Origin of the sequence: Photobacterium iliopiscarium, assembly GCF_003026395.1 — a bacterium.
Lineage (GTDB): Bacteria > Pseudomonadota > Gammaproteobacteria > Enterobacterales > Vibrionaceae > Photobacterium > Photobacterium iliopiscarium.
In genome coordinates this window covers 1-57671 of the sequence record NZ_PYOO01000008.1, presented here as the reverse complement: position 1 = coordinate 57671, position 57671 = coordinate 1, and the positions used below count along the sequence as shown (strand labels likewise).

The 57671-nt window shown below is 37.0% G+C and carries 58 protein-coding genes (1 of these 58 running past the window's edge); 32 read left to right on the top strand and 26 right to left on the bottom strand.

Annotated features, from left to right (window positions below):
* Positions 1-972, top strand: partial view of an FAD-dependent oxidoreductase gene (locus C9J51_RS12700; RefSeq protein WP_407675586.1) — the 3' portion only. The gene continues 519 nt to the left of window position 1, outside the view; only the last 972 of its 1491 coding nucleotides appear in the window; its start codon lies off the left edge, out of view; it ends in the stop codon at positions 970-972.
* 71 nt (positions 973-1043) lie between these two features.
* On the opposite strand, the gene C9J51_RS12695 is transcribed toward C9J51_RS12700, so the two are convergent.
* Complete coding sequence (locus C9J51_RS12695; RefSeq protein ID WP_052675278.1) at positions 1044-1763, bottom strand: hypothetical protein; 720 nt, start codon at positions 1761-1763, stop codon at positions 1044-1046.
* A 287-nt stretch (positions 1764-2050) separates the two neighbouring features.
* Between C9J51_RS12695 and C9J51_RS12690 the strand changes: the two genes are divergently transcribed.
* On the top strand, positions 2051-2563 hold the full coding sequence (locus C9J51_RS12690; RefSeq protein WP_045039837.1) for a hypothetical protein: 513 nt from the start codon (positions 2051-2053) through the stop codon (positions 2561-2563).
* A gap of 10 nt (positions 2564-2573) precedes the next feature.
* On the opposite strand, the gene C9J51_RS12685 is transcribed toward C9J51_RS12690, so the two are convergent.
* On the bottom strand, positions 2574-3632 hold the full coding sequence (locus C9J51_RS12685) for a PTS transporter subunit IIC (RefSeq protein ID WP_045039889.1): 1059 nt from the start codon (positions 3630-3632) through the stop codon (positions 2574-2576).
* A 284-nt stretch (positions 3633-3916) separates the two neighbouring features.
* Between C9J51_RS12685 and C9J51_RS12680 the strand changes: the two genes are divergently transcribed.
* The gene (locus tag C9J51_RS12680; protein ID WP_107237617.1) at positions 3917-4888 is read left to right on the top strand and encodes a DNA ligase; all 972 of its coding nucleotides are present in this window, start codon (positions 3917-3919) and stop codon (positions 4886-4888) included.
* 147 nt (positions 4889-5035) lie between these two features.
* Entirely contained in the window at positions 5036-5374 is a 339-nt protein-coding gene (locus C9J51_RS12675; protein WP_082301466.1) for a c-type cytochrome, read from the top strand.
* A gap of 15 nt (positions 5375-5389) precedes the next feature.
* Here C9J51_RS12675 and C9J51_RS12670 read toward each other — a convergent pair whose 3' ends face one another.
* Entirely contained in the window at positions 5390-6436 is a 1047-nt protein-coding gene (locus C9J51_RS12670; RefSeq protein ID WP_107275191.1) for an FUSC family protein, read from the bottom strand.
* Positions 6437-6838: 402 nt separating this feature from the next.
* Here C9J51_RS12670 and C9J51_RS12665 point away from each other — a divergent pair, with 402 nt between their 5' ends.
* Positions 6839-7984 carry a M14 family metallopeptidase gene (locus C9J51_RS12665; RefSeq protein ID WP_045039834.1) on the top strand — a complete coding sequence of 382 codons (1146 nt, stop codon included), beginning with the start codon at positions 6839-6841 and terminating at the stop codon, positions 7982-7984.
* A gap of 149 nt (positions 7985-8133) precedes the next feature.
* On the opposite strand, the gene C9J51_RS12660 is transcribed toward C9J51_RS12665, so the two are convergent.
* The 9 genes from C9J51_RS12660 to C9J51_RS12620 all read right to left on the bottom strand — a co-directional run bounded on the left by C9J51_RS12660 (position 8134) and on the right by C9J51_RS12620 (position 15697).
* A complete protein-coding gene (locus C9J51_RS12660; protein ID WP_045039833.1) occupies positions 8134-8817 on the bottom strand; it encodes an RES family NAD+ phosphorylase in 684 nt (227 codons plus the stop codon).
* On the bottom strand, positions 8808-9209 hold the full coding sequence (locus tag C9J51_RS12655) for an MbcA/ParS/Xre antitoxin family protein (protein WP_045039832.1): 402 nt from the start codon (positions 9207-9209) through the stop codon (positions 8808-8810). Before C9J51_RS12655 ends, C9J51_RS12660 begins: the two co-directional genes overlap by 10 nt.
* Before the next feature lie 542 nt (positions 9210-9751).
* Positions 9752-10711 carry a hypothetical protein gene (locus C9J51_RS12650; protein ID WP_045039831.1) on the bottom strand — a complete coding sequence of 320 codons (960 nt, stop codon included), beginning with the start codon at positions 10709-10711 and terminating at the stop codon, positions 9752-9754.
* A gap of 222 nt (positions 10712-10933) precedes the next feature.
* Positions 10934-11317: a hypothetical protein gene (locus C9J51_RS12645; protein ID WP_045039830.1), complete on the bottom strand. Its 384-nt coding sequence runs from the start codon at positions 11315-11317 to the stop codon at positions 10934-10936.
* Between the two features lie 343 nt (positions 11318-11660).
* Complete coding sequence (locus C9J51_RS12640; protein WP_045039829.1) at positions 11661-12449, bottom strand: phytanoyl-CoA dioxygenase family protein; 789 nt, start codon at positions 12447-12449, stop codon at positions 11661-11663.
* Positions 12450-12736: 287 nt separating this feature from the next.
* Positions 12737-13138: a DUF1090 domain-containing protein gene (locus C9J51_RS12635; RefSeq protein ID WP_107275190.1), complete on the bottom strand. Its 402-nt coding sequence runs from the start codon at positions 13136-13138 to the stop codon at positions 12737-12739.
* A gap of 247 nt (positions 13139-13385) precedes the next feature.
* Positions 13386-13637, bottom strand: a complete 252-nt coding sequence (locus C9J51_RS12630) for a hypothetical protein (RefSeq protein WP_045037700.1) — start codon at positions 13635-13637, stop codon at positions 13386-13388.
* Positions 13638-13908: 271 nt separating this feature from the next.
* Entirely contained in the window at positions 13909-14817 is a 909-nt protein-coding gene (locus C9J51_RS12625) for a VirK/YbjX family protein (RefSeq protein ID WP_322788512.1), read from the bottom strand.
* 172 nt (positions 14818-14989) lie between these two features.
* Positions 14990-15697 (bottom strand): EAL domain-containing protein, encoded by a 708-nt coding sequence (locus C9J51_RS12620; protein WP_170073314.1) that lies wholly within the window; start codon positions 15695-15697, stop codon positions 14990-14992.
* Positions 15698-16124: 427 nt separating this feature from the next.
* Between C9J51_RS12620 and C9J51_RS12615 the strand changes: the two genes are divergently transcribed.
* Positions 16125-16694, top strand: coding sequence for a cytochrome b/b6 domain-containing protein (locus C9J51_RS12615; RefSeq protein WP_107275188.1), 570 nt, complete (start codon positions 16125-16127; stop codon positions 16692-16694).
* 93 nt (positions 16695-16787) lie between these two features.
* On the opposite strand, the gene C9J51_RS12610 is transcribed toward C9J51_RS12615, so the two are convergent.
* Positions 16788-17228, bottom strand: a complete 441-nt coding sequence (locus tag C9J51_RS12610) for a DUF6789 family protein (RefSeq protein ID WP_052667936.1) — start codon at positions 17226-17228, stop codon at positions 16788-16790.
* Between the two features lie 167 nt (positions 17229-17395).
* Between C9J51_RS12610 and C9J51_RS19710 the strand changes: the two genes are divergently transcribed.
* Entirely contained in the window at positions 17396-17521 is a 126-nt protein-coding gene (locus tag C9J51_RS19710; protein WP_280124435.1) for a hypothetical protein, read from the top strand.
* 114 nt (positions 17522-17635) lie between these two features.
* Positions 17636-18169: a class I SAM-dependent methyltransferase gene (locus C9J51_RS12600; protein ID WP_045039825.1), complete on the top strand. Its 534-nt coding sequence runs from the start codon at positions 17636-17638 to the stop codon at positions 18167-18169.
* A 75-nt stretch (positions 18170-18244) separates the two neighbouring features.
* On the opposite strand, the gene C9J51_RS12595 is transcribed toward C9J51_RS12600, so the two are convergent.
* Positions 18245-19216 carry a nucleoside hydrolase gene (locus C9J51_RS12595; RefSeq protein ID WP_045039824.1) on the bottom strand — a complete coding sequence of 324 codons (972 nt, stop codon included), beginning with the start codon at positions 19214-19216 and terminating at the stop codon, positions 18245-18247.
* A 180-nt stretch (positions 19217-19396) separates the two neighbouring features.
* Between C9J51_RS12595 and C9J51_RS12590 the strand changes: the two genes are divergently transcribed.
* The 4 genes from C9J51_RS12590 (at position 19397) to C9J51_RS12575 (ending at position 22378) form a co-directional block, all read left to right on the top strand.
* Complete coding sequence (locus C9J51_RS12590; RefSeq protein ID WP_268833952.1) at positions 19397-19705, top strand: ArsR/SmtB family transcription factor; 309 nt, start codon at positions 19397-19399, stop codon at positions 19703-19705.
* A gap of 142 nt (positions 19706-19847) precedes the next feature.
* Positions 19848-20765 (top strand): permease, encoded by a 918-nt coding sequence (locus C9J51_RS12585; protein WP_045037705.1) that lies wholly within the window; start codon positions 19848-19850, stop codon positions 20763-20765.
* A gap of 222 nt (positions 20766-20987) precedes the next feature.
* Positions 20988-21812 (top strand): 5'-methylthioadenosine/S-adenosylhomocysteine nucleosidase, encoded by an 825-nt coding sequence (gene mtnN / locus C9J51_RS12580; protein ID WP_052667934.1) that lies wholly within the window; start codon positions 20988-20990, stop codon positions 21810-21812.
* A 185-nt stretch (positions 21813-21997) separates the two neighbouring features.
* Complete coding sequence (locus C9J51_RS12575) at positions 21998-22378, top strand: PH domain-containing protein (protein ID WP_045037706.1); 381 nt, start codon at positions 21998-22000, stop codon at positions 22376-22378.
* 87 nt (positions 22379-22465) lie between these two features.
* Here the strand turns inward: C9J51_RS12575 and C9J51_RS12570 are convergent, their stop codons facing one another.
* Together C9J51_RS12570 and C9J51_RS12565 are read right to left on the bottom strand one after the other, a co-directional pair.
* On the bottom strand, positions 22466-23647 hold the full coding sequence (locus C9J51_RS12570; protein ID WP_045039823.1) for an amino acid aminotransferase: 1182 nt from the start codon (positions 23645-23647) through the stop codon (positions 22466-22468).
* A 152-nt stretch (positions 23648-23799) separates the two neighbouring features.
* On the bottom strand, positions 23800-24516 hold the full coding sequence (locus C9J51_RS12565) for a GntR family transcriptional regulator (protein WP_107275186.1): 717 nt from the start codon (positions 24514-24516) through the stop codon (positions 23800-23802).
* A gap of 772 nt (positions 24517-25288) precedes the next feature.
* Between C9J51_RS12565 and C9J51_RS19655 the strand changes: the two genes are divergently transcribed.
* The 4 genes from C9J51_RS19655 (at position 25289) to C9J51_RS19515 (ending at position 28774) form a co-directional block, all read left to right on the top strand.
* Positions 25289-25483 (top strand): aromatic amino acid transport family protein, encoded by a 195-nt coding sequence (locus tag C9J51_RS19655; protein ID WP_231579422.1) that lies wholly within the window; start codon positions 25289-25291, stop codon positions 25481-25483.
* 153 nt (positions 25484-25636) lie between these two features.
* Positions 25637-26911, top strand: a complete 1275-nt coding sequence (gene tyrS, locus C9J51_RS12555; RefSeq protein ID WP_045037709.1) for a tyrosine--tRNA ligase — start codon at positions 25637-25639, stop codon at positions 26909-26911.
* A 293-nt stretch (positions 26912-27204) separates the two neighbouring features.
* Positions 27205-28317, top strand: coding sequence for a M20/M25/M40 family metallo-hydrolase (locus tag C9J51_RS12550; RefSeq protein ID WP_107275183.1), 1113 nt, complete (start codon positions 27205-27207; stop codon positions 28315-28317).
* Positions 28318-28600: 283 nt separating this feature from the next.
* Positions 28601-28774, top strand: a complete 174-nt coding sequence (locus C9J51_RS19515) for a hypothetical protein (protein ID WP_164838152.1) — start codon at positions 28601-28603, stop codon at positions 28772-28774.
* A gap of 98 nt (positions 28775-28872) precedes the next feature.
* Here C9J51_RS19515 and gcvT read toward each other — a convergent pair whose 3' ends face one another.
* The gene (gene gcvT, locus C9J51_RS12545) at positions 28873-29994 is read right to left on the bottom strand and encodes a glycine cleavage system aminomethyltransferase GcvT (RefSeq protein WP_045039820.1); all 1122 of its coding nucleotides are present in this window, start codon (positions 29992-29994) and stop codon (positions 28873-28875) included.
* A 251-nt stretch (positions 29995-30245) separates the two neighbouring features.
* On the opposite strand from gcvT, the gene gcvH reads away from it, so the two are divergent.
* The 8 genes from gcvH (at position 30246) to C9J51_RS12505 (ending at position 40105) form a co-directional block, all read left to right on the top strand.
* The gene (gene gcvH / locus C9J51_RS12540; RefSeq protein WP_045039819.1) at positions 30246-30626 is read left to right on the top strand and encodes a glycine cleavage system protein GcvH; all 381 of its coding nucleotides are present in this window, start codon (positions 30246-30248) and stop codon (positions 30624-30626) included.
* Positions 30627-30642: 16 nt separating this feature from the next.
* Positions 30643-33522, top strand: a complete 2880-nt coding sequence (gene gcvP / locus C9J51_RS12535) for an aminomethyl-transferring glycine dehydrogenase (protein ID WP_045039818.1) — start codon at positions 30643-30645, stop codon at positions 33520-33522.
* Between the two features lie 242 nt (positions 33523-33764).
* Positions 33765-34880: an HD-GYP domain-containing protein gene (locus C9J51_RS12530; protein ID WP_052675282.1), complete on the top strand. Its 1116-nt coding sequence runs from the start codon at positions 33765-33767 to the stop codon at positions 34878-34880.
* A 477-nt stretch (positions 34881-35357) separates the two neighbouring features.
* Positions 35358-36833: a putative basic amino acid antiporter YfcC gene (gene yfcC / locus C9J51_RS12525; RefSeq protein ID WP_045037730.1), complete on the top strand. Its 1476-nt coding sequence runs from the start codon at positions 35358-35360 to the stop codon at positions 36831-36833.
* 46 nt (positions 36834-36879) lie between these two features.
* The gene (locus tag C9J51_RS12520) at positions 36880-37875 is read left to right on the top strand and encodes a succinylglutamate desuccinylase/aspartoacylase family protein (RefSeq protein WP_045039884.1); all 996 of its coding nucleotides are present in this window, start codon (positions 36880-36882) and stop codon (positions 37873-37875) included.
* A gap of 251 nt (positions 37876-38126) precedes the next feature.
* Entirely contained in the window at positions 38127-38726 is a 600-nt protein-coding gene (locus tag C9J51_RS12515; RefSeq protein ID WP_045039816.1) for a LemA family protein, read from the top strand.
* Positions 38727-39488 carry a TPM domain-containing protein gene (locus C9J51_RS12510; RefSeq protein ID WP_045037715.1) on the top strand — a complete coding sequence of 254 codons (762 nt, stop codon included), beginning with the start codon at positions 38727-38729 and terminating at the stop codon, positions 39486-39488.
* Positions 39488-40105: a TPM domain-containing protein gene (locus C9J51_RS12505; protein ID WP_045039815.1), complete on the top strand. Its 618-nt coding sequence runs from the start codon at positions 39488-39490 to the stop codon at positions 40103-40105. Before C9J51_RS12510 ends, C9J51_RS12505 begins: the two co-directional genes overlap by 1 nt.
* Positions 40106-40220: 115 nt before the next feature.
* Here the strand turns inward: C9J51_RS12505 and C9J51_RS12500 are convergent, their stop codons facing one another.
* Positions 40221-40976, bottom strand: coding sequence for a DUF3944 domain-containing protein (locus tag C9J51_RS12500; protein ID WP_107275178.1), 756 nt, complete (start codon positions 40974-40976; stop codon positions 40221-40223).
* Positions 40977-41202: 226 nt separating this feature from the next.
* Positions 41203-41751, bottom strand: a complete 549-nt coding sequence (locus tag C9J51_RS12495) for a hypothetical protein (protein ID WP_045039814.1) — start codon at positions 41749-41751, stop codon at positions 41203-41205.
* 482 nt (positions 41752-42233) lie between these two features.
* Between C9J51_RS12495 and C9J51_RS12490 the strand changes: the two genes are divergently transcribed.
* A complete protein-coding gene (locus C9J51_RS12490) occupies positions 42234-44477 on the top strand; it encodes a peptidase U32 family protein (protein WP_107275175.1) in 2244 nt (747 codons plus the stop codon).
* Between the two features lie 297 nt (positions 44478-44774).
* Here C9J51_RS12490 and C9J51_RS12485 read toward each other — a convergent pair whose 3' ends face one another.
* The 4 genes from C9J51_RS12485 to C9J51_RS12470 form a co-directional block, all read right to left on the bottom strand.
* Positions 44775-45782, bottom strand: a complete 1008-nt coding sequence (locus C9J51_RS12485) for a transposase (RefSeq protein WP_107275173.1) — start codon at positions 45780-45782, stop codon at positions 44775-44777.
* Between the two features lie 157 nt (positions 45783-45939).
* Positions 45940-46290, bottom strand: coding sequence for a DUF3316 domain-containing protein (locus tag C9J51_RS12480; protein ID WP_045040882.1), 351 nt, complete (start codon positions 46288-46290; stop codon positions 45940-45942).
* Positions 46291-46389: 99 nt separating this feature from the next.
* A complete protein-coding gene (locus C9J51_RS12475) occupies positions 46390-46839 on the bottom strand; it encodes a DUF417 family protein (protein ID WP_107275170.1) in 450 nt (149 codons plus the stop codon).
* 334 nt (positions 46840-47173) lie between these two features.
* Positions 47174-48058: a LysR family transcriptional regulator gene (locus tag C9J51_RS12470; protein WP_045040884.1), complete on the bottom strand. Its 885-nt coding sequence runs from the start codon at positions 48056-48058 to the stop codon at positions 47174-47176.
* A 101-nt stretch (positions 48059-48159) separates the two neighbouring features.
* Between C9J51_RS12470 and C9J51_RS12465 the strand changes: the two genes are divergently transcribed.
* Entirely contained in the window at positions 48160-48528 is a 369-nt protein-coding gene (locus C9J51_RS12465) for a DoxX family protein (RefSeq protein WP_045040885.1), read from the top strand.
* A gap of 17 nt (positions 48529-48545) precedes the next feature.
* Here C9J51_RS12465 and C9J51_RS12460 read toward each other — a convergent pair whose 3' ends face one another.
* A complete protein-coding gene (locus C9J51_RS12460; RefSeq protein WP_107275167.1) occupies positions 48546-49256 on the bottom strand; it encodes an SDR family oxidoreductase in 711 nt (236 codons plus the stop codon).
* 215 nt (positions 49257-49471) lie between these two features.
* On the opposite strand from C9J51_RS12460, the gene C9J51_RS12455 reads away from it, so the two are divergent.
* A complete protein-coding gene (locus C9J51_RS12455; RefSeq protein WP_045038792.1) occupies positions 49472-50359 on the top strand; it encodes a LysR family transcriptional regulator in 888 nt (295 codons plus the stop codon).
* A gap of 485 nt (positions 50360-50844) precedes the next feature.
* The gene (gene corA / locus C9J51_RS12450) at positions 50845-51777 is read left to right on the top strand and encodes a magnesium/cobalt transporter CorA (protein ID WP_107275165.1); all 933 of its coding nucleotides are present in this window, start codon (positions 50845-50847) and stop codon (positions 51775-51777) included.
* 137 nt (positions 51778-51914) lie between these two features.
* On the opposite strand, the gene C9J51_RS12445 is transcribed toward corA, so the two are convergent.
* Positions 51915-55259: an Ig-like domain-containing protein gene (locus C9J51_RS12445; RefSeq protein WP_045040886.1), complete on the bottom strand. Its 3345-nt coding sequence runs from the start codon at positions 55257-55259 to the stop codon at positions 51915-51917.
* A gap of 439 nt (positions 55260-55698) precedes the next feature.
* Here C9J51_RS12445 and C9J51_RS12440 point away from each other — a divergent pair, with 439 nt between their 5' ends.
* The 3 genes from C9J51_RS12440 (at position 55699) to C9J51_RS19510 (ending at position 56955) form a co-directional block, all read left to right on the top strand.
* Positions 55699-55992, top strand: coding sequence for a hypothetical protein (locus tag C9J51_RS12440; protein ID WP_045040887.1), 294 nt, complete (start codon positions 55699-55701; stop codon positions 55990-55992).
* Between the two features lie 243 nt (positions 55993-56235).
* Positions 56236-56418: a hypothetical protein gene (locus tag C9J51_RS12435; protein ID WP_045040888.1), complete on the top strand. Its 183-nt coding sequence runs from the start codon at positions 56236-56238 to the stop codon at positions 56416-56418.
* 390 nt (positions 56419-56808) lie between these two features.
* Positions 56809-56955 carry a hypothetical protein gene (locus C9J51_RS19510; RefSeq protein ID WP_164838181.1) on the top strand — a complete coding sequence of 49 codons (147 nt, stop codon included), beginning with the start codon at positions 56809-56811 and terminating at the stop codon, positions 56953-56955.
* Here C9J51_RS19510 and C9J51_RS12430 read toward each other — a convergent pair.
* Positions 56952-57380 (bottom strand): hypothetical protein, encoded by a 429-nt coding sequence (locus C9J51_RS12430; protein ID WP_045040889.1) that lies wholly within the window; start codon positions 57378-57380, stop codon positions 56952-56954. The two genes, C9J51_RS19510 and C9J51_RS12430, sit on opposite strands and share 4 nt — an antisense overlap.
* Before the next feature lie 81 nt (positions 57381-57461).
* On the opposite strand from C9J51_RS12430, the gene C9J51_RS19580 reads away from it, so the two are divergent.
* Positions 57462-57671: hypothetical protein (locus C9J51_RS19580; protein ID WP_211306503.1), on the top strand; the 210-nt coding region annotated here is incomplete at its 3' end.

Sequence of the window (57671 nt, the reverse complement as noted above, 5' to 3'; positions counted from 1 at the left end):
ATCCCTGTTGCTAAATCAATCAATCTAGATCAGTTCAAATATCCATTAGTCATGGTGCAAGAATATGGTTTAAGTGTATTTAGAATTACCGCAACCTTGACCCTTGCATTGAACAAGCTCACACAATGCCATGTACATACCAATACTAAAGTAACGTCGTTAATTGAAAACGAACAAGGTCTGGGTTGGCAAGTCAGTTATCAAGATTCAGCGAATCAACAACATCAAATCAATGTCGATTATTTAGTAAATGCAGGCGGTTACCGCACAGGCACTATTGATGACTTGGCACATATTCCACGTCAGCGGATGGTTGAATTTAAAGCGGCTTATATTACTCACTGGTCACAATGTGATGCGCAATGGCCAGAAGTAATTTTCCATGGCGAACGAGGCACACCCAATGGTATGGCGCAATTAACCCCATACCCTGATGGATTTTTCCAATTACATGGTATGACACAAGATATTACGTTATTTAAAAATGGGTTAGTGTCATCTAATGCAACCAGTGCACAACCACAGTTGAATGCGTCGTTTAAAGAGAAACTACAACAGCATTGGTCACAGCAAGAGATTGAACAACGCACTCAACGCGCAATTAATCATATGGCGCAGTTTGTGGATAAGTTTGAACAAGCAACGGTGGGAGGAAAACCATTATTTGGTGCGCAACAAATTCCAGGTAATGATCCGACATTACGCGCGGCCGATGTTTCTTATTCTCATCAGCGTTATGCCCGCTCTGAAATTGTGAAAGCGTCATCTGCATTGTCTGTTGCTGATGCCATTATTGATCAGCTTGCGGCATTAGCGTTAATCCCACAACCTACACAGCAAACCCGTGAAAATGAATTTCCAATATCTCAACAATTAAGTTTGCACGATATTGTGGCGCATGCTGAAAAGTTAGCCGCAGAACGTGGTTTTCCAACCTCACTCGCCCGCCCTATTGGTCACAATATAAAATAACCATTAAACAACAATAAAAGTAGCTGTCATGGCAGCTACTTTTATTGTCTATACTTCAAATAGAATACGATTTATTTCTTACCTATTTCAGCATTAATAACAGACAAAGCCTGCTGTTGAGAAACTAAAACGGCTTGTTTATCTTTTAATAATCCCAACTGCTGATCATAATTATCGCAATCTTTTTGTGATACCCAATTCCAGCTATTACCCGATTTAAATTCATCGCACGCTTTTTTAAAACCTTTTGCCGCTAACTTTAACTCTGCAACATTAGCTTGGGTTGCTTTTACATTCGCTTGCATTTCTGCTTGACGCTTAAAATACTGATGCGATTTATCAATAACCACTTGTTGTTTAGTGGTAGTGGTTTGTAACTTAACCACTTCAGTGTCTAATTTCTTTTTCGTTACTTCTAGCTTTTGTTGATTAACCACTAATTTTTTTTGATTCACCGCTAACCGTTGTTTCTTCTGCGCTAACAATGCTAATTGGGATGAAAATTCCTTTTTTTGTTTATCCACTAATTCTGTCATTGCCGTTAAATCTTTTGTTGTCTGCTCTAGCTGTTGACTTTGTTTCTCATTACTTGCCACCAATAATTGATATTGTTTTGCACTCTGGTCAAGTCGTTCAGTTTGAGATTGTCGCTGTTGTTGGCAACTAAGAAGATTTGGCGCATTTGTGCTTTTTTCTACTTTTATACCGACACCATAGCCCATTGCACCACCAGCAATAAGCGCTAAAAGAGAGAATAACAAAGGGGTTTTACTTGTCGTTGTAGTAGACATAATCACTTTCTCCATTTTATTTTTCAGATTAAGAACAACTAATGCATTTAACTATTGATGAGATTAACACTTTGCTTATGATAAATTGTTAACTCTGCATCAAATAATGTTATGTCTTTGGAAAAAAAGCTTAATAATTAATAAATTCAAATGAATTACCGTTCAATTCTCAATTTTAATAAAGTGTTTCAACCATAATATATTGTGAGATTAGCCAATAAATACAATCCAACCAAACTAGGATTAATTTGTAGCTTCCAATACACAATATAATCAAGGGTATTATTATGATCACACCTCTCTTTTTTCTCACCGTGTCAGCATTTTCATTACCTTTGCTTGAAAACTCAACCTATAGTCAGACCGAGGCGCACTGCACTCTCACGGTAAAAGAACAACGCTTACAAGATAATATTGTGTTAACCCTATCAACCAATAGAAATAATCACTACGATGTTAAAATCTATCATCTTAGCGATCTTCAAGCCCCTTCTCGAGGTCAATTAACACAACAAGCTATTGATAATATTGAACAGCAAAAAGAACTTAACTATATTGTTGATCACAATTTATTTAAGCGCATAGATGATAAAACCGTTATTTATACCACTACCATTGCAAACAACGTTAACAATGTCAGCCCACAACAATTTACTCAAGCCTTCAAAGACCACAGCTATCGTACAAAATTACACATTGAAGGACTTAACCCTCTTACTTTTATCGCTAGTCAACGCCAAGCAGATGCTTTTTTTCGGTGTGCTGAGCAACAAAAAACAACAACATTAGCCAAGCGTTAGCCTTCGATAATCAACCTAATTTTAACACCAAATCACTGTCTTTAATCCAACCTTGGCGGCGCATGATATAAGCAATAGCCAGCGTCATTATCGCAGGTAGAATAAAATGCATCAGAACGATAAGCCCATAAATATAACCACTACTCACTCCCGGTTGTTCCATCGCAATCACAGTTTGAATTTGTCCAACCAATCCTGATGTTCCCATTCCCGCCCCCAGTGGCGTATTTTCCATGTGAAACACAACCGTAGCTATCGGGCCAAGTATCGCAGAAGCCGCAATCGGTGGGATCCAAATTTTATAATTCTTAACAATGTTTGGCATTTGTAACATTGAAGTCCCAAGCCCTTGAGCAAAAATACCAGCCCAACCGTTAACGCGATAACTCATAACTGCAAACCCCACCATTTGCGCGGCACAACCAACAGTAGCAGCACCTGCCGCTAAACCATTTAAACTCAGCATAATCGCAATCGCGGCACTACTAATCGGTAATGTTAACGCCATCCCCATTAACACCGCCACTAATGCCCCCATCAATAATGGTTGTAATTGGGTAGTCGACATAATCAATTGTCCAAACTGAGTCATCACCGCCCCCACTAATGGACCAATCCAACTACCGACCATCACTCCAACTAATACCGTTACCGCTGGCGTCACTAAAATATCGACCTTCGTTTCACCTGCAACTAATTTTCCGCATTCAGCAGCACAAATACTAGCGACATAAGCGCCCACCGGCCCACCCATTGCCGCCCCCGCAGCACCAGCAATTGTTGATGAAAATAACACTAATGGTGGTGCTTTTAATGCATAAGCAATCGCCACACCAATAGCAGGCCCCGTCATTTGCTTAGCGATTGGCCACAGGACATCACTCAGTAGTGGAATCGAAAATTTAATCCCAATCGTATTTAAAATAGAGCCAATCAATAGAGATGAAAATAAACCTAGCGCCATAAAGCTCATTGCATGAATAAAATAGCAATGGAAAGAGAGAGTGATATTTTTAGAGACGAGAAAATGATTAACACGAGTAAAAAATCGCGACAAAGAAGACGACATGATGACAAATACCACATAAAGAGTTCATTAGTGGCAGAATTTTACCCTAGCTTGTCGATAAACACAGTTAATAAGTGACTTTTTTTATCATTTAAAACATAATTATTGCTCACATATTACATTCCTATTTAGCACCTTTGACACATAAATTATGTAACTGTAACTTAGTTCACATTCCGTAACTCTAACATCAGCACAAACATCACCAAAAGTAGAGTATTGTAATTTACCCACCAGAGGCATTTATTTACAGTTATACCTCTTGTGCTTACTAGGAATACATCATGCCATTATTACAATATCAGCCGCTGTCACATTGCCATGATAGCTTTAGATTTCAACATTTTAATAAGCATTTAACCCCAATAGCAGCCTTAATTAGCCTCTCATTGAGTTTTCCACTTGCAGCAGAACAACCACAACTAATGTTGGCTAAAAGTTTACCTAGCGATCAACTCAATGCCGTACATTATAGTGATGATAATCAAATTCACGATATTTTCACGGTTACTGATTATTTAGTAAGCGAAAAATTAGACGGCATTCGCGCCTATTGGAATGGTCAGCAACTTCTCACTAAAACAGGGAAGATTATTCACGCACCAGCATGGTTTTATGCCAACTTTCCGAGCACAGCATTAGATGGCGAGTTGTGGATTGAACGAGGCCAATTTCAAGCATTAACACGAATTGTACTTGATAATGAACCTGACCATCAGGCATGGGAAAATATCAATTACATGGTGTTTGATCTGCCCCATAATAGCGCGCCATTCAGCGATCGTTACCGTCAACTACAGGTATTAATTGAGCAACAACGCGATCAAAACAATCAGCCCCTTAAACACTTACAATGGGTTGAACATAAATCGCTCGATAATCTGGCAATCTTAGTGCAATGGCTCGATATTATAAGTAGTCATGATGGTGAAGGCTTAATGCTGCATCATAAATCTAATAACTATACTTCTGGTCGAACGGAGCATTTATTAAAACTCAAAAACCACCACGATGCTGAAGCGATCGTTATTGGTTATGAAGAAGGTAATGGGAAGTACCAAGGTATGATGGGATCGGTGTGGGTGAAAACAGCCTCTAATAACACCTTTAAAATAGGATCAGGTTTTAATGATCAACAGCGACAATCACCACCGGCGATAGGCACCACCATTCAATATCGCTACAACGGCTATACCGACCGTGGCATCCCTCGTTTTGCACGTTTTATTCGAGTACGTAATAATCCTGATAGCTAATATTATAATCAACACCAAGGCATAGATTGTAATTTTCTATGACATTTATTGTTACACTCTTTACGCAAAAAACACAGGTTAAGTCATTGATTAGTTATGGTATCGTTTTACTATGATAATCATATCCCTTACAACTGATGGCTTATAATGACATACCTATTTAACGGTTTTCGCACCCTAACAACCGCTATATTGCTTATTAGCGCAATGAGCACTAACGCTTACGCAATGCCAAAAGGTGATACCAGCAAAGGGGAAATTAAAACCCCAAGTTGCCGTTTCTGCCATGGTAGTAATGGTATTGCGCCGCAACCGAGTTACCCCAACCTTGCAGGCCAACAACAGCAATACCTTTATGATGCAATGCTTGCTTATACTAATGACATGCGTATTGGCCCAATGGCAACCATGATGAAAGGTCAATTACAGAACCTCAACACACAAGATCTAGCGGATATTGCCGCTTATTATTCAGCGATGAAATAATCATTACTGCTGACACTACTGTGCATCATTTTTAATCGTTTCAAATTGGCACAACCATTCAGAAAGCTCAGCAACCTGACGTGCCAATTCTCGATTAAGCCACAAATAGCCGTAATAGCTGATATCCGTTCGGCTATCAACATTTGTCGCTAACTTAGGATATAACGCTAAAATTTCAAGCTGACTTTTATTGATCACCATTAATGGCCTTTGGGGTGATAATAAGTCGTCACCACATTGTTCACACATTCGCGATAACTGCTCTTTTGCTTGCGATAAAGCCCGTATTTCTTGTACTTTTTCTTTGCTGTATTGATGTCGCCATTGTGTCTGAATAATATTTTCTAATAAATTGAACATTCTTACCTGACAAGCAATCGCCTTTTTAACAGGCTGTTTCATTGCAGGCGATTCATGACCAATACTCGATTCTAATGACGTGATCTTATTTAATGTTTGGCGTAACTGAGATAACGATATTTCGCGGTAAGCATCATCACTATTAACCAGTGCATTATGCTCAGAATAGTTTTGATGAAACACACGTAAAAAATCACCACATACTAATTTGAAATGATCGGTCGCTTTAGCCGGAAACAAATATTGGCTCGCAATAATCGCCACTAACCCACCCCATAACACATTAGTCGTACGCCATAATGCAATATGTAAATCTCCAGGACCACTACCCGCAACCAGCACCAATGTCACCGAAGTTAAAATCGCACTGTAAGAGTATTTTCCTAGAGTAAAGTACAGCGACACACTAAGCATCACGATTAATGAACCATAGTGCCAATAAACATTATCAACAGGGAAAAAATACAACGACAGACCTAAAATTGCCCCAATGGTGGTACCGAGTATTCGCTGACTGGCTTTATCTGACACTTCGCCTGAATACTTCGCCGACATCACTACAATAATAGTAATTGGCGCCCATGTGCCATAGGGTAATTTAAAAACAATATCGATCGAAAAAGCAACCATGCAGGCAATAATAATACGCAGCACATGAAATAAACGCATGTGCTTAATGATCTGTTGGTGAAAGGTTTTCATTCTGTGTTATTACCAGACAAATATTTAAAACTAATAACAGATACCAATAACACACAGTTTTTAAGATCACCAGCTGCACAAAATTAATTTCATCAGCAACAAATGCATAAATTATCACTTAAAAGCCCGTTTAATCACACAACTGTTCTTTAATAGCTGTTTTAATACAATCTATGCATTTTTATTGTAAATTACCTTAAGCCGTATTATTAGATTCCAACAACACTTAAAACATCAACTTATCATCGCGATTTTTACCGATTTATCACACCACATAGCGCCATTGATGATTATTCACTCAACCTAACAATGAAACCTTATTTTGATGAACAAAAATCATTATCGATTGCAGTGGTTTGTGATAGCCTAATTCAATACTTATAAAGATAACGAGTAACCCTCATGAAAATTTTCAGTAACTTCGAAAGCGGTAGCATCAATGTTGTTAAAGCAGAGAGCAAAGACGACATTCAACTCAGTATTCCTAACGATAACCAATCTGAACTTCATCAATGGTTTCACTTCCGTTTAGAATCAGAAGCTCAACAGCCTCATACTATTACGTTATTAGATCTAGCTAACTCAGCCTACCCTGAAGGTTGGAATGGCTATGATGTTGTGGCCTCTTATGATCGTGAAGAGTGGTTCCGTATCCCTTCAGAGTTTGATGGTGACAACTTAACGTTCACTGTTATTCCTGAAAATGAATCAATGTACTTCGCTTACTTTGCACCCTACAGCTACGATCGTCATCAAGATCTATTGCACCTTGCACAAAGCCATTACAACTGCCGCCTAGAAACATTAGGTCATACGCTTGATAATCGCGATGTTAGCCTATTAGTGATCGGTGATGAACACGCCGTAGATAACGAAGAAGCACCAAAGAAAAAAATCTGGGTTATTGCACGTCAGCACCCAGGTGAAACCATGGCAGAATGGTTTGTTGAAGGCTTAGTACAACGCTTGTTAGATGAAACTGACACTGTTGGTCGTGCCCTATTAAACAAAGCCGTATTCTATGTTGTGCCTAACATGAACCCAGATGGCAGCGCACGTGGTCATCTACGCTTAAATGCGATTGGTGTGAACCTTAACCGTGAGTGGCAAACACCATCACTAGAAAACAGCCCTGAAGTATTCTACGTACGTGAGAAAATGCTAGCAACTGGCGTAGATATGTTCCTTGATATCCACGGCGATGAAGCAATTCCATTTAACTTTGTTGCTGGTTCTGAAGGCATTCCATCATACGATGCACGCCTTGAAAATCTTGAAAATAAATTCAAACAAGCGCTATTAACTGTAACGCCAGAATTCCAAGACAAACACGGCTACGGCAAAGATAAACCAGGCGAAGCTAACTTAACAGTGGCATCAAACTGGGTTGGCGAGCAATTTAACTGCTTGTCTTACACTGTTGAAATGCCATTTAAAGATCATAACAATCAGCCAGATAGCCTATACGGCTGGTCTCCAGAGCGTAGTATCGGCTTTGGTCATGACACGCTAGCAGCAGTGCTTGCTGTTACTGATGATCTTCGTTAAGACTAATTGTTGCTACGTATAATATTAACGGCTGCCTTTGGGTGGCCGTTTTTTATTCAAACTAATGAATAAAAATACAAAGTTATTAAATGAGTATACTAGGACGTATTTAGAGTAAAATCTAGCAAGGGGTGACAAAGTGGCGACAACTAAATATTCATATGATTAATCTTATTTACTTCAGCTATCTTCTTACCATCCCAAATCATTTCCAGAAGGTTCGATTGCACAACATCATAAACAGGCTTTGGCGTAAATAGCGCCCAACAGATGCCCAACTCTGAACGTACTGAGGGATATTTTACCGCTTGGCAGTTATCTTTCTTTAATTCACGCGCTAATTGCTGTGAAGCAACATAAGAATTAAGATTAAGTATGTCATCATCCTTATGTGTCACTTCATGGCAAGATTCTAGATCATAGCTAACAATTAAATTTCTAAATACGAAGCGATCATATTCTAAGCCTTCAATATTCGACCAATACTTTTCTTGATGATATTTAACTTCTAATGCGGCAGTCTCTTCACTTAATGCAATATACAATGCGCCAAAATACCCATCGTTAAATCGACCACCATTAGGATTAATATGTGTAAATGGGGCAACCGCATAACTACGCCCACGTTCGCAGTGAAATGGAATCTCTGATGTATTGATTAATGATATATTCCCCACTTCATCACGTAACCGAGGATTTGTCATTGCTTGAATTGCATATAACATTTCAAATTCTTCAGGACTCGCCACATCATCAAATAGATTAATCGTAGGGTATTTAGTATTAATTAATCGATGGCCTTTCATCATTAACTGGCTATCTTCTATCCCCATAGCCCACCTCTCAACGCATCAACACGCCGTGCAACTTCATATAAATCACCAAACTTTCCTGATTCAATAATTTCCAGCGGTGAACGCCCTGAAAAATAATCATTGTTATTTTTCATCCCCATAAAATTACTAATATTAACTGGGTTACTAAATACAATACGCAATGCTTGATGCATATTTAATAGATAGCTGACACGCTCTAGTTGATCATCACTTAATTTGGTTGTTTCAGGCGTCACTTTAAATTTATGATATGACGATTTTGACAGCTTTAAAATATGTTGGCTTTGCTGGGCAGTGCATCCCCATGACGATAAAATATTATCGGCAGCTTTAAACCCAGCCATTGCTAATGCTTTAGCATCAAAACCACTCTCTTTGGCTAAACTCATAACAAAATCCTCAAATGGAGCTTTATTATAATTTAGTCCAGATATGGACTAATGTAAATGATTTTAATACAACGATAATTGGATGCACTATTTTAAAAAAACGCATTCCCGCACCTAAAACAGCACTAGGTCTTATCCTGTAAGGGCAATCTACTTTAGAGATACAGTAAAACACAGGGCAACCATATCTTTACACTAAAGTTATAGCTGTCCTATTTTTTATCCACAAGGTCGAGAAGGTAGACGCATCCGCAAGCAGTTCTCAACTAAAGGCGAAACTATCGCATTGAACATTTCACTATATGAGAAATTGACGATAAACCTTTACTCAGTAATTTTCATTTTAAGTATCCCAAACGAAACTAACTTAAATTGAACTAATAAGTTTTGTTTAACTTTAGAAATTTAATGCTTTCGCCCTGATAATGAAGCATAATGGCCTTTAAAATACCCAGTAACAAAATTAACAAACATTTAACTGTGATTTATTGTTAAATAGAGTTGTTTAATATCAAATCTCACTGAAAATCATCAACGAACATTTAAATAAACATCTGCAATATAATTGATAACAAAGCTATTGCATATATTACAACTACTATTACAGTTTGCCTTATTGTATCTGTATGCTGTGTCTCTGTATATTGTTGACCATTAAAATTCTTCCAAACCCAATCAGGTGCTTTATAAGGCTTGCTCTTATATGATTCCAGCATATTTATGATATCAAGGTTATCTATGCTGTTAATAATTGAGTTGATATGATTATTAAAACTATCAGAGTGTTCTTTTTTCCATTTTTGAAAACGGAAAAAGTCAATTGGAGTAAATACTAAAGTTATAACAATCGATAAAAGAAAAGTAATCAATGTGACAAGTGTGATTATTTCTGTTGATGAATCTAGCCATTTAGGCATATCAAATATAGGCTTTTTCCTTTTCACGGTATAAAACATATTCGAATCATCCGTTATAATTATATTTCCGTGAATTAAACTTTTAGATTTAATCTCTAATGTTGGTATTATATTTTTAGAGTCTAATTGTTCTAAATATATAACCAAAATAGCAGACTCTTTTTCATTCCATTGTTCAAAATATATTTCAACATTACTATCCTGATTATATTTTGATATTATACCGACAGAATCAAATTCTAAATTGTTGTCAATTACTTTAAAGTTGTTATTAATTGAAATAGGTATTGAACTATAAAGTAAATCACTTTTTAATCCTGTACCTATAAGATTTCGATCGCTAGTATTCGTAAGTCTTACTTTAACTTTCCAAAGACCTAATACATCTCTACCCTTATAAGTGAAATTAGCTTGGACTCCAGGGACCATCTTAACATCTGTTACTTTTTCACTTGATAATATAGACATTGAAATAGATATAGGGTTTGGATTTAATTCTATATATGCAATATAAATACTAACAAGTGTAGCTATAACTCCGATAATTCCATACATGTTGTACAAAAAAGGTTTCTTGTTAAACATTAATCCTCCATAAATTAACGCTAAATAGCTTTTATTATCTCACGCGCGAAGGATGCAACTTTTTACTCGCAAATTCAATGTTATTGTTCTCAATCAGAATGATAAAAAGTAGGTGTTCAGTGATTGTAATTACGCATAAATATAACTATTGTTAAAAGACCGCCCATTGTAGCGGTCTTTTCCGTTACATGACCATACATCGTTATATTGTGTGATAATTATTTATGCTACTTCGGTGGACGTATGTACTATAGTAATTATCACAGGGTTCAGTGTACTTTTTAGAAAACCATAGTGTTTTTTGGGGTCACCTTGAGCTTTTGTCAAACAGTTACAGACTCTTCCATCTGCAAAATCACGAGCTTTAGATTCAACAATTTCCCGACTATCGCCTTCAAAGAGTACAAACGCTAATTCGTTAGGATTTTTATCAAATAACGGTCTAAATTTTTGGTTAAACGTTGATGTTTGTTCTCCATGACGATTAGGATCTGTAATTATTTCAAAAAGATTTTCTCGAGAAGTTGCCAGTAAGAATTGTCCATTTCCAGTACAGTAGCTTTTCTTCTTTGTTACATGTATTAGTACCATCATTTGATATAACATAAAGATTCCCTTCCTTATTTCGTTATGGCGCAATATAAATAAACTTACAAGATTGTGTATTTCTTAGCTACCTGAATTGAAATTATACCCCACAACTCATATTAATATAATGACGAAAATAAATAGAAATAATGTTAAGTAATCACAATTTTCAGCAAAAAACAGGACACCCATATCTTTATTTTTGAAATTTCAACACGCTGTAAGTAGATTCACTGTAGGGAATGACGGGGGTTGGCACTGTATTCTCTATTTAAAATGATGGGTATTTATACGGCATAATAAATATTGACGGTTATTATTAACCGTCACATCTAATAAATTTTATGGCCGTCCCATCTTTTTAAGCACACACCATTGATTTTAAGTGCAAGGTGTTGAGAAATAGCCTTGGATCGGCAATCTTATTTAATATTGATTGGGGCGGTAAGCAATCATCATCCACGTAATCGACATAATCAGCCGCTGAGTCAAAGATCAAAATATCCAATGCTAAACGATCTAAGCCGTATAAGCCTCGGTGGATCATATCAGCTGAAAACACTAACAAGTCACCCGCAGCTAACCCAATTTGTTTACCGCCAGAGATGCTGTCATTGCTGACTTTACCATTTTCTTCTTGGCGAACATTGTGCTCTTCTTCGTTGTCCCATCGCTTATGTGTGCCGGGGATGATTTCCATGCCAAGTTCATCAAATAAAGGCACGCGAAGATGTAACACTTGCGTTTCTAATATGACTTTCATTTGGTCTTCAAGATCATAGTCATATTGACAGTCACGATGCCAAAAGTCTTTTTGTTGCGGATTTACAGGGTTGAAGAACAGTTGTGTATTCATAAATGCAGGATTTTCAGGTATCACTGCATCAACAACGTCCATGATCTTTTTTGAGCTGATGAAGTCAAAAAGTACCGTTCTATCATCAATGGGTAGATATTCGCTGCCCGTAATTAAAGACGAATTAAACGCTTCTTCATGATAAAACTCTCTGTTGTCTGCTTTCCACAATTCATGGAATTTCAACACCACTTTTCTAAGCAATGAAATCTGAGCTTCGTCGAAATAATTTCTAATCACAAAGTAACCGTGTTCATCATAACGGTTACTTAATTGTTGGTTGTTTTCTATCACTGACTACCTTCACACTCTCAGTACCGTTTACTGACGACGGTATTCTTGGGCGCATAATGCCAGACTGGTGCTATTCAACCAAGTAATAAAATCATCATTAAAAAATACAGGACACCCATATCTTTATTCTTTAAGATTTCCACACACAGTGAGTAGATTCCCTATCGCCCTTGCAGGCATTCACAGCAAATAATAACGGACTTATTACCCGTCATATTTAGCGTAATTTTATGGGTGTCCTATTTATACTTATTTATACTTTGATCACTTTTAAACTATTCATTATGTTATTTGAAATAGCGTGAATATGTATTTTTTGCATTTTGAAGTTCATCTATTGCTTCATGTAATTTTTTCTCTTTCTTATTGATTTTATTTGTTTTTCCATTTTCTTTAACGTCCATTAACTCTTGTTTTCTTTCAGTTACTTTTTTCTCTTTATTCGCTATCGTTGCTAGTTGTTTTGCTTTTAGCGATTCATCAGTACAGTTATCATTAACCTCTGCTAATGCTTTTTGTAACCCCTCTAGCTGATAGGTATTGTTATATTCTTTTGCATAGCTAATCTGAGTGTTAATTTCTTGCTTTTTAACGGCACACCCCATGAGTGGAGTAGCTTGAACCATCGTCGATGTCGATAGCAAAAATACGGCCAACAGCGTTGTAGGTATAGCGACATTATTTAACATTATCACGCTCTAATTATTTAACAAATTCAATGATAATAGTTTACATGATAGCTATAAGAAAACATAAAAAATACAGGACACCCATAGCTGTACTCTTTAATATTTTGGCAGGCTGTGAGTAGATACCCTATCGCACTGTAAATAATGACGGATTTATTACCCGTCATATCTAGTGTAATTTTATGGCTGTCCCATCTTTGTTATGGGTGTCCTATCTTTTGTTATCTTTTGTTATTTGTATCTTTTGTTAAAAATTAAAGATGTAACCACGATCTTCTAAACGCTTTTTGCTTTTTGCTAAACGAGGCCAAAGTGCATATCGTTCAACGCCAAATGGGTTTTCACTCTTATCGTCATTATCAACGAATTCTTGAACGTTCAGGATATACACGCGAGTCTGTTTGATAAACATTGATGATTTAGTCGCTAATGAACCTTCTGACTCTGGACGTGAAATGATTTCTGGCTTTAGTGTGTAAAAATCCGTTGGGTTGTTCATGATCATATAAACCTATTGTTATGAATAGCGTGCTATTTCAATTTACCTATAATGTGAAATATATCACGTCAGTATAAGAACCCACTGACAATATTGATATATCGTAAAAATGGCGTTATTAGTGAGAAAACCAGGTGCTATATCGTGGTTAGTCTAGGCATTGTTTAGCTTTTGTTACTATAATCTATAAACACAACAACAAACGGCTACCTAAAGAGGTAGCCGTTTGTTAGTGTCATCTAATAAGCAACAAATAAATTAACACATATAATTATTTTAGATTCTGTTCAATCAACACTTTTGTATTATCTAACCACTCATAGCGTCGACGATACATTGCACGTTTAGGGCGTGAAATATCTTCAGGATTACGGCGAATATCTTCAAGCGTTAATTGATATAAATGCTCATCAAACTCAGTTGCACCTAATGCTAACCAATGCTTATCGTAATCCATCTTGATTTTGCCGGTAGCGTAACGCTTTGCTGAATAAGTATGAGCACTATTCTTTATAGCAAGCAGTGTGTCTACCTGCCAAGTATTAGCAAGCAGTGTGACCATTTTAATCATTAAATCTTTTGGACGTTGTCCGAATAATGCTTTAGTCAGTAATTTTATTTTTTGGTTATTTTCAGGGCTACTCGCAGGGCCTTGTAAACCACCAATCACTAATTGACGCTTCCCTTTTACTTCTCGAATCGCAAATGTCAGGGTATAAAAGTTTTCATCTGCATCATTAAAGAGCGTTAAACTCATATCACCCTCTTTTTGATAACGAGCATAGAATGTCAATTTAAAACAATAATCGACATCATCAACCGTAAAGTTACACAGTGTTAATCCATGACGATCTTTATAGATAGCGTCACGAATATGGGCTGGTAGTTGAGAGACAAACTTAAAATGCTCTACAACAAATTTTGCCCGCTCAGTAGAATTTGTTCCATAAATCACGTAAGGACGAAATGGCTTTTCTAAAAAACGAGGGTTACGTTGACATAAAGTATCTAGCAAAGAAGGATCAATTTCAGAAGTGATGTGCTGGAAAGCTTTATGGTAGTACATTGCACGAAGAATAAATTTTACTCGGTAACGCCATAATGGTGAATATTTACCGGCTTGACTATCAGGATAAATAATCTTCGCATGGTTACTAAGAGAAATGTTTGACTTTATCACGCTATTAATTCTTATGTGGCATATTGAATATGCTATTATTCATCAGTTCTATTTTTTATCAACTTATTTATCACACATAAGTATGACATGTATAATACTTATGCGTTAAAACAGAAATATACTCAAAAAAACAAACCTAAATTTTACAAAATCATCCATTTTCCATAAAATATTAATCAACCTCTAGCCGATAAACCTCCTTTTCTAATCGTAATGGCTTAGAAAAATAGAAACCTTGAAAATACTCAACCCCAATCGATTTAAGCAATGTTAACGTTGTTTCTTTTTCAATACCTTCTGCAATAATTTTAAAATTTAGACTCCAGATAAACTCAAACAGAATTTTCATTGATTTTATTAATAATGGATGTTCTTCAATATCATTAACAAACACTCTATCTAACTTTATAAAATTAATATTGTTAAGATTAATTAAACGCCGAATTGAAGAATAATCACTTCCAAAATCATCGACACTAACACTGATCCCTATAGAATTTAACAATATGATATTTTCATTACATCTATTAAAATTGATTATTTTATCACTTTCTAATATTTCAAGTTCAAGATGTAAATTTAATGTTTTTATCGTTTCTATATCAATAGCGCTTAATAAAATAGGTGCTGACATAAACTTAGCACTGACATTAATAGATATAACTTTATCAATAACGTCTGCTTTTGCTATTTTTGACAAACTATCAATAACACTATTAATAATAAAATAATCAAACTTATTATTACTACTACTATTATTAACTAAAGAATCAGGACAAACTAAGCCACCATTAATATCGCACCGTAATAAAGCTTCATATCCAAATAGCAAATTATTATGGTATTTAGGCTGATACATAAAAAATATATTCTCATACATACATTTATCACTATCTTGTATTGAAGTTCTAATTATCCTCGCATAATATATACCATACGCAAATGATTGACCACGCATTGATCGATATAATGAATAGCACGCTTCGTACGATAATCACTCAGTTGCATAATATGTTCAAATATTTATTTTTCACCTTAGAATATGAATTATTATATAAATATAAATCAACTTATGTACTGAAATATGATTTCACATCGCTTCATTACTAGCATCTTACGCAATATTTTACTGTATAATTATTATTTCCCTAACTACATCTTTATGGCAAAAAGATAGTCAACCATATGAATATAGATTAAATAATCAATTTAAATAAACTTATGACTATATAGACATTTAAATTCATTAAATATTCATAACACCCATGATATAATTGTGGATAATATTTTTATTTTTTGGTTATTTTATGACTTCGCAACTTCATTTTCCAAAACTACATCGCTTAATACATTGGTTATTAGCATTTTCTATTCTATTTATTTTATTGACTATTGTATTACGCTCAACGTGGATGGAAAAAACACATATCGCAACGATTCTCCAATCTGGATTACAAAATGACAATGTTGTTATTTCACAACAGCAAGCAATTACAATAGCTAAATCAATCCGTAATGAAATGTTCCAATGGCATTATATTGTAGGCTATTTCGTCGGTGTACTCGTACTTTTTCGCATGTATTATTCTAAAAAAGTGGGGGTTTTTATGCCTAACCCATTTAAAAAGAATAGCTTACATGACCGTCTTCAAGGGTTGTTATATATAGCATTCTATTTATTCTTAGCGAGTATTGTAATAACAGGATTAGTCATTCACTTCCTTGGTCACGACTTTATTTTATACTCACAATGCAAAACATTTCATAAACTATCATGGTGGGGTATTGTAGGCTTTATGCTGATCCATATTGGTGGGGTTATGTTTGCTAATGGCCGTGGTAATAAAGATACAATTACAAAAATGATTAATGGCTAAAACATATTAAACAACACAACGAAATAGTAACAATAAAAAAGCTGAGTTATTTAGACACTCAGCTTTTTATTGTTACTAATAAACCATACTAACTTATTTATTATTCTTAGGTGTACCAACAACAAGTCCAAGAATAATACCGTAAACCATATGTCCCATTAAAGCGACCATTGACATTGGCATGCTATGGAAAAATATACCTTTACCTGCCATTGGCATCACAACAATCATCGCGCCAAGGTAAATAGGTATTAAGAAGACTAAACCACGCAACCAACCAGAACCTGGTAAACGACTATAACCAATTAATAAGTAAGCAATTGGGAAAACAATCGTACCGACCATAAAGTGCATCATCAGGCCAACAGTGTCAGAGGTTCCTAACATATGCGCAATAATCGCGGCAACATTCATTGAATGCCCAATAAGATGCGGCGCAATAAATTTACCCATTAAAGTAAATGCTAATGTACCTAAAAAACCACCAATCAGTGCTTTTACGATATTACTTATACTTACGTTGTCTTTAAACATACTGTGACCTAAAGAAGTTATTGAATATTTTTCTAGAATAGACATTCCCCTTACTAGAAGGTCAACAAAATTATGCGTTTAAAAGAATAAAAATGTCATTACGCATCTCAATCCCGCAATAATAAACATGAGCAAATCAATATTCTTACCCTCTGAGAGAATAAACAATGAAATGTTCTGTATTTATCGCTACCAGTGTTGACGGATTTATTGCAAGAAAAGAAGGTTCAATTGATTGGCGACAAACAGCGGGTAATTTAACGACTCAAGTTAGACCAACTTCACCCATTTAATGTAATTGTAGTAAATATTTCATTGCCTATTTCACAAAACATCACATTTTCTAACGGCTTTTTCATGTTTATAGTATAACTATGCACTGTCTTTTTTTATGGTGTCTATCTATAGTGATAATTGAATTTTTAAGAAACCCTAAAAATACGGGTTCTGTTATATCAAGCAGTCAATTTTTAGTTCAAGAGATGATTTCACATATATCGCCAGAAAATACTATTATTGAATTAGGTGCAGGCTCCGGTGTGATCACTCGTAAACTTGCTGAAATTCAATCGGTTGATACTATTTACACTTATGAAAATAACCCTATTTTTCATAAGTCACTAATAAAAATAGATAAGACTATTTGTGTCTCCGATCTTTTTACTATGAAAGACAGACATCAACACCAAAAAGTGAAAACGATTATTTCAAGCATCCCTTTTGTCAATTTTTCAACGGAGACAAAAGCAAAGGCGCTAAATGATATAAGTACCGTTTTAGAACATGGTGGCAAACTGATTCAATATACTTATTTAAATCGTTGTCCATTTGGTGCAGATAATCTTCGTGAAAATAAACTGATGCAAACCAACATGAAAAAAGTATGGCTTAATTTCCCCCCTGCTACAGTTTTTGTTTACGAAAAAAACAATAATTTGTAATATCCCACCCTATAAATTTAAAGGCTATCAATCATAGATAGCCTTTATTTAAAAATGTCTTACACCGTTTTTATATTACGATTTATGTGCATAATCGATAATTGTTTTTCGATATAAATCTAATAGTTGTGCAGCATCAACACTGATACCCACGGCTTGGGCTGGCATTGATGACCATTCATCAGTTTGATAACGTCTTTGATCTAGTTTCTGAAGTGTCATACCGATTGCTGGTCCGTCACAAACAACGCGCACGGGCCCATTTCTTGTCGTAAATAACGCAGGATTAATCACATAAGCAATCGCAGATGGATCGTGTACATGACAGCCATCAAGCCCCACTTTCTGTGAATAGAAACGTAAATAATAACGGCTGATATCAAAAATAAACTCCCCCACATCAGCGGCATCATTGCGTAATTGTTCTAGATAATACGCACTAAAGAAGCTCTCCTCTGTCACATCAAGCCCAATAATAGTAACTGGCCAAGATGCACAAAACACAATATCAGCAGCATGAGGATCGTCATGAATATTCGCTTCGGCATAAGGTGTAACATTACCTCGATGATCATTCTCGCCAAATGCCCCCCCCATAATTACAACTTGAGCCACTAATTGTGCGATTTCTGGTGCTGCTTGTAAGGCTAAAGCAAAGTTTGTTAACGGACCAACAGCCACCAACGTAATTTCGTGAGGATAAGCTTTTACAGTATCAATAATATATTGATACGCTGGTCGTGGATCTGGGTAGCCAACAAAATCATCAGGCACATGAAAGTCACCTAAACCTGTAATGCCATGAACAACTTCAGTAGGGCCAACAGGATCACGAACTAACGGTTGACTTGCACCCTGAGCAATATCTGCCGTCATCTTAAATCGTTGTTTAAGATACAACGCATTACGGGTGCCATTCTCAATAGTCGCATTACCGAAAACAGTCGTGAGGGCCATTAATTCTATATCAGGATGTGCTTCAGCAAATAAAATTGCCATTGCATCATCAATACCAGGATCAGTGTCTAATATAATTTTCTTTGCCATGATTTATTCTATCCGCTCTTTTTTATTAACCACTACAGATTGATGCGATAGGATAAATGACTACCAATATTGTTACTGTGATAATTGTAGATAAATAACTATGGCTTTCTTTTTTAACAACAGTTAGTTATATTTCGATAATAACAGAAATAAATACCATAATAAAAGGTTAGCTTTACTATGACGTGTCATCAAATAGATATTAATCAAATAGCCAAATCCCTTAAAGAATTAGGCCATCCAACCCGTTTAGCTATTTTTAAACGCGTCATTAAAGCAGGCTACCAAGGTATTGCGGTCGGGGATATTCAACAACAACTGGCTATTCCAGGCTCAACCCTTTCCCACCATATTTCTAGCCTTGCTTCGGCGGGATTACTCACTCAACGTCGTGAAGGACGTACACTCTTTTGTGTCGCACACTATGATGCGTTAACCAGTGTCATCAGTTTTTTACAAGATGAATGTTGTATTGATGAACAACGGTAGTAAATAAAAGCTTAATTTTCAATGTTTTAATTATTTTACACTTTCCTTAACAGATATATTTCCATAATTATAGAAATATATTTTTGACAACACTCTCGTATACCTTTATATTTCGACAATAGTAGAAATATAGAGAGCAAATATGTTTACAATAACATCCGAAATGATAACCAATACCTTACAAATGTTTGGTTTTCTTGCCGTTGAACTTACCGTACTGTTTCTTGCGATTAGTTACCTAGTCGGCATATTACAGGTGTATATTCCACCCGCTAAAATTCAAGCCATTCTTAGCGGTAAAAATGGTAAAGGTTATTTCATTGCAGGCTTACTTGGCGCTATTACTCCTTTTTGTTCATGTTCAACCATTCCATTTTTAAAAGGATTACTACGAGCAAAAGCAGGATTTGGCACCATGATGGTATTTTTATTTGCCAGCCCACTGCTTAATCCCATCATTATTGGTTTATTTGCAGTAACGTTTGGTATAAAAGTCACCGTATTTTATTTTGTAATCGCGATGAGTGTATCCATTATTGCAGGGTATTTACTGGAAAAATTAGGTTTTGAAAAATACATCAAAGCAGAAGCCTATAGTGATCCTAAACCATCATGTTGTGGATCAAGCTGTAATTCGACACCAAAACCAATCAATAAATGGCTTCAAATTTGGCAAACAACATGGGTTGATTTTAAAAAAGTATTACCCTATTTAATTGGTGGTATTGCATTAGGTTCAATGATTTATGGCTTTATGCCAACAGAATTTGTGGCTAAAGTTGCCAGTGAAAATAATCCCTTTGCGATCCCTATTGCAGCCATCATTGGTATTCCACTTTATATTCGTGCAGAAGCCGTTATTCCATTAAGTGCTGCATTAGCCGCAAAAGGCATGGGATTAGGCGCGGTAATGGCTTTGATCATTGGTAGTGCAGGCGCAAGTTTAACCGAGGTGATCTTACTTAAATCAATTTTTAAGAATCAAATGATTATCGCATTCTTAGTGGTAATTCTTGGCATGGCTATCGGTGCTGGATATCTGTATCAATTTATATTTTAATTTTTAACCCGATATTAAAAAATCCCTCCGCCTTAAACAGTTGAGGGATTTTTTTTATTCAAATTTAATCAAAAATAGCAGCCTCCCCCCAAAAAGCATAAACAACAAAGATCACAACATAGCCATGTATATTCAATTAAATTACATAAAATCATTGACGCAAACGTTTGCTTTACTTACATTGCACAGAGTTATTCTCTTTACTTTCTTTAAGGAACATTAATGTTATTGCTCAAACGTTGTCTTCTACTTTGCTGCATCATGCTTTCACCGATGAGTATGGCTGCTACGCCTACTTCTGGCCCAATCTTAATTCAAGGTGCCATGGATATAGAGACCACAACACTTATTGCCGCCTTAAAAGAAAAGTCTGAAGTCACTATGGGGTCATGGTCATTTTGGCAAGGAACCATTAACGACTACCCTGTTATCATTTCAAGAACAGAAGTCGGAATTGCCAATGCTGCCGCAGCAACAACACTTGCCATTGAACGCTTTAAACCTGCTTTAATCATTAACCAAGGCACAGCTGGCGGTCATGATCCACAATTACAACGTGGTGATATCGTAATAGGCAAAACCAGCTTCAATATGGGTGCATATAAATCAGAATTTACCGCACAAGGAAAAGGTATTACACCGACAAAATGGCAAAATTTTAGCGTTACGATGCGTTTACGTGAGCAAGGTAAGTTAGTTGAGCATAATAATTTTGCTGCCGACAAAGGTTTACTGCATATCGCGACCACCATGGCGAACAGTTACACGAAAGGCAAAGTGGTGACGGGTGTCATTGGTACCGCAGATGAATGGAATCGCGAAGTTGATCGTATTAACTGGCTCCATAAAACATACAATACCTCGGTTGAAGAAATGGAAACATCATCAGCAGCATTAGTCGCTCAAGCTTATAACGTACCTTTTATTGGTATTCGTATCTTGTCTAATACTGATCTACACAACCAAGATTTTGATCCACAAACAGCTGTTGATTGTCAGCAATTTGTGCTTGATTACACTAAAAAAATCATCATGATGCGTAATTAAAAAATACAAAAAACTAGCAAGGGTGATATCAGCACCCTTGTTAGTTAATCAACATATTAATAACGACATGTTGGTGTATAGAACAAACTGGAGCTTCAAATAGTGACTAGTATAAAAAACGCAATTCGATTACACTCTAGCCACATAAATTAGTGCTTATTTTGTTATTTTAAAAGGAATCATTCATGGGATTTTTTAATGCTATCTTAGGTAATGCTGGCGAGATGGATCTTGAAGAGGCGACTGAAGAATTATCAACGATTCTTGGTCAAGGTGAGCACATCGAATTAGCTTATAAACTTGTTCGAGATATGATTATTTTAACAGACCGTCGTCTAATTTTGATTGATAAACAAGGAATGACAGGACGAAAAGTGGAATACCGCTCAGTACCTTATAAATCAATCACTATGTATACCATTGAAACAAAAGGCCATTTTGATCTAGATGCAGAATTAAAATTGTGGATTTCAGGTCAACATGATCCAATTAGCTTAGAATTTAATGGCAAAACCAATGTCTATACCATGCAAGGACAATTAGCCGCTAAAATCGCGGGTAAATAAATCCTACCGCATAAAACGAAGAGGCACACTATGAGTGCCTCTTGTTATATTTAGCCTATTATTTTATTTAACAACATAAGAATAACGTTACTGAGAAACCGTCATTAATGCTGTCGCTAAAGCATCTATTTGTTGTTCTTGCAATCCTGCAACATTAATACGACCATCACCTACCGCATAAATAGCAAATTCATCACGCAGACGCATAATTTTATCAGGCGATAAACCTGTCATAGAAAACATGCCTTTGTGATCAGCAATAAAACTAAATTGATCGCAACCTTTAGCCGCTAAGGTGTTTACTAAGCTCTGACGTAATCCAATAATGCGTTGTTGCATCATTATTAATTCTTGTTTCCACACTGCCGTTAACACGCTATTTGTTAATATATCAGCCACTAATGCTGCACCGTGATCCGGTGGCATGGTATAGCTAGCTCGTGCTAACGTTAAGATTCGACCTTTGGCTTTTTGCGCATTTGATAACGTATCACCCACCAATAAGGCAGCACCGGTACGCTCGCGATATAATCCAAAGTTCTTAGAACATGAAGTAGCGATCATCATTTCTTCAATGTTATCAGCCATGAATTTCAAGCCCGCAGCATCTTGCTCAAGCCCATCACCAAAGCCAAGATAAGCCATATCAACAAAGGGCACAAAACCATTCTTATTCACTAATGCGGTGATCGCTTGCCACGCTTCAAAACTAATATCAGCCCCCGTTGGGTTATGACAACAACCATGCAGTAATACCACATCATTCGCCCCGGCTTGTGCTAATGCTGATAACATCGCATCGGTGTTCACTTGTTTAGTATCACGATCAAAATAAGGATAATATTTAACCTTTAATCCTGCCGCTTCCATCACAGGTCGATGGTTAACATAACTTAAATCGGTTAACCACACGGTAGTATTTGCATTAGCAACATGCATCAGATCAGCCAACATCCGTAATGCGCCACTACCACCAGGGGTTTGAACCCCCGCAGCACGACTATGGGCAGAAGTCTCGGCTAATAACAGATCAATCATGCATTGATTAAAAACTTCACTCCCCGCAAGACCAACATAAGATTTTGTCGTTTGAGTTTGAAGTAAGCGGTGTTCTGCTTGAGAAATTGCGGCCATAATCGGTGTTTGACCGTGATTATTGCGGTAAACACCGATACCAAGATCCATTTTATGATCACGCTGATCAGCATTATAAATTAACGATAATGACAATATGGGATCAGGTTGTGCAGGAGAAAGTTGTGAGAACATTAAGTAAATTCCGTTTATAAAGGCATGAATTTAAATTAGCACTTCAACTTCATGGCGTCATTAGAAAAATAACATCACACACTTTAATTATTATTGAAAGGTAAGGAATTGATTAAGCTAATCCATATAACTTAATCAATGAGTAACCATGATTACCAAAGTGTTTTATTATTCGGTAAATGCAGTAACGCTTTTAACGATGGTGCCGCTTCAAGTAAAGAATATAAACGTTCACTGTGTTCTTGTAATAACTGACATGCTAGTTCAACATTACGTGCTAACACCGCTTTCATTAGTGCTTCATGCTCTCCATTATCATGATACTGTTTTTCTGGCGATAATCGGGCATTCAATAAGAAATGGCGATAGCGTTCTTGCTGATCATAAATATGTGAAATCATGTCACGAATAAATTCAGAGCCTTCGCATGAAATTAACGATAAATGAAATTCTTTATGACGCCATTCCCATTCATCATAATCAAATAAAGCAGATTCTGGATTTAAGCGATTAAGCTTATGAAAAGCGGTTAAAATCTGTAACTCCCAAGCTTCATCACCTTTTTTAATCGCATCTTGTAGCGCCACATGCCCTAATGCTAACCGCGTTTTTAAAATTCCGCGTAATTCATCAAGCGATACTTTTGCAACCCAAAAACCTTTTTGTGGTTTCATGGTAACGTATTTTTGCCACGATAATTGCACCATCGCTTCTCGTAAAGGCGTACCCCCAACTTGGTAGCGTTCTTTTAACTCACTTAAAATAAGTTTCTGCCCAGCTTCAAATTCACCGCATAAAATATCATGCCGAATTTGGTACATTACTCTATCACTTATGGTTGCAAAATTATCTTTGTTCATATCGGATATCTAGTCTTCATTACGTACAATACAATACACAGCTTTAAATAAAAGCCAAGAATTCATCTTTTCATTATGAAACATCAAGACGACAACAACGCCTTAATATACTACCTATAAACACCAATCGTTTATGATTATAATATTTGAAAATAATCGATTTTGTAGTTTTTTATGACCTATATAGCGTTATTTATACTACATAAGAAATATAATACTCGCCATTGATGTCTAACTTATTTTTTATTTATGACTTACCGTCTTTATTCTATTTTTAGTATATTTATCATCAATCTTCTTATGTTTAATTGGCATAACCAATCAGGTGTATTTAACCTTGCCATCATTTTATGGGCTTTAATACCACTCTTCGGTTTACATTATATTATTAAACAATTTGAATGCTTCTATAACAAACCACTGACTATGATTCAATCATACTCGGCATGGATATTATTTTTTGCATGGATAACTTGTGTCTGTTCTTGTATTTCAATGTCTTATGTTATCAATATTATGAGTGATACGAGTAGCCATTATATTTCACTGTATCTCTTTGCTCCAGCCGCTACACTATTCATGGCTGCAATAACGGCGCTCATAGCGAGTATCATTATGCTTATAATCTCTCGTGTAATCCATTAAGCATATTCTCAACACCTTGCTAATCCATAAAACAATCGCGCATTCAATAATCACATTATTAATCTAATTGATGCTTTATCGTCCTTTATAAACACTAATCTTTTATCTGTGTCTTTCATTAGGATTATTTGATTTATTGGCAACGACCGCTAAACGTGGTAAAAATACCAAAGACAGATTATCAACTGCTGTACGGTGTTACTTGCCATCTTTAGTTTTCACACTTGTGTATCCTAATGGCTTTACCCTTGCTTTAGGTGCCGCAGAAATTTTCTTAACAATCCTTGTCATTCTCTTTCCTGTTTTTGCCCTTAGAAATCTTCCGTGGTAAACAACATTAAATTGAATATAATGTAGCAACAAATAATATGGCGTTATTTGTTGTAGGATTTATCGGTCTACAAATCATAATAAACCAGATACTGACATTGAATAATGCCGTACCTATAAATTAAACGTAAATAAAATGATTATTGGAGAACACATGAATCATTTGAATTTAATTCAAGAGCTTAAAGATCGCGGTCTGATCGCTCAAATTACGGATGAAGAAGCTTTAAGCGAGCGTTTAGCAAAAGGTCCGATTACATTATATTGCGGCTTTGATCCAACGGCAGATAGTTTACACCTAGGTCATCTGGTACCTCTACTTTGCCTTAAGCGCTTCCAAGAAGCGGGTCATAACCCTGTAGCCTTAGTTGGCGGCGCTACTGGTATGATTGGAGATCCAAGCTTCAAAGCGACTGAGCGTTCACTTAACACTTTAGATATTGTTGCTGATTGGGTGACTAAAATCCAACGTCAAGTTTCGCCGTTCTTAGATTTTAACACTGCAACTAACCCTGCTCGTATGGTAAACAACCATGACTGGTTTGGTAATATGGATGTATTAACATTCTTACGTGATATTGGTAAACACTTCTCTGTTAACCAAATGATCAGTAAAGAGTCTGTTAAGCAACGTATTAACCGTGACGAAGTAGGTATCTCTTTTACTGAGTTCGCTTACAGCTTATTACAGTCTTACGACTTCGCAAGCATGAACAAAGAAATGGGCATGGAACTTCAAATTGGTGGCTCTGACCAATGGGGTAACATCACCGCAGGTATCGACCTAACTCGTCGTATGAACCAACAGCAAGTGTTCGGTATGACTGTACCGCTAATCACAAAATCTGATGGTACTAAGTTTGGTAAAACTGAAGGCGGCGCTGTTTGGTTAGACCCAAGCAAAACAAGCCCATACAAGTTCTACCAATTCTGGATGAACACAGCTGATGCTGACGTATACCGTTTCCTACGTTTCTTTACTTTCCTTTCTGAAGAAGAAATTCAACAGATCGAAGAAGCTGATCGTAATAGCGGCAAAGCACCTCAAGCACAGCGTATTCTTGCAGAAAAAGCAACAGCACTAGTACACGGTCAAGCACAATTAGAAGCAGCACAAAACATTACACGCTGCCTATTTGAAAATGACCTTGAGCACTTATCAGAGTCTGATTTTGCACAACTAGCACAAGATGGTATGCCAACAGCCGCTGCAACTGGTGAAGATGATCTTCAACAAGTGCTTGTTAACGCTGAACTTGCAACATCTCGTAGCCAAGCTAAAACGCACATTACATCAAACGCTATCATGGTTAATGGCGAAAAAGTAAGTGATGCTTACTACGCATTCCAAGATACGGACAAGCTGTTTGGTCGTTATACACTTATCCGTCGTGGTAAGAAAAACTACAGCCTTATCGTTTGGGGTTAATCCTAAACTGATAACTGTTATCTAACTTATAGATAGCACTAAAAACCACCGTTATTAATAATAACGGTGGTTTTTTATTATCATCTTCCTCTCAACGTCTCACACTTCGTCCCTCTTATCTCAACACCTTGTATCTCTTAACCTTATACCTCAACCCTCGAAAAATAAGACTCACCCTGCATAATTTGATATTTCTATTAATAAATCCCCATTTAATTTGATTTAACCCCAAGCTCTACCCGCCTGTTTACGTTTACAGTCATAACATCCAATGACTACTTGAAATTAAAATCATGTCTACTATTAATCAGCAACGCCTTATTAACCATTTCATTGAACTGATCAAAATCAACAGCGAATCACGCAATGAGAAAGCGATTGCCGAAACACTGGCTGAACAATTAGGTGAATTAGGATTTAGTGTTCATCGCCTACCTGTACCAGAAGCGATCTCTAATGGTTTTAATATTTATGCGCGTTTAGATGGCAACATTAATGACACCATTGCGATTAGTTGTCACATGGATACCGTTAATCCGGGTAATGATATTGAGCCAATTATTGAAAATGGTGTTATTCGTTCAAAAGGCGATACCATTTTAGGTGGGGATGATAAATCAGGCATTGCTGCCGTTATGGAAGCGGTACGTTGTATTCAGGCCGATAACCGTGATCATAAAACAATTGAACTGGCCTTCACCGTTCACGAAGAAGGTGGCCTGCAAGGTTCTAAACTGTTTGATATGAACTACATCACCGCGAATAAAGCGATTGTGTTAGATTCAGGCGGTGCCATTGGTGCCATCGTAACCACAGCTCCCGGTCAGCAAAGCTTGAGAATTACGATCACAGGCAAACCCGCTCATGCCGGTTTAGCACCGGAAGAAGGTATTAATGCACTAACCGTTGCCGCTGATGCGATTACGAATATGCACTTATCACGTATTGACGAAGAAACAACGGCGAACATCGGCGTCGTTCAAGGCGGGCAAGTCACCAATATTGTGATGCCGTCACTTTATCTTGCAGCAGAAGCTCGCTCTTTAAATAATACCAAGCTTGAACACCAAACTGCACACATGATTGAAACCTTTGAACATGCCGCAGCTAAACATGGCGCAAAGATTAGTATTGAATCAAACCGCTCTTACAATGCTTACCACATTGAAGATAACGATCCGCACGTACAAAGTATTATGGCAGTATTTACATCTATTGGTCTAACACCATTTACTAAATCAACCGGTGGCGGTAGTGATGCGAACGTATTTAATGGTAATGGTTTAAAAACAGTTAATATTTCGACAGGGATGAGCAAAGTTCATACAACTGAAGAATTTATTACTGTTGATGATATGACAAAAATAACTGAATTCATGTACGCTTTTTTATGCAGCAATAACTAATAGCTTTTACAAAAATAACAGCATTAAACAAAACCACTACAATGTCTTACTCGTTTTTATTAATTGTAATAATAAGTGAGACATTGTATTTAAAAAAATACCGACCAAACAAAATAATAGCTTAATATTATTAACAATTGATTCCATCATATTGCTTAAATAAGTCTCTATCAGAACAGATCTAAATAGAATATACTCCGTAAAATTCATATTATTACAGTTATTAAACAATAAAATCTTATTTCAGATATAGATCGCAACGCCCTAAAAAGAAGATTTAACGATGGATATCCAACACCTAACGCCAAAAGAAAAAGATCTGTTTATTAGAACATTAGCTGAGTGTTATCGACGCCTAACAGCAGCAAAAATAGAAGCAAAAGAACTGACCAAAGAAGGGTTCCAATTAATGTTTCGATCTGTTTATAAAGATATGAATAACACTTATAAATTATAACGAATATTATAAATATAGCTCAACTCAATAATGAGGCGTACATCATACGCCTTAATAAATAGTCTTCTCTACTCTCTGACTTTATTGATCACAAAACCTTATTGTCCTCGAAAATAACGTTGAGCAACAAAAGGCATTTTCGTCACCGTCATCGGTAATTTTTTTCCACGAACTTCGGCAAATAATACCGTATCAATAACACTGTAATGAGGTGTCACATACGCCATCGCAACAGGGATAGATACTGAAGGACCAAAACTACCGCTAGTCACAACCCCGACCTGCTCACCATCGGCATTAAATAATAGACTTCCTTCTCGTACTGGTGCTTTCGTTTGGCCAATCAACCCTATTCGCTTACGATCTACAGCTTTTATTTCAATTTGGGAAAGAATAACATCAGCGCCAATAAACCCACCAGCGCGTTCACCTTCTGTACGGCGTACTTTGCTGATCCCCCACAATAAACTGGCTTCTATTGGCGTGGTCGTTTTATCAAGATCATGACCATATAAACACAATCCACATTCTAAACGCAGTGAATCGCGAGCACCGAGTCCGATCCATTCAACGTGTTTATCTTCAAGTAATGTAGTTGCTAACGTGGCTGCATGTGAGGTGGGCACTGAAATTTCAAAACCATCCTCACCCGTATAACCTGAACGGCTGATATAGCATTCCTGCCCTAATAACGGTATACGCACAGCATCCATAAATACCATGTCACGTACTTGAGGCGCTAATGTTGCTAAAACATCCACCGCTTTTGGCCCTTGCAATGCCAGCAGTGCACGATCATGTATGACTTCAAGTTCTACATCGGCTAATAAATGTGCCTGTAAGTGCGCGATATCTTCTGTTTTGCAGGCTGCATTGACTACAATAAAGTAATGATCACCAAAATTTGTCACCATTAAATCATCTTCAATGCCACCCGCATCATTAGTGAAAAAAGCATAGCGCTGCTTTCCCTCTGGTAAATCGATAATATCAACAGGCACTAACATTTCGAGCATTTTAGCTGCATTTTTACCACGTAACCGTAACTGCCCCATATGAGAAACGTCAAACAATCCGGCCTCTGCACGACAATGTAAATGCTCTTTTTTAACGCCTAATGCATATTGTACAGGCATTTCATACCCAGCAAATGGCACCATTTTCGCCCCCATATTGACATGTAGATCATGCAGCGGGGTACGTAATAAAGGTTGAGACATGATGATTGACTCCCAATAAGCAACAGCAGTTAAGCAATGATTGTTTCACCCTACCAAAAGCACCACCAGAACGGAAAAACTAATGGCAGAGATCTTGATCGAATCCGCAATATTGTTAAATAGGCATGACAATACGCAAACGAATACGTAGTATTCATATCAATAAATTAACATCAAAGTTTTTTAAATGAACAATAAGGCGATAAGTTAACTGTCTTGCTCATAAAATCTTCCGCGTAAGGAGTATATACATGGAAACGACATTAAAATTTACAACTAGCCATGAATGGATACGTGATAATGGTGACGGCACAATTACAATGGGCATTTCAGATCATGCCCAGCAATTGTTAGGCGATGTCGTTTTTGTTGATTTGCCAGATATTGGTGATGCCGCTGATGCCGGATCGACTTTTTCATTAGTCGAGTCAGTTAAAGCTGCATCAGATATTTATGCGCCAGTGAGTGGTCAAATCATTGAAACCAATAGCTCACTTGATGATAGCCCTGAACTGATTAATGACGACCCGTATGGTGAAGGTTGGATTGCTAAAATTAAATTAGACGATCTCTCGCAACTCAGTGAGTTAATAGACAGCGATACTTACCTTGCTTCCATTGCTGAAGACTAACATCAAGGAAAGAAAGATGACTTCTACCACACTGCTCAATGCTCTCAGTGATGATACTCATTTTGCTCAGCGCCATAATGGTCCAAACTTGTCGCAACAACAGCAAATGTTAGCAACAATTGGCGCATCCAGTATAGAACAGCTCATTCAGCAAACGTTACCAGCGGCCATTGCATTACCTCAGCCATTAACATTACCACCCGCTCAAAGCGAAGCGAATATGCTTGCATCACTCAAGCAAATTGCGGCTAAAAACATTGTTAATAAAAGCTATATTGGACAGGGATATTATAATACCCATACGCCAAATGTAATTTTACGCAATATTCTAGAAAATCCAGGTTGGTACACCGCTTATACTCCTTATCAACCTGAAATTTCACAAGGCCGCTTAGAGTCATTGCTTAATTTTCAGCAATTAGTCATGGATATGACGGGCATGGATCTGGCGAATGCTTCACTACTTGATGAAGCAACCGCCGCCGCAGAAGCAATGACACTGTGCCTTCGTGCTGGTAAAAGTAAAAGCACGCAGTTTTTCATTGCCGCTAATGTTCATCCGCAAACTATTGATGTTGTTAAAACACGTGCGCACTTTATTGGGGTGGAAATCATTATTGGTGAACCTCAACAATTGAATGATCACAATGTGTTTGGTGGTTTATTACAATACCCCGCCACCAACGGTCAAATTGACGATTTAACCGATATTATCGCCTCTGCCCACAGTAAAAAAACCTTAGTTACCGTTGCCAGTGATTTACTTGCATTAACGTTATTAACGCCACCGAGTGAAATGGGTGCCGATGTGGTGATTGGCAGCGCACAACGTTTTGGTGTTCCAATGGGGTTTGGTGGACCACATGCTGGCTTTATGGCAACCAAAGATCAGTACAAACGCACTATGCCAGGCCGCGTGATTGGGGTATCTAAAGATGCCAAAGGTAACCGCGCACTTCGAATGGCAATGCAAACTCGTGAACAACATATTCGCCGTGAAAAAGCGACCTCTAATATTTGTACAGCCCAAGCCTTACTTGCCAACATGGCGGCTTTTTATGCGTTATATCATGGACCTGAAGGCCTTAAAAAAATAGGACGGCGGGTACATCACCTTACCGCTATATTAGCCGCAGGTTTACATGATAATGGCTTTATCATTGAAAATAACACCTTCTTTGATACCCTGACTTTACTCACCGCCGAACATACTGACAGCTTGTACCAACAAGCATTAGATACTGGTATTAACCTTCGTAAATATGAGCATAAACTCGGCATTAGTATTGATGAAACCACATCAGCCGATGACATTGAAATGTTACTCACGTTATTAACTGGCAAAGCCTTATCGATTGATCATTACAGTAGCCTAATTGCCAATGACGAATTTGCTGCAATTCCAACGCGTTGCCAACGCCAAAGTGATTACCTAACGCACCCTGTTTTTCATCGCTATCATAGTGAAACCAACATGATGCGATACATGAAGCAACTTGAAAATAAAGATTATTCACTGACCCACGGCATGATCCCGCTCGGTAGCTGCACCATGAAACTTAATGCCGCCGCTGAAATGATCCCTGTCACGTGGCCTGAATTTGGTCAATTACACCCTTTTGCACCTGATTCTCAAACATTGGGTTATCAAGAATTAGCCCAAAAGCTATCAGCCATGTTATGCACTATTACCGGCTATGATGCAGTATCACTGCAACCTAACTCAGGCGCTCAGGGTGAATATGCAGGTCTGATTGCCATTCAGCGTTACCACCAAGACAATGGCGATAATCACCGTAATGTGTGTTTAATTCCAAGTTCAGCCCACGGTACCAACCCGGCTTCTGCGGCAATGGTGTCAATGAAAGTGGTTGTGGTCGCTTGTGATGAACAAGGCAATATCGACCTTAATGATTTACAAACAAAAATTGATCAGCACCGTGATAATTTATCCTGCATTATGATCACCTATCCTTCAACCCATGGTGTCTATGAAGAAGGTGTTCAACAAGTCTGCGAACGTGTTCATGCCGCTGGTGGTCAAGTATATCTTGATGGCGCAAACATGAATGCCCAAGTAGGATTAACCAGCCCGGGTTTTATCGGCTCAGATGTCTCACACCTAAACCTCCATAAAACCTTCTGTATTCCTCATGGCGGTGGCGGCCCTGGTGTCGGTCCTATTGGTGTAAAATCGCACTTGAGTTCTTTCTTACCCTGTCACATTGATAGCCAACAACCACAAAGCAATCAATTCGCGGTATCAGCAGCAGCATTAGGTTCTGCATCTATCTTGCCTATTTCATACGCTTATATTTCAATGATGGGTGAAGCTGGGCTAAAACAAGCGACCGAGTTAGCCATTTTAAATGCCAACTATGTGATGGAACGTTTACGTCCACATTACTCAGTGTTATATCGAGGAACACAAGGTCGCGTCGCCCACGAATGTATTATTGATATTCGTCCGATTAAAGCCGCCTCTGGTATATCAGAAGAAGATATTGCGAAACGATTAATGGACTACGGTTTTCATGCGCCAACCATGTCTTTCCCTGTTGCGGGTACGTTAATGATTGAGCCGACAGAATCTGAAGATCTCACCGAACTTGATCGTTTCTGTGATGCCATGATTGCCATTCGTGAAGAGATTAATCAGGTACAAACTGGCATCTGGTCTTTAGAGGATAATCCATTAGTCAATGCACCGCATAGCCAAGCTGATTTACGAACCGCTGAATGGGCACATTGTTATAGCCGAGATATCGCTTACTTCCCATCAGCACATACAAAAAATGCCAAATACTGGCCAAGTGTCAATCGGGTTGATAATGTTTATGGGGATCGAAATTTAGTGTGTTCTTGCCCTAGTATTGATAGTTATATGGATAAGTAATAATAACTATTAATACCTTTATAAAATTATGATAATGAAGGCGAATCAATCTTTTTATTCGCCTTCATCATATTTGAACTACCGTTTTTGATAAATACATCAAAAATAAAACCCATAATACATATCAAAAATTTTAACATTACCTACAAATATCGACACCAAAAACAAACAAATTACTATACAAGTTACTTTCTTTGATCAAATATAAATCAACATGCATATGATCATAAAAGGACTTATTGATGTATTCATTTCTCAATACTAAACGTTCACTCAATGAACGGCTAAACCTCTTTACTTCTTCCGTCCAAAAAATTCACCCTGAAATTATTGGTATTGCCGTTACACGTATGGACGATCACGATAATCTATATTCAGTCTATCGTAGCCCTGATTATGGCGATAACTTTCCCACTTTTATTGCCTCTATCGCTCAATCACCGCGCTTAAGTAAAATGCGTTCATCGTTAGAACTGAATATTATTGATAACATGTTGTCTCATCAATCGTCGGTAAAAAAAATTCATTTACGATTATTACAAAGCCACTGTATTTCAAGTATGGCATGCCCAATTTATACTAACGATACCTTTATTGGTGTGTTATTTATTAACGCTAAAATAAAAGATTTCTTTAGTGATAAAGTTGATTATTTCACTACTTTTTCGATTCTAATTACCTTACTAATCACTGATGATTTCAATAATAAAAAAGCATTTCATTCTATTGTTAAAACCGTTTTGTTATTAAGTCATCATAAAGATCCTGAAACTCAAAATCATTTAAAAAGAGTTGCTGAGTATAGTCGTTTAATTGGGCTTTACTTGGTTAAAAAAGGCCAATGTAATGGTGATTTTGTTGATTCGGTTTATCATTTTTCTGACATGCACGATGTGGGAAAATCTTTAATTCCAGAAGAAATATTATATTCAACAGAAATATATACTGATGAAGAAAGAGCAGTTATGAATCAACACCCAGAATTAGGGTGTCAACTTCTATCAAATATACTCACCACCTTTAAATACGATAATCATCAAGAGCTCAATATTATTCTTAATATTATTCGGCATCATCATGAGCGTTACGATGGTAATGGTTACCCCGATAAACTAGAAGGCACAGAGATCCCATTAGAAGCGCGTATTGTGACAGTTGCAGATGTTATTGATGCGCTATTAAGCCATCGGCCTTATAAACAACCGTGGTCAATAGAAGATGTTGAACTGTATTTAATCAATGGATCAGGAACACTGTTTGATCCTCTTTGTATTGATGCCATTTTACATTCACTCGATAAAGTGACCTTGATTCAAAGTCGTTATCCTGATGTTATCGAAGAAGCACTGCCGTTATAGCTTTTCTCTACACTGGCGACCTAATGTTACTCATTTGCAGTAACAAAGGTGTCAGTAACACCGAGAATACTTTAACTACCCCATTAATTTAGAAAATATGCAATGAGTAGATACGGCAGTTGAAGACTGTAATGTTCATCAACAATCGTGATATTTAACCGAAATCTTATAATTAAACGTATGTTTTTTAATTAAATATCATAAAAAAAAACAGGAATAAATAATAAAAAAACAGATAACAAGCCAATATTTACAAAATAAAACCCATTTAAACTCTCTATTATTCTTATTACTAATAAATATTCCCTTGTGTTATATAAAGTATAATATAGCTAATGGTCACAACAAGAAGATCAAATTGATAAATAACGCATAATAATTGATATTTTATGCATACTTTATCAATTTATAGCGAATTATATTTTGCACAATTCAATCGATCATCCTAAAGCATCTGATGCTGAAAAATCATGGCAAATACCTGACACATTAATCATCATTTTTATCGTTGGCGTATTAGCAACTATTCTCACTTATCTCATTCCGGCAGGCAGTTTTACTCAACATGCAGTCAGCTTTATTGCTGATGGCGTAGAAAAAACACGTACCGTTATTGATCCAGCATCGTTTAAATATGCTCTTGATGCTAATGGTGAAAAAATCTATAACACCGTTGGATTTTTTAGTGCCGGAGGCGGTATTGGCTTAATGAACTTTATGTTCGAAGGCTTAGTTTCTGGTGATAAATGGGGATCAGCCGTTGGCGTGATTATGTTCATGCTGGTTATTGGTGGCGCTTTTGGTGTTGTCATGCGTACTGGCGCCATCGATGCTGGTATTCTAGCGCTGATCCACAAAACAAAAGGCAATGACTTTTTATTCATTCCCGCTTTATTTGTCTTGTTTTCATTGGGCGGTGCTGTTTTTGGTATGGGGGAAGAAGCGATTGCCTTTGCCATCATTATTGCACCGTTGATGCTTCGCCTTGGTTACGATGGCATCACCACGGTAATGGTCACTTATGTCGCCACTCAAGTCGGTTTTGCATCATCATGGATGAACCCTTTCTCTGTCGCTATCGCACAAGGTATTGCTGGAGTGCCCGTACTTTCGGGTATGGAAGTTCGCCTTCCACTATGGGTAGGTTTCACCTTGATGGGTATTATCTTTACCATGCGTTATGCAGCGAAAATTAAACGTAATCCAGAATTATCTTATAGTTTTAAAACTGATCAATTTTTACGTGAAAAAACAGCAGAAGTTCAATCATCCCAATGGAATATTGGTTATACCTTAGTCATCGCAACAGTAGCAATCACAACGGGTTGGGTAGTATGGGGTGTTGTGGCACACGCTTGGTATATTCCTGAAATCGCATCTCAATTTTTCACCATGGGTTTTATTGCCGGTATTATTGGTATCATATTTAAACTTAATAATATGAAATTAAATGATATCGCAACCTCATTTAAAGAAGGTGCTGCTGTCATGCTGGCCCCTGCTCTACTTGTTGGTTGTGCTAAAGGCGTATTAATCATTCTTGGTGATGGCTCAGCCAATGAGCCCAGCGTACTCAATAGCATTTTAAACAGTGCGGGTGGCGCAATCAGTGGCATTCCTGATGTAGCAGCAGTATGGATCATGTATCTATTCCAATCTGTGTTTAATTTCTTTGTAACATCAGGATCAGGTCAAGCCGCACTTACAATGCCATTACTCGCCCCCTTAGGTGATATTGCTGGTGTTTCTCGTCAAGTAACCGTATTGGCGTTCCAGTTAGGTGATGGTTTTACCAATATCGTGGTACCAACATCAGCATCATTAATGGGAACATTAGGGGTATGTCGTATTGATTGGGGTGATTGGATCCGTTTTAGCTGGCGCTTTATGTTGCTATTGTTCGTTACTTCAAGTGTGACGGTTGTTTGTGCTCACTTAGCTGGATTTAATTAATCATATGACCAATACCAATACCAATACCAATACCAATACCAATATAATAACGACCCAACTCACGGGTGACATTATTAATAATATTGCGGTAATTTCAGCATTAAATGTTGATGATCTCGCTATTGGGCAGCATCAGTTTTGGTTCAACGTTGCAACTAATGCCTTAAATCAAGATCAATATTTACCCGTATGGATATTTAAAGGCCAGCAAGCGGGTAAAAAAGTAATGATCACCGCAGGCATTCATGGTGATGAACTCAATGGTATTTTAACCGCACAACAACTGGCACGTCAGCTACAACATACTGACATTTGTGGCAGCGTGATTATTGTTCCAGCGATTAATCTATCGGGTATTGTTCATCACCATCGTGATTTTCATGGTGCTGATCAAGATTTGTCTACCGTGAATCTTAATCGCTATTTCCCAGGTAACAATCAAGGTAATGCCGCTGAACGTTACCTTGCTCAATTGTGGCAGCATTTATTATTACCCAATGCCGATATTGCGATAGATCTTCATACTCAAACCACGGGAACCTGTTACCCATTGTATGTGTTTGCTGATTTCCGGATTGAATCAGCGCTGTCGATGGCAAGATTAATGACACCAGATGCGATCTTAAATGATCCTGGCGATCACGGTGTATTAGAAACTGTTTGGAATCAACATGGCGTTAGCGCGATCACTGTTGAAGTGGGTAGTGGCAAGATTACTCAACCAACGTTAATTAATCGTGCTGTTATGGGGGTTATGCAAATTATTAAAAACCAACACCAGTTAACAACAGCAACCTTGACGCCTTGTACGATAGAAGCGGATAACGTGACCTCTATTCAGGCTGATGTTGGCGGATTAACACTCGCAAATGTTGAGATGCTAGCGACTGTAAGCAAGGGCGATATTATCGCAACGCAATATGATCTGTTTGGTAATGAAATTAAACGTTATACCGCTCCTCGTGATGGCATCGTATTAAGTCATAATACAGATGCTTTACGTGACGCAGGGGCGTTAATTGTACGTCTTATTCACGATTAACCATTAAGTTCTACCCATCACAATACCCATGCTAGATGAATGATTAGCATGGGTTATTGTTGATAAACCTCGCATTCTTACAAGGTATGTGAACATTCCCACCATTTCCTTACTCCAACGAACATTGTACAAAAAAAAGACTATTTGCTATCAGTTAGTCACAATTATCAGTGATCATTTACCAACAATGGTGCAATGTATGCTTTACTTGAGTAATAATAATCACTTGAAAGCATAAAAAAAGGAATCTTATGGTGAAGTATCTCAAATCAATCAAATATCTATTTATCGCATTACTGCTTACTCAATTAACAGGTTGTGGTATCAATACCATTCCGACCCTTGATGAACAAGCTAATGCTGATTGGGCACAAGTGCAAAATAACTATCAGCGTCGTGCAGATTTAATTCCCAATTTAGTTGCAACCGTTAAAGGTTATGCTGCTCACGAAAAAGATACCTTAACCGCAGTGACAGAAGCTCGCGCTAAAGTTTCATCGATGCAAGTCACGCCGGAAACATTAAATAACCCACAAGCCTTTAAGAAATTCGAAGCCGCTCAAGGTCAACTAAGCAGTGCGTTATCTCGATTAATGGTTGTATCAGAACGCTATCCTGATCTAAAAGCTAACCAACAATTTATCGCACTGCAAGCACAGCTAGAAGGTACAGAGAATCGTATCGCTGTTGCACGTCGTGATTACATCAATGCAGTGAAAACCTTTAATATTGAAATTCGCACGTTCCCTGGTCGTTTATGGCACTGGGCAATGTACAGCGATCTAAAAATTAAACCTAACTTCACAGCAACAACACCTAACGCTGATGTTGCGCCTAAGGTTGAATTCTAAATGAAAAAAGTCCTACTTATCTGTGGGCTTTTGTTGTTTATCAGCCAGAGTGCATTGGCTGCAATCACTTTCCCTGTATTAACAGGGAGAGTGGTCGACGACGCTCATATACTGAATCAAGCTCAAACTCAACAGCTTGAACAAACGCTTGCCGCAGAAGAAAAATCATCGTCCAACCAAGTGGTGGTAGTCACCGTACCGTCAACCAATGGCATTCCAATTGCCGATTATGGCTATCAACTCGGTCGTGCTTGGGGGATTGGACAGAAGCAACATGACAATGGCGTATTGTTAATTATCGCTAAAAATGACAAAAAGATGCGTATCGAAGTCGGTTATGGCTTAGAGGGTGCATTACCTGATGCGATTGCAATTAACATTATTAATAATCACATTAAACCCGCCTTTAAAGCAGGTAAGTTTGCAACGGGAATCGATAATGGCGTAACAGCTATCATTGCTGCTATCCATGGTGAATACAAACCTGTTGTGACAGAAGATAAACCACCCTACGATTTCTATTTGTTTATTTTATTTGTAGTAATCATTCAAATTGTTGCCTTTAGCCGTCGTCGTCGCAACCGTTCAACCTATTATGGCCGCGATGGTGATGTTTTCACCAGTGGTGGCTTTGGATCACACCGTGGCGGCTCTAGTGGCTTTGGCGGTGGTTTCGGAGGAGGTAGTAGTGGCGGCAGCGGTGGTGGTTTTAGTGGTGGCGGCGGTGGCTTTGGCGGCGGCGGTGCATCAGGAGGATGGTAATGAAATTATTTACAAATGAACAACTACAAACAATTAGCCAAACCATCAGTGATATGGAAAAAACCACCGATGCCGAGTTAATTACCGTAATGGCAACAAAGGCTGATGACTATTACTTTGTCCCAACCTTATGGGCAGCCATTATTGCGCTATTTGTTCCTGCACTGTTAATCATTACTCCATTATGGTTAGAGCTAACGGATATTCTATTAGTGCAATTAGCTTCTTTTGTTGTTCTTACATTGATCTTTCGTATTCCAGCTATTAAGTACTGTTTATTACCAAAAGTAGTTAAACATCGCCGTGCAAGTCTGGTTGCTCGTGAGCAGTTTTTAGCCAATGGTGTTCATCGTACTAAACAGCATTTAGGGGTAATGATCTTTGTTTGCGAAGCTGAGCATTATGTTGAAATTTTAACAGATTATGGCATTAATGATTGTATCAGTGATGAAGCATGGCAAAGCATAGTCCGAGATTTCACCAAAGATGTTAAAGCAGGAAAAACGTTTGAAGGCTTTATTCAGTGTTTACAGCAATCTGGTAAATTATTAACTAACGCCCTACCGCACACGGAAGAAAAAAATGAATTACCTAACTGTTTAGTCGTTATTGATTAACATGTGAAATAATTCACCACTAATATTAATTGTTGAAATAGCCTGAGGTTATTTCAACAATTTATTTAACTTTAGATAGATACCACCTAAACAACACATATTTTAGTTGTCTATTTTATGAAAACTCAACTTCGCCAATTTGTTTTTCATAAATATATTTCTGTCTTAATACTGATATTTGAATTACCGCAGGTATTGTTACACGGTATGCCGTTCCTGCAATATCTACAGCAGTCCATAAACCAGTTATAGCCCAACCGATTGGTCCAACCAATACAGCCATTGTTCTTGTAAGAGCTGCATTTCCAGCAAAAGAAAGACCACGCCCAATTAATGCTTTAGCAATAGCATTGACCACAATTAAAGTTAATTGATATGATTTAAAGCCACCAGCTCTAAAAACAGCTTGAAATACACCAATCATTGATTCCTTTGTTATACCTGAAATATTTTTCACACCAGTACTCATTGCCAATTCATTTAATTCTTTTGGTGACATTTTTTCAATCGCATCTTCTAGAATTTTCATGAGCATATTTTTTTCTATAGTTTCAATACTAGAATTTTTATTATAATTTACTTTCATTTTATCACATACATCAGTTAGAACTTCCTTATATTCGACTCCTTTACCTCCACGAAGAAAAGTAGAGAAAGTGTTAGCGCCAAAACATTGTATTTCTGCAGAAATTTCTTCCCAATACATTGAATGATTTGGATAATACCTTTTATATCTAGCATGCTGAGTTAATTCTTCAGTAAACCGTTTATCTCCATCTTTATCATGAGTAAGACAATATACTAAATCGTTAAGATCTTCTGATTTCAACTCTCCCAAAAAACTCAAATTACTATCATATCTATAAACCATAACTTCACCTTTATTAATATTTTAACACTTAAATAAAAAACATTTACAGCAATCAGGAGAGTCATTAACTAACGCCCTACCGTACACGGAAGAAAAAAATGAATTACCTAACTGTTTAGTCGTTATTGATTAACGTGTGAAACAATTCACCACTAATATTAATTGTTGAAATAGCCTGAGGTTATTTCAACAATTTATTTAAAACATCATTTTTATTATAAAAATTTTAACGCTCTAATCGCTCTATATGTTTTAATAAATACTCTTCAATTTGAAATAATCGCATTATTGGAGATTTTAATTCTTTTGTTTCATTACGAGCATAAGATCTTAATTCAAATAAACATTTCAAATACTTTTGATTAACTATCGATTCAATCTCAACCCCAAACTCAGTTAATATTTGATCTTGAATGGTTTTAATATCTCTACGTTGATTATGTTTAGCATTCGATGATTGATCTTTTACAATAGGTGACCAAAGCATAAATCTTGCTTTGTGGTTTGGAAAACATTCTTCTACATATCTAATATTTTTAACAAATTTCTTATAGAATCGCTCAATATTATCTGGTTGGTTATTTTTAACATATTGCAAACCAGTGATTAAATGAGTTGCTACCTCACAAATGTAAACTTCTTTAGCCTTAATATTGATGCCCACAACATCAATCTCACCTTGAATATTAGGGGTATAAAGATTGTATTCAACAAAATCACAACCAAGAATATGTTTTAAATACTCACCAACTAACTCTTCTCCGGGATTCTGCATGTTTCTTCCTATGAATAATGCCAAAATACTATTTATAAAAAAGTTAATCACCTAACAATGATAAAATAAACACCCAACAACTATTGATGGTAATAATCGTAGATTTCATCGCAATACTTATTATTTTGATACATCAAAAACATAAAAAATGAGCTTAGACAGCCATATATTTTAGTACGTTTTACCACAAGTAACTTTAAGCTTTAAATATGGTTAATCATGGGACAGCCAAAAGATGATTAATATAATTGGACACCCATATGTTGTAATTCGTCAGCTATAAGTAACCTTGATGTTGCTGTAATCACCCACAATTGTAATGCAACGTTATAACGTTCCTCTTATTCAGCTTTGTACGCACATATTTATATTTCTTTGATTGATTTATATCAACAAAAGCCTATTTTATGGCATTACCTCACAGATACAGATAGAATGCCCCCTCAAAAATTACAAGAAAAGCATTGAGTGGGTTATTTCGCATGAGTAGAAAAATAGAATTATTGGCACCGGGTGGTGACGTAGAAGCAATTAAAGCGGCGATTGTTGCTGGTGCAAATGCCGTCTACTGTGGTTTAGATATGTTCAATGCCCGTAACCGCGCCTCCAATCTTTCATATGATGAGCTAAATGGCGTATTACGACTGGCACATGAGCACAACTGTGAAGTCTTCTTAACGCTCAATGTCGTAATATTAGAACACGAGGTTGTTAGCTTGGTACGCTTGCTAAATAAACTGGTTAACAGTGGCATTGATGGCATCATCGTACAAGATTTGGGTATCTTCAACATTGTTAAAAAGCATTTCCCATCATTACATATCCATGCATCTACTCAGGTAACAACCCACAACGAAGGTCAAATTTTATTCTTACACAAAATCGGCGCTACACGAGTTAACTTATCGCGTGAGCTCAACCTTGGTGAGATTAAAGCATTAACAACCGTCGCTCATGATCATGATGTATTAACCGAAGTCTTTGTCCATGGCGCGCTATGTATCGCCTTCTCTGGTCAATGTTACTCAAGCTCAGTCAGTGTCGGTAACTCAGGTAACCGTGGTCGTTGTAGCCAAGCCTGTCGTGACGAATACGAAGTGACCGCTGAAGGTCATCGCTTCCCGCTTAACTTAAAAGATAATTCAGCCTACTTTGATTTACCTGAACTGGTAGACGCTGGGGTTGATTCGTTAAAAGTCGAAGGCCGTATTAAAGGCGCTCACTATGTTTACACTGTGGTTGATACATGGCGTAAACAGATCAATAACTTCATAGAATCTGGTAAGTTATTAGCTGACGACAGCAACTTACATAAAGTCTTTAACCGTAGTTTCACCAACTCATTTTTACAGGGCGATCTAAACAAAAAAATGTTTACCGATAACCCTCGTGATAACAGTGTCAATTATGCGGTTGAAAAAAGTGATGCTATCTCAGTGGTTCAAATCCACGATGTAAAACAAGATCTTTATAATGATAAAAATGCACTAGGCGCGGAACTAGCCGACAAAATTAAAGACTTAATCATCGATAAAGTCGCCTTAACGTTCGCTTTTACTGCCAAAGAAAACACGCCGTTAACGCTTAATATTATGGCGGGTAATACCTCATTTGAAGTAAAAACTGATTCGTTATTACGCGTTGCCGATGAAATTGCAATTACGCCAGAAACCATTGATAAACGCTTCCGTAGTTTTAGTAATGCGACGTTTGATCTTGCGCCAATGAACTTTGACAATTTTGACGCCAACTTAACGGTACCGTTTAAAGAAATTACGGAGCTAAAAAATCAAGCTGCGTTCTTATTAAACGGCTCACGTAATGTGATTAAACATGTTGATGTGCCTGCATTGCCTAAACACGAGAAAGTATCATCAACACCTAAATTATCGTTACTGATTGCCAATGAACAAGATTTGTACCTTGCTGATGTGACAGATGCTGATATCTACTTCAAACTCCCTGAAAGCTTGAAAAAGAACTGTCTTAAGCACATTACGTTATTGCAAGAAAATCCACGTTTAATTCCTTGGTTCCCTGCGGTATTGATTGGTAAAGATTACTTAGAGTCTGTCAAAATTCTTGAGCAAGTAAAACCTAAGCGTATCGTAACTAACAATACTGGTATTGCTTATAAAGCGTATGAAATGGGTATCGAGTGGGTCGCAGGACCGTTCTTAAATACCACCAACTCACACGCCCTTCTTACGTTAAAAGAAGAATTAAACTGTGCTGGTGCCTTTATTTCTAACGAGATCAATCGTGGTCAAATCAGAAATATTACCCGTCCAGAAAACTTTAAGCTCTGTTACAGTATTTATCATCCCATTCTGATGATGACTAGTCGTCAATGTTTCTTCCAACAAACCGTTGGCTGTAAGAAACCGGCCATTGAAGCTAGCTGTATGCTGAAATGCGAAAAAGCGACCACCATTACTAATGTGAAAGGTATTTCGTTTGCGGTTGATAAACAAAAAGGTGGCTACCCAAGCATTTACAACCATGAGCAATTCTTAAACTTTGATGCAGTGAATGATTTCTCGCATTTATTTGACGAGTTCTTTATTGATTTAACCAATATCGGTGCAGGTTCTAAGCAAGAACAAGACAAAGTAGAACTAATCAAACACTTTGAAGCACTACTTGCTGGTAATGATGATGCTAAAGCTGAACTGGATAATTTAGTGCCTATCTCAACTAATGCCCAATATGTTCAGGGATTATAAGCATTAGCGGTATAGTTTAGTCTCAACAACAAAATAAAATAATATTAGACAGCCTGCTATTTTAGAGGCTGTCTTTTGTTTATCTGCTTTATGCTGGACAGCCAAATATTTTTGTTCTTAAATAACGCCTTTAAAAAATAAACCATTCCACCAGCAATAAACCCTCGAAGCTAAAATTTACAGCTTATTGTTTATAATTCATCACTAAATCGGTTCTGTTACCATATTTCAGGATCAAAAAAGCCCACAATCCTAACGGTTATTGCAGTATGTTCATCTAATTATAAGAAACCATGTCTAACTAGGATGTAACTGATGACTCGCGAACTTTCCTTTACACCAATGCCCACCAACATGTTGTTTGAAGGCACACATTCGGGACCATTTCCCGCTTACATTGGCATAATGTTCCAGAAATTGTTCACTGTGCTCAAGCCAAGTATCTGGTGTTATTCCCATTTGCTGTAAAATCTTGGGCTGATTAGGTGCAATAAACCCTTTTTTATCATTTCGAATACACCGACCAGTCCAGTCAATCAATTCGAGATAATCGGTAAAAGTAAAGTTTATACCTGCTTTTTTAGCTTGATGCTCAGCACCGACAAAAGGTAATAATTGAAAACGAGAGGTATTTGATGATGATTGTTGTGTCAATGTTTTCGTTTGATGATGTTCACGAATACGTTGCTGAATAGAGGTAAAATCTGATTGTTCTAGTGACGGTGTAACGCCCGCCCTGATCGGGTTTAAATCAACGTACATCATGCAAGATAATAACGCTTGCTCACCCAGTAGTGCCTGAGATTTAAATCGCCCTTCCCAAAACGCCCCTTTACATTGATCTTCTTTATTGGCTTTTCGTGCTATTTCCTCATTAAGACAACGCATAAACCAGCTAATACTGCCTAATCGTTGTTGCCATTCAGCCACTAAATTTGATAATGCTTGTTGTTTATCTGCGGCTATTTGACCCTCTTTTAAAAAATCGACCGCGATAGGATGACCACTAAATAACTGTAACCAGCGTGATATCACTTCTTCTGGGGTTAGCTTTTGTTGTTGTTCCATATCTATTTTAAGTACCAAATGATAATGATTACTCATCACCGCATAAGCACACACATCAATACAAAACACAGCGGCTAATTGTTTAATTTTACTTACTATCCAACCACGACGGTGCTGATAGTTTTTACCATTATACGGATCATTGCCACACAAATAAGCACGACGTACACAGCGATTAATTACATGATAAAAAGGCGTAATTTGAGGCTCTATCAATTTACGTCTTGAGATTGTCATTTATTTCACCATAAGCAACTTGAAGCTTAATTGTAGTAGCTCATGGTTGATGTGCAAGGTTATGGCTGTCCTTTGTTGCTCTTGTAGAAATTATGGCTGTCCCATATTTTTTTTACAGATAAAGACCGCCTTGATAGACGGTCATTCTTTGTTAACGTTACTTGTTTGACTCACGAACGGTGTATTGATATCTCACATTTACAATGGCTTGATAACTAACTGTCCCATTCTGGGCATACAATTCATCAATAGTCATAGATGTATTTTTTAGCTTGGTAGAATTATATGTATTTCGCCATATATTAAGCTTTTTACTTAACTCAATACTGTTTAAGGTTTCTAAATTATCTCTAATGTTATTACCTGCCACCACTGCTGCACTTTTATCTTGCATAACTGCGGTTTTAAGTTGTTTGTTACCTAAACGGTCGGAATGATTCCCTATATTTTGTGCAAAAATAGAAGATGAGAATAAAAAGACTAAAGTGGCTAAAAATATTTTTTTCATAATTTGAGTTCCATTTATTTATAATTACTTGTTTGCTACTGATGATTTATTAATGCACCAGAATATGATTTATCCAAACTAACTGTTATCACAAAGTCACTATTGAGATTTATGAGGTAATAGTTTTTTATTGTGTTCAACAACCATTATTGCAATGGCTAAAAATAGAATATCTTTAACTAAGAAGAAGTTTGCAATAGGAACGCCATCGACTATTTTCCAGGTATTTGGTGTGGTAAATAAGAAACTGAGTGTCACTATAAAAATAGCACTTGCAACAATACCTGAGATATAGCCGACCCTAGGATTAAAGAAACCATAAATAAGTCCAATTGCCACAACTATCTCACTAAATCCTACAAGATTAGAAACGGTTTGAACTGAGAAAAAATGGTATGTCCAACCCATTAAGGGATGATTTTTAATAAGAGGTTCAATTGCTGCCGCTTCTGTTGGCGTAAATTTAAAAATACCAATCCACAATAAAATTAACACAACCCCAAAAACACCGACTTTATACCCTATTGTTGTCGCTGATGGCGCTAACATGTTTTTTCTTAAAATATCCACATCTATCCCTACATGATTGAACTAAACTGTTTCGTTTAATCTATAGTGAAGAGCGCCACCTGTCAACAATTTTAAACTAAACGGTTCAGTTTGTTTTAGCCAAAAAACACTTCTATAAGTTAATAGCGAATAAATAACAAAAAAAGCGATTGAATCTCATTACAAGTAATGACATATCCACTAAAGGTAAAGCCATTACTTTCTAAGCGTTTCACTATACGAGAGATTGAGGAGAAACTTTGGCTTGCTCAAATAGCTGACAATCAAGATTATTAGGCATACTTAAACTATAAAAATAAACGTATCTACAGAATCAAGAATTGAAGTAATCCGCTAAAAAGTCAATAAACGCACGAATACGTTGAGGTTGCTGTTCTGCGTCTTTATAGACCATATACATGGGTAATTTTTGGGTTTGATATTGTGTCAATAATAAAATCAACGTGCCAGATTGTAGCTCTTGTTCTACCATCCATCTTGGCATTGCCGCTATACCTTGACCGAGTTTAGCCATTTGAACTAACATCTCAGGATTATCACTTCTAATTTGTTCATTAACTTTTATTTTTACGACTTCTTTGCCCGTATTGAAACGCCATAGATTTGATGGTGTCGATAAAGAATAAGTTAAACATTTATGCTGACGTAAATCGTCAATATCAACAATGGCTGGAGTCGTTTTTAAATAATCAGGAGATGCAAAATACACCAATTCATTATCCAATAACCATTTGGCTTTTAAACCTGAATCTTTAAGATAAGCAGCACGTATGGCTATATCAATATTACCTTCAAGTAAATCAACAAATTTATCAGACACTGAAACATCAACGGTAACTTGCGGATGTAAATTTAAAAATTGATTAAGAGGCTGAGACAGTAACTGGGTACTAAAAGCACTTGGCACTGATAGCTTTAGTACCCCCGAAATAGTTGCCTGTTCTTGGCGTAAATTAGATTCAAAGCAATCCATTTCATGGGTAATATTTAACGCTAAACCTAAATATTGTTGCCCACTCTCAGTGAGGCTAATCGCACGGGCATGTCGATAAAACAAGCTCACGCCTACTTGTTTTTCTAACCAAGCGATTTTCTTACTTACCGCACTTTGCGTCGTATTGAATTCATTCGCTGCGGCAGTAAAACTCCCTAAATGAGCAACTCGAGTAAAGACTTTTAAACAATCAAATTTATCCACGACACATTCCAGTTTGGAATCATAATAAGCGAAATACTACCCTCCTTAATCTCTAATGGGAATGCTTTAATAAGCTTATCGTTTATCAAGGAGTTTACATTATGCTATTTATTCAAGGTCTACTCATCGCATTTTTCTTATTCGCAAGTTCAGTTAAGATGTTTGGCTGGGTAAAAGTCATCTTTGAACCGCAATTGACCTTTTTTCGTCGTTATGGACTTAACCGTAGCATAATGTTTATTGTCGGTATTATTGAAGCAACAGGGGCAATAATGCTGTTAATCGGAGTGATAATGGTCAGCCCATTAATCAGCACTATCGGGGCCACTTTTATTATATGCGTATCAACGGGGGCAATGTTCTTTCACTTTAGATTTGATACCGTAAAAGATGCTATCCCTTCAATAATAACGTTAATATTATCTGTTATTGTCGCCATGCCTATGATTTTAGGATCAGACATTATATGAGTAAAAATAACCAAAAATTAATGCAGCTTATTATTAACGGTTATCAAAGCACCACTTAAATAGGATTTATTGGGCTGGCTTAAATCAATCATCAAATCTGCAAGATCTGATGGATGTACCCAAGTAGCAGGATCGGCATCAGGCATAGCTTCACGATTTATAGCAGTATCAACAATCGTAGGTAAAACTGCATTTACACACACATTTGATGATGCCCCTTCTGCGGCCAAGCTCTCTACAAATGCATTCAATGCAATTTTTGAAGCCATATAAGGTCCAAATCCTGCGGGTATATTACGTACGGTATCTCGAGCTGAAACAAACATTAAGCAACCGTCACCTTGAGCTTCCATTAATTTAAACACTTCACGTCCAAAAACGAATGCGGTCATAAAATTCACATTAAATAGATCCACTACTTTATTAACATCAATATCTTTCCAATAGCTCCATGTATATATTCCAGAGCAATGAAAGTAAGCATCAACATGACCCAAAATATCAGCTGCTTTTGCTACCAATATTTGACTTTGCTGTTCATCAGTAAGATCTCCCAATAAAACCGTAATCTTTCCCGAGTATTTACGTTCTAAATCTTTGGCTCTATTTTCATCACCAATGCGGCCAATCGCTACGATATGGGTTCCTGTTGCGGTCAGTTTTTTAATTAATTGTTGTGCCGTTACAGAAAAGCACGATGCAATAATAGCGGTATTTATAGAATTCATTTTTTTCTTCTCTCAATTAATCAGAATCTGCATATTAATGAGAATAACTAAAGACATGAACCAACGATCAGACAATATAGTTTTGCTTTAAAAGCAATTATGTAAGCGTTAATATTTAAAAAGTAGATCAATAATATAAGATAAGCATGTACTATCTTGGTGATGAACGATATTTAGCCCCTAAAATAATCAACTTTATTATATGAGTCATTAATATGAGCCTTTTCACTCGCCTTGCTTATTTCAATTGTGTCGTAGAACAAGGTTCCATATCCAAAGCAAGTCAAGTTTTCGATGTTCAACCCTCATCTATTTCAAGACAGCTTTCTGCTTTAGAAGAAGAATTAAATGTTCGAATATTAGATCGTACAACACGTAATGTTGGCGTAACTGAAGCTGGATTGGTATTTTATCAATATTCCAAACGGATCATTGCTGAATTTGACGAGGCGAAACGTGCGGTAAATATTGTACACAACTCACCTAAAGGTCGACTTAAAATCAGTGCCACGGTGGCGTTTGGTGAAAATAAAATACTTCCCCTTCTACCTTTATTTAGAGCTGCATTTCCTGACATAAAAGTTGAGATTGAAATTACTGAAAGGATCGTTGATCTAATTGAAGAAAATGTCGATGTCGCTATTCGTAGTGGCCGATTACCCGATTCTAATTTAATCGCTAAAAAACTCATGAATAATCATTTTATACTTTGTGCTAGCCCAAGCTATTTAGCACATCGAAGTATACCTAAAACAACCGCAGATTTAGCCCAGCATGATTGCTTAGTCTATGGATTTAAAGGTTGGCATGATTGGTATATCTTAAATAATAAACCATCAAAAATAGAGATCCCTTATTACATGGAGGTCAACTCTGTTAATGGCCAAAAACAACTCATATTAAACGGAGGTGGTATCGCTCTACTGCCACAATGGGCTATTGATGAAGAACTTAACAACGGCAAACTGGTACAACTGCTCCCTCTATCGACGTTCAGTCCGTGTCACTATGAAACAAGCACTTATGCGATTTATCAACATCGGCAATTAGTTTCAAGTAAAGTTCGCGTCTTTTTGGATTTTCTGAGTGAACATTTTAGTTAAACATCGCATCTGATATTTAACGTTAAATAACAATAATTCTACTTAATTCCACATTTAATCACGCAAAATAATAAATTATCGTTATAATTAATCAACAAATAATCAAACTGATGTGGGTAAACCTTAATCGTGCATGAATAAGCTTTTGACTTAACACACCTAAAGAAAAATCTAATGTTGCAATAGCATAACTTGAACACTTTTACAGTCAGATGTAACATGTGCACACCATTATTTGAGAGGACACCGCTTTGAACACACCCAGTCGGTACTGGAATGAGATTTTTCTCCGTTAATCTGTCCTCTTCTGCTTTTGTATGTAAGTTGACAATGTTTAACTGTCAGCATGCACTATTCCTAATATTCGTTGCTTCTGCTTAAAATCTTATTATTCCAGTTTTGCATTGGTCGACGCTGTTTTTATCAGCCTCAAATCGTGTTTTAAAGTGTTCTTTATATCATCGCCATTAGTGGAGATATAAGACATGCTGAACGCATACGCATTAAATGATTTACGTTTACAACGTTTAAATTTAGAAGCTCAAGATCCCATTTCATCCGCATTATGGATTGATCTTATTGAACCCAATGAAGCAGAACGTGAACGCGTCCAACAACAACTGGGACAAGGCCTTGCAACTCGTCCAGAACTAGAAGACATCGAAGCCAGTGCACGTTTTTTTGAAGATGAAGATGGCTTACATATTCACTCATTCTTTTATTTTGAAGATCTGGAAGATTATGTAAGCAATGCAACGGTCGCTTTCACCATTCGTGATGGTCGCTTATTTACCTTACGCGAACGAGAATTACCGGCCTTTCGTCTTTATCGAATGCGTGCACGTACACAGCGTTTACAGCAAGGTAATGCTTATGAATTACTGCTCGATCTATTTGAGACAAAAATAGAGCAACTTGCCGATGTTATTGAAGATATTTATAGCGAACTAGAGTCGATTGGTAAAACCATTTTAGGTGGCAATAAACCCGGTGCTAATTTTGATCAAGCTTTATCACATCTAGCAAAACAAGAAGATGCAGGGTGGAAAATACGCTTATGCCTAATGGATACTCAGCGAGCATTAAGCTTTTTAGTCCGCAAAGCGCGTTTACCTGAAATTGAATTAGAACAAGCTCGTGAAGTGTTGCGCGATATTGATTCTTTATTCCAAAAGGTTAACTTCCTAATGGATGCGGCAATGGGCTTTATTAATATTGAGCAAAACCGCATTATTAAAATCTTCTCCGTAGTATCGGTTGTATTCCTTCCGCCAACATTGGTTGCCTCTAGCTACGGAATGAACTTTAAGTTTATGCCGGAACTTCACTGGGAGCTCGGCTATCCCTATGCGCTAGGGCTGATGGTATTGGCAGGTTTCGCCCCTTATCTGTTCTTCAAACGTAAGGGCTGGCTATAAGCTATTCTTTATCCTATTTATACAACTTTATGCTAAGTTGAATGTAAAAAAGAACCCTACTTCAAAAGCAGGGTTCTTCTTATTTATAACCAATCATCACTGACTGATAGTCTAAAATAACTGTTATTTATTAACCGTTATAATTGTGCTTTAACACCTAACTTTTCTAATACTAACTTAAAGTTGGCTTGACGCTCTTTAACGTTATGTACTTCACCACTTTCACAAACGGTGTCAGGACAGCCACGGTTTACAATACCTGAAACGTCATCAATAAATTGCGTACCTTTCAGGCCACCATCAACGTATTTTTTAATTTCGTTGTAGTAGTTCCAATCGGCATATTGACCACCTTCATTTGAGTATTCTTGTACTGATGTTACCCAGTAGAATAAACCAGCAATCCACTTAATTTCTTTGTTCTCTTCAGAGCTACAAATCAAGCCTGGGTTCGAACATAAATCAAGATCTGCATATAATGGATTCACCGGTGGTGCTTCAACCGTTACACCATCAATTGTTTTACCAATCGTTGCAGGATCAACGTGTGAACGGCCTAAGTAATGGTTAAGGGTACCAAAGTTCTGACGACCCGTAGTTTGAATTACACCACGACCCCACCAGCCACAACCTTCAACACTTTCTTGACTGCTACCATCCCAAAGGAATGTACCCGCTTTTTGGCCAACGTAAGTTTTACATTCATCACGTTCCCATACTTGCTTCGACGTATCTATATTTTCTGGCACATCATTACAGTGACCACTGTTCGTCCAACGACCAACATGACCATTAACCAGCAAGCCACGCTCTTCTAATACAGCGTTAGGCGCTGCAAAGACTGGAGCTGGCGCGCCATACCATTTAGCATGTGTTAACGCACTGACTTCCATCTTATTATCACGAGGACAAGAATAAGCGTAATCTAAGCCTGAATCAGGGTTTACACCGTAATCTGCGTATTTCTGACCTAACTGACCACAACTTGCTGACATTGGATAATCGGCTGGTGCACCATATTTTACTTCAGACCAGTTATTTTCATCACATGCGTTGTAACGAATGGTTTCTTGCATACTTTGTGCTAAGAAAGCAGCAATCGCAACTTTGGCATAAGTGATGTTAGTTGCATCATCTGCTTCATCATTTAATAGCCAGAACTTATTGCCTGCAACACCAATGTTATGCATCGCATTTAGGCCATCAAGGAAGTCATTCCACTTATAAACAGTCGATGGGATCCACTGTGATTGTGGTGTTTCATATAAGAATGCTTCATTGTCCATCACGTTTTCTGCATTTGCTAACGCTTTGTTCAACGCTTCAATACGTGTTAATGAACCTTTTTCTAACTCTTCACCCACATAGTACAGTGGCACTTTCGCCGCTTGATACTGTTCAATTTTACCGGTTAAAGTAGCCGTATCTTTATTAAACAAAATAGCAAAAATATTACTGAAAGCCGCTTTACGAATTTGCGCATTATGCGTGCTATCACCCATAAAGTAGTTAGCCGCTTGATCTGTTGGCATATCCGCTAGCATCGCAGGAACTTTTGCATAATCAGTTACTTGCTTAACATATTCTAGTGCGTTATGCCATTGATCATTTGACAACGCTGCCGTTGTTTCTGACTTAGTAAATGTAATAAAGTCAGCTTTAGTTGCACTGTCTGCTTTATAAAGCGCAAGCTTATTTAATAGATCTGCTGTGTAATTAGACGCCGCATTCCATACAGATTGACGACCAGAATGAATATTATAAGCAAAATCGCCAATACTTAGAGACCAACCAAACGTCGCTTCTGGTGCAAGTGTCGATATAATCAGGTTATGAGCTTGTGCCCAACCTTTTAAATCATTGCTAAGTGCATTGATCGCATCAATATCAATTTTGCTGCCAGTACTATCAACCGCTTTAATTAGGGCTTCTTTAACGGCAATCTTCTCTGAAGACAATCCTTTATCTTGCGTTGCTTTATCAAGCACATCACTATTAATAATAATAGATGAAGAACTTGCTTGTGTAGCCATTTCAATCATTGATACAAATGTAGCGGTTAGCTTATCTACATCAGCTAAATCTGCACTATTACTTGTTTCAATCGTTAATGTTGCAGGAGCCGTTAAAGATGGGCTTGCAACCACAAAGGTATTTGGCCAACCAGCGACTTCCAGACGTACAGGATCCATCGGGTTTGGTAATGAAAGAAGCGGCGCCGTGCCAGGTTCTGAACCATCACAATTTAGATGTAAAGCCCATGTACTGTCACTACCTGGTTTGCTTTGTGTCCAATACATTGCAGAATAAGCAATATTGTTATTAACCATAATATCACCAGTGGTTGCATGATCGCCACGCGTCCAGTCTGGATAAACATTAAACTCTTCACACAATCCACCTGGTGGTGTCACTGGTGGCTCAATCGTTTCTTCTTCAATAGTGATATTTAAACTGGCCGTAGAAGAAAGATCTTGTGCATCAGTTGCGATAGCGCTCAGTGTTACGCTACCTGTTTGAGTCGGTTGCCAATCACAATTAAATGTATTTGCAACAGCCGCATCAAACGTACAAATTTGTTGGTTATTCGCATTAACAACCAATGTCGTTAAGTCTTTATCTGCATCTGATGCATTAATAGAAATAGAGACAGTGTCAGTTTTATTAACGGTTGAACCATTCGTTGGTGAAGTAAATGTCACCACTGGCGCCGTAAAGTCGTCATTACCTTCAGCTTCTACTTTTACAGAAACAGATTTTTGTTCGATTTTTTGGTTGTTTTTATCGAACACAAAGATGTCAATCGCTGCACTACCCGCTTCACTTGGCGTCCAAGCTTGCGAATAAAGTAGATTACTTTGATCAATCGCTTTTTCAGCTAATTTAGTGTTATTAACCCAAAACTCAACTTTAGCTGCCGATTCGCCATCAATGCGGGCTTTGATTACAATCGCTTCATTAACTTTCAATAACTGGCTAGCTACTGGAGATAAAATCGATACTTCTGTTACATCCGGTTCAGGTGACGGCTCACCAGAACATTCAGTCAACGCCCAGAACCATGAACTAGCACTTGGTGCTTCCCATAGACCAGGATTATTTTGAGCAATAAAGCACTGTCCGTCATATGACACAACATCGCCATTTTTGACTTGGGTTGTACCTGGAATGAAAGGAATAATACCGCCTAAATCTGGGTTCGGCTCTGGCTCTGGATCAGGTTCTGGATTTGGATTTGGATTTGGATTCGGTTCATCTGAACATTCAGTGGCATCCCAAAACCATGAGTCAGCACTTGGTGCTTCCCATACGCCTGGGTTGTTTTTAGCAATGAAACAAGTGCCATTATAAGCAACCATGTCTCCATTCTGAACTATTGTCTCTCCCGGAATAAAAGAAACGACATTAGTATCTGCTGCATATAGATTACCGCTGAGCATTGCGCTAAATAGAGCAGCTGTTATTTTATTTATTTTTTTCACTTTACTTCCTAAATATGTCCACTCGTTTCAACTAACCTAAAAATCTCATCCTCATAAGTATTGATAGTTGCATTCCATACAACCAACTTATATTTAGCGTTTTGTTTTCACTAACGAAGTGTTACTGACCAATACGATTCATCTATACTATTAAATTATACTTTATATTAAATATACTAATAGATTGATGTAACAAATAATTAAAAAACGCCAATATGTGTAACAAAATATTAGGAACAGTAAGGATTTGTAAAAAACACAATAATTACCCTTTTTATCATGGCAATGACGATGCAAATTCAATACTTAATATCATGCCGTCATCAATAGCTGATTATTTAAGATTAAGGCTTTTTGTCAGTCGTAAATAAGGTAATATAGCGTCATTACTGCTAACGCATTAGATAGAAATTTTCTGAATGAGATGAAGGTAAAATCAATGGATTACCAGAATTACTATGAAGCGATGATTGAGATATTGGTTGATAATTTTGATACAGACATTGGTGAGTACAATGGTAAAATCGAACTGTCTGTTGATGAATATAACGACAGTTGCACCATTGCCAAAGAATTTAATGTCGCTTATAACCCAGAACATACAGTATTAGAAGTGTTACAACAATCAACGCCTGAAGTCGCTGAAATAACATCTTATATTGTTTCAGCCCCTGCATTAGGTTGTCTTATTGATTATTTAGAAGATGAATTGATTGTTGATTTTGAAGATTAATCCTCTTCGCTAACACCTTATTTTAAAAAGCTAACAGTTATTGCTGTTAGCTTTTTTATTAGCTCAATACTTATATAGCCACATTAACTATCCTTAGGCACATAGTTAATGTCTTACAGATAAATTTATCATTAAAGGTCTTAATTATTATAAATATCAATTGAAGATTAATTTTTGTTCGATACCATAAGACAACCAACTATTCATAATTGCTATCCCATGACAAATAGCATAAGGCAAAGGATGCAGCCCAAAATCTATATCAAACTAGAAGGTATTACTTGGAAAGTGACCACGAATGGCCAATGGCTACCACTGAGTCCATCTGAAACGATTGATATTGAGTTACCTTTCATTTGTGAGCATATACATTTTAACGATATTATCAGTATTCATTTTAATGAAAGCGAGATCTTGACGGACTAAGGCTAGCACATTTCCCCTAACTATCACTCAATATTCATACCGTACTCGCTGTTACTACAGCGGGTTTGAAAAATACCTTTCGCTCGTAATGTCTCAATAATTAATGTAATAAATCCCTTTATAGCACTAATAATGTAACTAGCTTCTCTATTCACATTCCGAAGCCTAATATAAAAAGCTCACGGCTTATAATTACCATGACTTTCACATTTTCATGGATAAATTAATGCTAGATTCTGATCTTAAAATATCTCAATGGCGACAACAACGTAAAAAAGACTATTTCGTTTAATCATAAACCATTATTTTCTAGAATATTTAGGCGTATTAGAAGGGAAAACACAATCCACATACCACCAAAAAAATCATGATTAAAAAAGGAATTTAATAATGAATACCCGACAAAAAATCGCTCTTGGATTAAGCTCTGGATTGCTTATTGGTTCGGTTGCGACAGTATTGCCCACGTTTCAGTTTGGCTGTTTTGTACTCGGATTAATCTTACTTAATTACGTTATTATTACTAAGAAAAACTAACGCTTAACCATTTCAGAAAATTTATATTGGCACAACAAGATGACAGGCATAACGCAGACAGTGGTGGTAATAATATCAGTTAATGTATGGTACTTCTGATGCATCATTAAAGCAGCATAACCTACCATTGAAAGTACCATCACTCCCCTTAATTTGGGGCTATATACAAGAAAATAACCAATAAAAACTAAAGCAATAGCAGTGTGGGTACTGTAATCCAAATTAAATGCCGGCCAAATCCCGACTGAATTATCGAGAAACATAACCACATAAATAAAAGCCGTTGAGAGCAATACACCACTCAGCGCGAATAACCCACTTCTCATCCCCTGCTCACGTCCTAATAACACCATGCAAATAACACACATAACGACAATCATTGGGGTATAAAGATCAGCAATAAAAGCCCATTGTTCAAAACTCATTATTATTATTGTCCAAACAAATAACGTCTATATTCACATAGATAACAGGTTATTTCATCTGTTTTAAGTGCAAGGTGCAAGGTGCAAGGTGCAAGGTGCAAGGTACAAGGTACAAGGTACGAAAATTTAGGCCCACTTTATAGTACCAGTCAAATAACAAAATTATTTGGCGGAGATGATTTGGGTATTAGAGGATGTGAACCCACTTTTATTGCACCAATTAAATACATCACTATTTTATTCAGACAAAAAAACGCTAAATTCTTAACGGCTTTCTTAAATTTGGCGGAG

What these genes read in the sequence shown, in the direction of transcription:
- C9J51_RS12695 (WP_052675278.1), bottom strand. Translation starts at nt 1,763, where the DNA reads ATGTCTACTACAACGACAAGTAAAACCCCTTTGTTATTCTCTCTTTTA.
- C9J51_RS12690 (WP_045039837.1), top strand. Translation starts at nt 2,051, where the DNA reads ATGATCACACCTCTCTTTTTTCTCACCGTGTCAGCATTTTCATTACCT.
- C9J51_RS12685 (WP_045039889.1), bottom strand. Translation starts at nt 3,632, where the DNA reads ATGTCGTCTTCTTTGTCGCGATTTTTTACTCGTGTTAATCATTTTCTC.
- C9J51_RS12680 (WP_107237617.1), top strand. Translation starts at nt 3,917, where the DNA reads ATGCCATTATTACAATATCAGCCGCTGTCACATTGCCATGATAGCTTT.
- C9J51_RS12675 (WP_082301466.1), top strand. Translation starts at nt 5,036, where the DNA reads ATGACATACCTATTTAACGGTTTTCGCACCCTAACAACCGCTATATTG.
- C9J51_RS12670 (WP_107275191.1), bottom strand. Translation starts at nt 6,436, where the DNA reads ATGAAAACCTTTCACCAACAGATCATTAAGCACATGCGTTTATTTCAT.
- C9J51_RS12665 (WP_045039834.1), top strand. Translation starts at nt 6,839, where the DNA reads ATGAAAATTTTCAGTAACTTCGAAAGCGGTAGCATCAATGTTGTTAAA.
- C9J51_RS12660 (WP_045039833.1), bottom strand. Translation starts at nt 8,817, where the DNA reads ATGGGGATAGAAGATAGCCAGTTAATGATGAAAGGCCATCGATTAATT.
- C9J51_RS12655 (WP_045039832.1), bottom strand. Translation starts at nt 9,209, where the DNA reads ATGAGTTTAGCCAAAGAGAGTGGTTTTGATGCTAAAGCATTAGCAATG.
- C9J51_RS12650 (WP_045039831.1), bottom strand. Translation starts at nt 10,711, where the DNA reads ATGTTTAACAAGAAACCTTTTTTGTACAACATGTATGGAATTATCGGA.
- C9J51_RS12645 (WP_045039830.1), bottom strand. Translation starts at nt 11,317, where the DNA reads ATGTTATATCAAATGATGGTACTAATACATGTAACAAAGAAGAAAAGC.
- C9J51_RS12635 (WP_107275190.1), bottom strand. Translation starts at nt 13,138, where the DNA reads ATGTTAAATAATGTCGCTATACCTACAACGCTGTTGGCCGTATTTTTG.
- C9J51_RS12630 (WP_045037700.1), bottom strand. Translation starts at nt 13,637, where the DNA reads ATGAACAACCCAACGGATTTTTACACACTAAAGCCAGAAATCATTTCA.
- C9J51_RS12620 (WP_170073314.1), bottom strand. Translation starts at nt 15,697, where the DNA reads ATGTATGAGAATATATTTTTTATGTATCAGCCTAAATACCATAATAAT.
- C9J51_RS12615 (WP_107275188.1), top strand. Translation starts at nt 16,125, where the DNA reads ATGACTTCGCAACTTCATTTTCCAAAACTACATCGCTTAATACATTGG.
- C9J51_RS12610 (WP_052667936.1), bottom strand. Translation starts at nt 17,228, where the DNA reads ATGTTTAAAGACAACGTAAGTATAAGTAATATCGTAAAAGCACTGATT.
- C9J51_RS19710 (WP_280124435.1), top strand. Translation starts at nt 17,396, where the DNA reads ATGAAATGTTCTGTATTTATCGCTACCAGTGTTGACGGATTTATTGCA.
- C9J51_RS12595 (WP_045039824.1), bottom strand. Translation starts at nt 19,216, where the DNA reads ATGGCAAAGAAAATTATATTAGACACTGATCCTGGTATTGATGATGCA.
- C9J51_RS12590 (WP_268833952.1), top strand. Translation starts at nt 19,397, where the DNA reads ATGACGTGTCATCAAATAGATATTAATCAAATAGCCAAATCCCTTAAA.
- C9J51_RS12585 (WP_045037705.1), top strand. Translation starts at nt 19,848, where the DNA reads ATGTTTACAATAACATCCGAAATGATAACCAATACCTTACAAATGTTT.
- mtnN (WP_052667934.1), top strand. Translation starts at nt 20,988, where the DNA reads ATGTTATTGCTCAAACGTTGTCTTCTACTTTGCTGCATCATGCTTTCA.
- C9J51_RS12575 (WP_045037706.1), top strand. Translation starts at nt 21,998, where the DNA reads ATGGGATTTTTTAATGCTATCTTAGGTAATGCTGGCGAGATGGATCTT.
- C9J51_RS12570 (WP_045039823.1), bottom strand. Translation starts at nt 23,647, where the DNA reads ATGTTCTCACAACTTTCTCCTGCACAACCTGATCCCATATTGTCATTA.
- tyrS (WP_045037709.1), top strand. Translation starts at nt 25,637, where the DNA reads ATGAATCATTTGAATTTAATTCAAGAGCTTAAAGATCGCGGTCTGATC.
- C9J51_RS12550 (WP_107275183.1), top strand. Translation starts at nt 27,205, where the DNA reads ATGTCTACTATTAATCAGCAACGCCTTATTAACCATTTCATTGAACTG.
- C9J51_RS19515 (WP_164838152.1), top strand. Translation starts at nt 28,601, where the DNA reads ATGGATATCCAACACCTAACGCCAAAAGAAAAAGATCTGTTTATTAGA.
- gcvT (WP_045039820.1), bottom strand. Translation starts at nt 29,994, where the DNA reads ATGTCTCAACCTTTATTACGTACCCCGCTGCATGATCTACATGTCAAT.
- gcvH (WP_045039819.1), top strand. Translation starts at nt 30,246, where the DNA reads ATGGAAACGACATTAAAATTTACAACTAGCCATGAATGGATACGTGAT.
- gcvP (WP_045039818.1), top strand. Translation starts at nt 30,643, where the DNA reads ATGACTTCTACCACACTGCTCAATGCTCTCAGTGATGATACTCATTTT.
- C9J51_RS12530 (WP_052675282.1), top strand. Translation starts at nt 33,765, where the DNA reads ATGTATTCATTTCTCAATACTAAACGTTCACTCAATGAACGGCTAAAC.
- C9J51_RS12515 (WP_045039816.1), top strand. Translation starts at nt 38,127, where the DNA reads ATGGTGAAGTATCTCAAATCAATCAAATATCTATTTATCGCATTACTG.
- C9J51_RS12510 (WP_045037715.1), top strand. Translation starts at nt 38,727, where the DNA reads ATGAAAAAAGTCCTACTTATCTGTGGGCTTTTGTTGTTTATCAGCCAG.
- C9J51_RS12505 (WP_045039815.1), top strand. Translation starts at nt 39,488, where the DNA reads ATGAAATTATTTACAAATGAACAACTACAAACAATTAGCCAAACCATC.
- C9J51_RS12500 (WP_107275178.1), bottom strand. Translation starts at nt 40,976, where the DNA reads ATGGTTTATAGATATGATAGTAATTTGAGTTTTTTGGGAGAGTTGAAA.
- C9J51_RS12495 (WP_045039814.1), bottom strand. Translation starts at nt 41,751, where the DNA reads ATGCAGAATCCCGGAGAAGAGTTAGTTGGTGAGTATTTAAAACATATT.
- C9J51_RS12490 (WP_107275175.1), top strand. Translation starts at nt 42,234, where the DNA reads ATGAGTAGAAAAATAGAATTATTGGCACCGGGTGGTGACGTAGAAGCA.
- C9J51_RS12485 (WP_107275173.1), bottom strand. Translation starts at nt 45,782, where the DNA reads ATGACAATCTCAAGACGTAAATTGATAGAGCCTCAAATTACGCCTTTT.
- C9J51_RS12480 (WP_045040882.1), bottom strand. Translation starts at nt 46,290, where the DNA reads ATGAAAAAAATATTTTTAGCCACTTTAGTCTTTTTATTCTCATCTTCT.
- C9J51_RS12475 (WP_107275170.1), bottom strand. Translation starts at nt 46,839, where the DNA reads ATGTTAGCGCCATCAGCGACAACAATAGGGTATAAAGTCGGTGTTTTT.
- C9J51_RS12465 (WP_045040885.1), top strand. Translation starts at nt 48,160, where the DNA reads ATGCTATTTATTCAAGGTCTACTCATCGCATTTTTCTTATTCGCAAGT.
- C9J51_RS12460 (WP_107275167.1), bottom strand. Translation starts at nt 49,256, where the DNA reads ATGAATTCTATAAATACCGCTATTATTGCATCGTGCTTTTCTGTAACG.
- C9J51_RS12455 (WP_045038792.1), top strand. Translation starts at nt 49,472, where the DNA reads ATGAGCCTTTTCACTCGCCTTGCTTATTTCAATTGTGTCGTAGAACAA.
- corA (WP_107275165.1), top strand. Translation starts at nt 50,845, where the DNA reads ATGCTGAACGCATACGCATTAAATGATTTACGTTTACAACGTTTAAAT.
- C9J51_RS12440 (WP_045040887.1), top strand. Translation starts at nt 55,699, where the DNA reads ATGGATTACCAGAATTACTATGAAGCGATGATTGAGATATTGGTTGAT.
- C9J51_RS12435 (WP_045040888.1), top strand. Translation starts at nt 56,236, where the DNA reads ATGCAGCCCAAAATCTATATCAAACTAGAAGGTATTACTTGGAAAGTG.
- C9J51_RS19510 (WP_164838181.1), top strand. Translation starts at nt 56,809, where the DNA reads ATGAATACCCGACAAAAAATCGCTCTTGGATTAAGCTCTGGATTGCTT.
- C9J51_RS12430 (WP_045040889.1), bottom strand. Translation starts at nt 57,380, where the DNA reads ATGAGTTTTGAACAATGGGCTTTTATTGCTGATCTTTATACCCCAATG.